Consider the following 50381-nt stretch of genomic DNA (forward strand, 5'->3'; position numbering starts at 1 on the left):
GATCCTCGGCGCGGCCGTCACCAACGTCTCCTGGCTCACCCTCGGCACCCTCGGCCTCTTCGTCGCCACCTTCTACCTGCTGTGGCGCTCGTCGTTCGGTCTGCGGCTGCGCTCCTGCGGTGAGGCGCCGCTGTCGGCGGAGTCGCTGGGTGTCAACGTCTACGCGTACAAGTACGCGGCGGTGCTGGTCTCCGGCGCGCTCGCCGGGCTCGGCGGCGCGTTCCTCTCCATCGGCGTGCACTTCTACCAGGACGGCCAGACCGGCGGTCGCGGCTACATCGGCCTCGCCACCATGATCTTCGGCAACTGGCGGCCGGGCGGCGTCGCGATGGGCGCCGGGCTCTTCGGCTTCATGGACGCGATGCAGCTGCGCAGCGGCGGCCCCACCGTCCACGCGCTGCTGCTCGGCCTCGCCGCGCTGCTCGCCGTCCTCGCCCTGTTCCGGCTGCGCGCCGCCAAGCGGGCCCAGGCGGCGGTCGCCGCCGTCGTCGCCGTGGCGCTGGTGGTCTGGTACGCCGTCGCCGATACGGTGCCGCTGGAGCTGGTCGAGGCCAGCCCGTACATCGCCACCCTGCTGGTCCTCGCGCTCTTCTCACAGCGGCTGCGGCCGCCGAAGGCGGGGGGCCGGCCCTACCGTCGAGGACAGGGCGCATGACCTCACAGGAGCCGGTCGACTGGACCGCTCTGCGCGCGCGGGCCCGGGACGCGATGTCCCGGGCCTACGCCCCGTACTCCGGGTATCCCGTAGGGGCCGCGGCGCTCGTCGACGACGGGCGGACGGTCACCGGCTGCAATGTCGAGAACGCCTCGTACGGCCTCGGGCTGTGTGCCGAATGCGGCCTGGTCTCGGCGCTGTTCGCCACGGGCGGCGGCCGTCTCACGGCGTTCACCTGCGTCGATGCGGCGGGTGAGCTGCTGGTGCCGTGCGGGCGCTGCCGTCAGCTGCTGCACGAGCACGGCGGCCCCGAGCTGCTGGTCGACACCGCGTCCGGCATCCGCCCGCTCGCCGAACTGCTGCCGGATCCGTTCGGACCGCACCATCTGGTCGGCTGAGGCCGGTTGACGCGCCGGGCCGCCTCGGGGACACGCGCCCGGGGCGGCTCCGGGTTTTCTCCGGGGTGTTTCCGGGACGGCTCGGGGGCGCCCCGGAGCGTGCGTACGGGGCGCCCCGGCCGCGGGCCCGGTGGCGTCCGGGGCGGTGTGCGCCGGGGGATCCGGACCGGTCCCGGCGGGCCGTGCCGGTCCGTCGTACCGGCGCACGCGGCCCCGGGCGCCGTTCCGCGCCATCCGCCCTCGCCCCGGCCGTTCTATGCGTGTAGAAAAAGGGATAACCGTTCGAAAGGAAGTCTCCATGGACGTCATCTCCGTCATCCGCACCAAGCGGGACCGCGGTGAGCTGACCGCCGATCAGATCGACTGGGTCATCGGCGCCTACACCCGCGGCGAGGTCGCCCACGAGCAGATGTCGGCCCTGGCCATGGCGATCTTCCTCAACGGCATGAACCGCACGGAGATCGCCCGCTGGACCGCCGCGATGATCAACTCCGGTGAGCGGATGGACTTCTCCTCACTGACCCGCCCCACCGCCGACAAGCACTCCACCGGCGGCGTCGGCGACAAGATCACTCTGCCGCTCGCCCCGCTCGTCGCCGCCTGCGGCGCCGCCGTCCCGCAGCTCTCCGGACGCGGCCTGGGCCACACCGGCGGCACCCTCGACAAGCTGGAGGCCATCCCCGGCTGGCGCGCCCAGCTCTCCAACCCCGAGATGCTGGACGTGCTGCGCGACGTCGGCTCCGTCATCTGCGCCGCCGGTGACGGGCTCGCCCCCGCCGACAAGAAGCTCTACGCGCTGCGCGATGTCACCGGCACCGTCGAGGCGATCCCGCTCATCGCCTCCTCGATCATGTCCAAGAAGATCGCCGAGGGCACCGGCTCCCTCGTCCTGGACGTCAAGGTCGGCTCCGGCGCGTTCATGAAGAACCTCGACGACGCCCGCGAACTCGCCGCCACCATGGTCGAGTTGGGCACCGACCACGGCGTCCGCACCACCGCCCTCCTCACCGACATGGCCACCCCGCTCGGCCTCACCGCGGGCAACGCCCTGGAGGTCCGCGAATCCGTCGAGGTGCTGGCGGGCGGCGGCCCCCGCGACGTCGTCGACCTCACCCTGGCGCTCGCCCGGGAGATGCTGGACGCGGCCGGACTGCCCGACGCCGACCCGGCCAAGGCGCTCGCCGACGGCTCCGCCATGGACCACTGGCGCCGCATGATCCTCGCCCAGGGCGGCGACCCGGACGCGCCGCTGCCCGTCGCCCACGAGCAGCACACCGTCACCGCCACCTCCACCGGCATCCTCACCGAACTGGACGCCTACGCCGTCGGGCTCGCCGCCTGGCGGCTGGGCGCGGGCCGGGCCCGCAAGGAGGACCCGGTGCAGGCCGGTGCCGGGGTCGAGATCCACGCCAAGCCGGGCGACTTCGTCGCCGCCGGACAGCCGCTGCTCACCCTGCACACCGACACCCCCGAGAAGCTGCCCTACGCCCTCGAAGCCCTCGACGACCAGGTCGTCGTCGGCCCCGCCGACACCACCTTCGCGGCCACGCCGGTGGTACTGGAACGGATCGGCTGAGGCGGAGCGGGCGGGCCCGGAGGCGCGGACGGTCGGCGCCCCCGGGCCCGCTTCGCGCCCCGGGCCCGCCCGCGGGATCGCTCAGCGCTCAGCAGTGCACCCGGGGCGGCAACCCCCGCCCGTCCGCGGGCCGGTCCCGGTACGTCTCCGTCACGAACTCCAGGAACGCCCGGACGTCGCGCGCGTTCGACGGGGCGCCCAGCGACACCCGCACCGCACCGCCGAACGGCAACCCCAGCGCCCGTACGTAGTCGTCGACCGTGTCCGCACCGCGGTGGCCCGCCGCCTCCAGCGCGGCACGGGGTATCCCGAAGGCGGACTCGCCCGCGCCCGGGTTGCAGAAACAGCCGGTACGGAGCGAGATGCCGCGGGCGGCGCTGTCCCGGGCGACGGCCCGCTCGTCGAGGACCGTGCCGTCCGGGGCGAGCAGATGCAGGGCGACGGTGCCGCCCCGCATCAGGGTGGTCTCCGGCCCGAACAACCGCACCATCGGCGCGCCGTTGCCGTGCCGCAGCGCCCGCAGTCCGTCCAGGAGGCGGGCGGTGAGCGCCGTGACATGGTCGTGGACCGCGTCGATCCCGACGGCTTCCAGCCACTCCAGGCCGGTGGCGATGTCCGGGATGCTGAGGTAGTTGAGGGTGCCGTCCTCGAAGGCGCTCTCGTCGTCGGTCATCCGGTGCCAGCCGCCCCGGGCGCTGGCGACCTGGACCGTACCGCCGGAGAACCACGGCCGCCGCAGCGCCGCCAGCGACTCCCGCCGGGCGACGAGCGCGCCGAGCCCGGTCGGATAGCCGAAGACCTTGTACCAGCTCAGCGCCACGAAGTCGGGGTGCACCCGGCTCAGGTCGAGGCGGTTGGTCGGCAGATGGGCGGCGGCGTCCAGTAGCACCCGCCAGCCGCGCCCGCGCGCCCGCCCGATCCAGTCGAGCGGATGCCGTACGCCGGTGAAATTGCTCTGCGCCGGATAGGCGAACAGCCGGGGCGCGCCGTCCGCGTCCGCCTCGCCGAGCGCGCGGTCCACCTCCGCCTCGGACATCCGCAACTCCCGCCCGGCGAACGGGATGTACCGAACGGAGGCGCCGCCCGCGGTGGCGAACGACCGCAGCCCGACGACGGAGTTGTGGTTGTCCAGCGTCAGCGTCAGCCGCCCGCCGGGCGCGAACGGGAACGCCTCGCCGACCAGACGGCAGGCGCCGGTGGCGTTGGCGGTGAAGACGACGGCGTACTCGGCGGGATCGGCCCGCAGATACCGCAGCACCGCCGCGCGGGCCCGCTCCACCAGCGCGGTGGAGGCGGCGGAGGCGGGGCTGACGGAGTGCGGGTTGCCGAAGCAGCCGCCGGTGATCCGCTCGGCGTGCTCCCGCAGTCTGCTGCGGGCCGGGAGCCCGGCGCCCGCGTGGTCGAGATAGAGGTGGCCCTGCTCGTCGAGGTACCCGAATTCGGTGGCGCGCAGTGCGTCGAGGCCCTGTGCGGGGGGTGCAGAGAGGGCAATGGCATCGGACATGATCTCTCTTCGAACGAAAAATGGCAGGAAGGGGCGGAGCGCCCGGATCCACGGGTTTGCGCCCGCTTCCAAAGTACGCCCGTTCATGGCTCAACAACCCTTCACAGAAGGGGAATTAGGGGTCATCCCGGAGAGATTTGGGGGTCGCGCCCGAACGCCCCCGACACACCGGCGCCCGACCGCCGGAACCGGAACCCCACCCGTCGCCGGAGACCACCGCCGCCCGTCCGCCGCCCCTGCCGCCCGCCGCGCCGAAAATGCCGGAACGTATCGGCTGACCTGCGGTTTCCCGTTCGGGTGAAGGGTGTCTGTGGACGAGGCGAGGCCCGGTTCGGCATGCTGGGATCGGTGACGTACCGATAGAGGAGACCGCCATGAGCGCACTCACCGTCGACCACACTCCGGACCATGATCGCGAGTGGGACGACACCGTCCGTATCTGGGAACAGACGGACGCACCGGAGGGCTGCAAGGTGGAGATCATCGAGGGGATCGTCACCGTGTCACCGCCGCCGGACGGCATGCACAACGCCATCGCAGATGAGCTGGCCGAGAGCCTGTACGCGGGCAAGCCCAAGGAATGGGGGATCTACCAGACGCTCGGCGTCGCCGTGCCGTCGCGGCGGGGGATGTACGTCCCGGACCTGGTCATCGCGCCGAAACAACTGGTCAGGAACGATTCGGGGGGCTGCCTTCCGGCTGCCGCATGTGAACTCCTCGTAGAGATCACCTCCCGGTCGAATGCGGCACACGACCGGATCAGCAAGGCCGCAGGCTATGCGCGGGCGGGTGCTCCGCTCTACCTGCTCATCGACAGGTGGGCTCCGGCCGGGCCGACCATCACGCTCTTCGGCGAACCGAAGAACGAGGTCTACCGCACCCTGAGCATGGTCAAGTTCGGGGAACCGCTCGACCTGCCGGAGCCGTTCGGCCTCACCCTCGACACCTCCAGCTTTCTGCCCGACTGATCCGCCCCATGACGAAGGGCCCGCCCCACCAGGACAGGTGGTGGGGCGGGCCCTCCGGGTTCAGGGGGCGGTTACGCGGCCTTCTGGAGGCGCAGGATCCGCTGTTCGGCCAGGGCTTTGCGGGTGGCGTAGAGGGTGATCGAGGCGGCGGCGACCATCGCCAGCAGCCCGAGGACGACGGTGCCGTCCCAGCCCGCCGCGTGGAAGGCGACCGCGCCGAGCGCACCGCCGACGCTGCTGCCCGCGTAGTACGCGCACTGGTACAGCGCGGACGCCTGGGCGCGGGCCGTCCTGGCGGCGCGGCTGACCGAGGACGAGGCGACCGCGTGCCCGGCGAAGAAACCGGCGGTGATCAGGATCAGCCCGGCCAGCACCCCGGCGACCGCGTCGGAGAGGGTCAGCAGCAGCCCGGTCGCCGTCGTGCCGACCGCCAGGTAGAGCGCACCGCGGCGGCCCATCCGGCCGACCAGCTTGCCCGCCGCCGCGGAGGAGACCGTACCGACCAGGTAGACCAGGAAGATCGAACCGACGATGCCCTGCGGCAGGTTGAAGGGTTCGGAGACCAGGCGGTAGCCGATCACCGTGTAGACCGCGCCGAAGACCGTCATGAAGAGCGCGCCGATGCCGTACAGCCGCCGCAGCAGCGGGTCGGCGAGGTGGGTGCCGAGGGTACGGGCGAGGGCGCGCGGGCCGACCGCGCGGGGCGCGAAGTGGCGGGCGCGGGGCACCAGCACCCGGAAGACCACCGCGCAGACCACGGCCATCAGCCCGACCGCGGCGAGCGCCGCCCGCCAGCCCCACGCCTGGGCGACCCAGCCGGTGACGATCCGGCCGGACATCCCGCCGATGCTGTTGCCCGCCACGAACAGCCCGATCGCACCGACCAGCGCCCGCGGACGGACCTCCTCCGCGAGGAACGCCATCGCCGACGCGGGCAACCCCGCCAGCGCCACGCCCTGTGCGACACGGAGCACGATCAGCCAGCCCAGCGAGGGGGCGAACGGGACGAGCAGGGCGAGCAGCGCGGCGACGGTCAGCGAGGCGGTCATCATCGTGCGGCGGCCGAAGCGCTCGGAGACCGCGCTGAGCGGGATCACCGCGAGGGCCAGTCCGAAGGTGGCGCCGGAGACCGTCCAGCTCGCCTGGTCCGGCGAGACGTGCAGGGACGCGGAGATCGCGGGGAGCAGCGCCTGCGTCGAGTACAGCAGTGCGAAGGTGGCGAGCCCCGCGGCGAAGAGGGCGAAGCTCATCCGGCGGTAGCCGGGGCCGCCCGGGTGCAGCTTGGCCGCGTCGGGGTCGACGGCGGCGGCCACGGAGGAGGAGTCGGGGGACGGCAGGGGAGAGGCGACCGCACGGGTGGTGGCGGTCGCCCCGGTATCAGCGGGAGGCATGGTGCGAACGTAGGCCGTCCGCGTTTTATGCGTCCAATGCATGGAAACGCCATAATCGATGTGATGACGTATGACAGCAGCTCAGCGAGGGCTGTGTCACCGCTTCGCAACAGAAAAGACATGCTGGGCGGGCGGCGGAAGGAGGCCGGACGGTGGCGAAGGAGCAGGCACGGGGGCGGACCGGGGGAGCGGGCGCCGGGTCCGGGCGGACGTCCGGCGCGGCACACCGGGCCACCGGGCGGCGGGCCCCGGGCCGTCCGTCCGACGGCGGATCCCGGGCCGCCGCCCCGACCGCCGGTGCGCCCGGCGCCTCCCGCGTCCCCGCCGAGGCGCCCGACGGCGTCGACGTCGGCGACGGCTCGTGGGCCCTCGCGCTCGCGCCCCGCCTCGCGCAGTTCACCGCGGTCGCCCGGTACGAGCACGTCACCCGCGCCGCACAGGAGCTGGGGATGCCGCAGCCGACGCTCAGCCGGGCGCTGGTGCGGCTGGAGGACGAGTTGGGCGTCGCGCTCTTCGCCCGCCACGGGCGCACCCTCTCGCTCACCCCGGCGGGCCGCGCCTTCCGCGACCAGGCGGAGAAGACGCTCGCCGATCTGGACCGCGCCACCGAGGACGTCCGCGCCGACGCCGACCCCGCCGCCGGAAAGGTCGCCTTCGGCTTCCTCCACACCCTCGGCTCCGAGACCGTCCCCGGGCTGCTGCGCACCTTCCGCGCCGACCACCCCCGGGTCCGCTTCCAGCTCGTCCAGAACCACGGCGAGGCGATGATCGAGCGGCTGCGCGTGGGCGACCTCGACCTCTGTCTGACCTCGCCGGTGCCCGACTACCCGGACCTCGTCGCCCGCCGCCTCGACGAACAGAAGCTGCGGCTCGTCGTCCCCGACGACCACCCGCTCGCCGTCCGCAAGCGGATCCGGCTGGCCGAGGCGGCGAACGAACTCTTCGTCACCCTGGAGCCGGGCTACGGGCTGCGCCGGATCACCGACGCGCTCTGCGCCGAGGCGGGGTTCGCGCCGCGGATCGCGTTCGAGGGGGAGGAGGCGGAGACGCTGCGCGGGCTGGTCGCCGCCGGGCTCGGGGTGGCGCTGCTGCCGCCGCCCGCGGTGCCCCGCCCCGGCGTCGCCGAGCTGACCGTCACCGCGCCCCGGGCGGTCCGCGAGATCGGCGTCGCCTGGCTCGACGGCCATCCGGACACCCCGCCGGTCGCCGCCTTCAAGAAGTTCCTGCTCAGCCGCCGCGGACTGCTGCTGCGGTGACCCGCCGACCCTCCTGAGAACGGGAAGAGTCGGGGCGTCCGGCCGCTACCGCCGCAGCGACGCCCCGAACCCGGCGGCCAGCGGCATCCGCAGCCCCAGCGGCGGCGGCGCGGCCATCGCGTCCTGCACCGGGCGGGCGAAGTCCTGCGCGAAGAGCGCGCCGAGCAGGAAGTCGACGGCCAGCGCATGGACCTCGGAACGGTGCTGGAGCAGCGCATGGCCGTCGGAGTGCACCTCGAACCGGCAGGTGTCCCGATTGATCTTCTTGGCCCGCTCGGCGTACCGGTACGACAGCTCGGGATCGGTGCGGCGGTCGTTCGTGCCGTGGACCAACAGGACGTGACGGCCCACGAGTTGCTTGACCGGATCGGCCGCCCGGCGCGCCGGACCGTCCCCGGGCGCCTCCGCCTCGGACGCCTCCGCGCCCTCCGGACCGGTCCCGTCCGCGGCGTCCGCGGAGCCGCCGTCCGCGTCCGGTTCCGGGAACCACGGCGCCAGCCCCAGCACCGCGCCGACGGCCGGATGGCCCGCCGCGTGCAGCGCCGCCCGCGCCCCCATCCCCGCGCCGACCAGGCAGACGGGCACGTCACCGTAGCGGCGGACGACCTCCGCCACCGCCCAGGCGGCGTCCCGCGCCGGATCCGCCGCGCCGCCGTTCCAGCCGCGGTGGCGGTAGCGCACCACATGGGCGGTGAGCCCCTCGGCGCGCCCCGCGCGGGCCAGCCGCCCGGCGAGCGGCCGGACCGCGAGCGCCGACAGCGGCGACGGACGTCCCGTGCCGTCCGGGGAGCCGTCCGGCAGTAACAGCGCCACCCCGCTCACCGAACGCCCGGACCTGCCCGCACCGCTGCGCAGCGCGGCGCGGGCCCCCTCGTCACCGGACGCTCCCAGCGGTTTTCCCAGCCGGGCGTCGCGCGCCGGCAGTGCTTGCTGAGCCATGACCAGAACGATGGCAGATCGTGGCGAGGGGGCCACCCCGCAGATGGGTCACCGTTCCGTATCGTTCGGTGAGTTCTACGCGCGTAGGCGCTACAGTGCCGCAATGACGAGCGAGACCAGCACCCTCCCGACCAGTGACCAGATCCGGCGCGCACCGAAGGTGCTGCTCCACGATCACCTCGACGGCGGACTGCGCCCCGGCACCATCGTCGAACTCGCCCACGCCCGCGGCTACGCCGGACTGCCCGAGAGCGACCCGGAGAAACTCGGCACCTGGTTCCGCGAGGCGGCCGACTCCGGTTCGCTGGAGCGTTATCTGGAGACCTTCGCGCACACCTGCGCCGTCATGCAGACCCGCGAGGCGCTGACCCGGGTCGCCGCCGAGTGCGCCGAGGACCTCGCCGCCGACGGCGTCGTCTACGCCGAGATCCGCTACGCCCCCGAGCAGCACCTGGAGGGCGGGCTCAGCCTCGAAGAGGTCGTCGAGGCGGTCAACGACGGCTTCCGCGAGGGCGAACGGCGGGCCCGCGCGGCCGGTCACCGCATCCGCGTCGGCGCGCTCCTCACCGCGATGCGGCACGCCGCCCGCGCCCTGGAGATCGCCGAACTCGCCAACCGCTACCGCGATCTGGGCGTCGTCGGCTTCGACATCGCGGGCGCCGAGGCGGGCTACCCGCCCACCCGCCACCTCGACGCCTTCGAGTACCTCAAGCGCGAGAACAACCACTTCACCATCCACGCGGGCGAGGCGTTCGGGCTGCCGTCGATCTGGCAGGCGCTCCAGTGGTGCGGCGCCGACCGGCTCGGCCACGGCGTGCGGATCATCGACGACATCCAGGTCGGCGACGACGGCACCATCACCCTGGGCCGACTCGCCTCGTACGTCCGCGACAAGCGCATCCCGCTGGAGATGTGCCCCAGCTCCAACCTCCAGACCGGCGCCGCCCCTTCGTACGCGGAGCACCCGATCGGGCTGCTGCGGCGGCTGCAGTTCCGGCTCACCGTCAACACCGACAACCGGCTGATGAGCGGCACCACCATGTCCCGGGAGTTCGAGCACCTGGTGCGGACGTTCCGCTACACCCTCGACGACATGCAGTGGTTCACGGTCAATGCGATGAAATCAGCATTCATTCCTTTCGATGAACGTCTCGCCATGATCAACGACGTCATCAAGCCGGGCTACGCGGAGCTGCGCGCGGAGTGGCTCTTCCCGAAGGCGGCGCCAACTTCCGTCTGAGACACGGCTTCTGAGGCGGCGTGAGCCACCGGACGGGGGAGCGGGCGAGGCGGCCGGGGCGGTGCGCACCGGCCGTTTCCGCGTCCCCGGGGATGTTTGCGGCACCACGGGTGGCTCACTACGTTGCGTTGCCGGTCGACTCCTCCCCTCCTCACAAGGACGTAATCGCGATGAAGCAGGCAACCCTCAAGACGCTCGGCACCGCCCTCCTCGGCATGGCCTTCACCGCCACCGCCGCGGGCTCCGCCTCCGCGATCGACGTCGGTCAGCTCGGCGGCGCGCTCCACAAGCTGCCCGTGAAGCAGACGGCCGACACCGTCTCCGGCGTCTCCAAGAGCGCCCGCTCGGCCACCGGCGACATCCGGACCGCCCCCAACGCCAAGGGCAACCACCTCCTGGGCGGCCTGCCCACCGCCGCCCTCGGCAAGGCGCTCCCCCTCGGCGGCTGATCCCGGCCCACGCCGCCCGTGCCCCGGTCCGTCACCCCCGTACGGACCGGGGCACCGCCGTGTCAGGGCCCGGGCGGCGCGGCTCACCAGGCGGAGGCCGCGCCCTGCGACTCGGACGGCAGCAGCAGCCACAGCGCCAGATAGACGAGGAACTGGGGGCCGGGGAGCAGACAGGAGAGGACGAAGATCACGCGCATCGTCGTCGGCGTCGTACCGAAGCGACGGGCCAGGCCCGCGCAGACTCCGGCGATCATGCGGTTGTTGCGGGGGCGGACCAGTGCGGCGGCCATGAGGGCTACTCCTTCTCGACGGTGCGGGGCGATCGCCCCGACATCTCAAAGGTAGGTACGCGACGCGGAGAGGACATCAGCCTTCGGAAGGGGGCCGACCCTGGTGATTTTCGGGGTCGGACCCCTGAGATCCTCCGCCCGGCGGCGGAGCCGCGCCCGGGCCCGCGGGACGACGGCGAGATGCGCCAGCGCCAGCCCCAGGACGTTCAGCAGCAGCGTGTCGATGTCCGCCACCCGGCCCGGCACCGACCCCTGCAACCCCTGGAGAATCAGCGCCAGCAGCCCGCCCGCACCCACCGTACGCAGCAGCGACAGCACCGGGGAAACGTTCAGGCGGCCCCCGGCGAGCGGCAGCAGCACACCCAGCGGCGCCAGCATCAGCAGCGGGACGCCGATCCCGCACAGCGCCGCCCACGGGCCGCGGGCCAGCGCGGCACCGATCGTCGCCAGCGGTTCGAGATTGGCCTCCGGGACCCAGGGCACCTTCCGGGGCCACAGCATCAGACGGCCGACGACCAGCAGATGCACCACGAGGAGGAGCCGTCCGGTGGCGCGCATACGGAAGGTGGCGAAAACGCCGGGGCCAGGCTGCACACAGCCCAGGACGCCGCGAACGGCGGCCGCGGTTCCGCCCGCATCCACCCGAGTCGGGCAAGGTGGCCGGAATCCCACCCCTCCCGCGCTACGGCACGATCGGCGTCTCCTCGACCGTGTCCCGCCCGGCGTCCGGATGGGCCCGGACATCCGCCGTACAGGCGTAGCGGTGCGGCTCGCTGTCGTCCGGCCCGCCGAGCACCGCCGCCCGGTGGTGGCCGAGCACCCGGGAGTCCCCGAAGGTGCAGGCGAGCTGGGCCAGCGCGAAGGACGGCAGGGCGTCCGGCGGAACGCTCAGCCGCAGGGTGTCCCGGGGATCGCCCGGCCGCGCCGGGGCGATCGTCAGATCCTCCGGCACGGCGGACGCGAAACCGGCCTCCTCCTCCCGCGCGGACGGCGGACGCCGCAACTCCCCGAGCAGCACCCGCGCCGCCCGCAGCTGCGCCGCCGCGGCGGGCCGCTCCGCGGTGTGCGCCACCGTACGGGTCACCGGGACCAGCGTCCCGCTGCACACCAGATACACCGTGGCCGGTATCCGACCGGGCGCCCGCGCCGCCGCGCCCGGCTCCCGCACCTCACAGCTGATCCGCGACGGCGCCCCACCGGCGTCCACCGGCACCGTCGTCCCGCGCACCCCGCAACCGGCCAGCGCCAGGGCCGCGACGGCGCCCAGCGCACCGGCCGCGGCACGCCGCAGCCGTCCGTTCCGGCTCACCGACCGCCCTCCGCGTCGCCGCCGCCGTCCGCACGGGAGGCGCCGCCGTCCTCCGCGCGCTCCTCACCGGTCAGCCGGGAGGCGTCCATCGGCAGCCGCAGCGTGAAGACCGCACCGCCCTCGGGGAGATTGGCCGCGGTGATCTCGCCGCCGTGGATGTGCGCGTTCTCCAGGGCGATCGACAGCCCCAGACCGCTGCCGTCGGAGCGCGGGCGGGAGGCGCTCGCCTTGTAGAAGCGGTCGAAGACGTGCGGCAGGACCTCCTCGGGGATGCCCGGCCCGTGGTCGCGCACCCGGATGAGCAGGGTGCCACCGGGCGCCGGGCCGTCCGCCGCCTCCGCACCGGACGGCGCCGCGCTGCTGCCCGTGCGGACCGCGCCGGGCGGACACCGGTGCTCGGTCCCCGCGGCGTCCTCCGTACGGATCGACACCCGCACCGGCGAACCGCCGTGCTTGAGGGCGTTGCCGATGAGGTTGGCGAGGACGACGTCGAGGCGGCGCGGGTCGAGGCGGGCGACGATGCCGCGGTCGGCGTCCAGCTCCACCGCGTCCAGCCACGCCCGCGCGTCGATGCACGCCGTCACCTGGTCCGCGACATCGACGTCGTCCAGCACCAGCCGGGCGGTGCCCGCGTCGAAACGGGTCACCTCCATCAGGTTCTCCACCAGGTCGTTCAGCCGCCGGGTCTCGCTGACCACCAGCCGCACCGCGGGCTCGATCATCGGGTCCAGGGAGTCGGCCTCCTCCTCCAGGACCTCCGAGACCGCGGTGATCGCCGTCAGCGGCGTCCGCAGCTCGTGCGACATGTCCGCGACGAACCGCCGCGACGCCGCCTCCCGCGCGCTCAGCTCCTCCACCCGCTGCTCGACCTGCTCCGCCGTACGGTTGAACGTCCGCGAAAGGTCGGCCAGTTCATCGGTGCCGGTCACCCGCAGCCGGGTCTCCAGCCGCCCCTCGCCCAGCTGCCGCGCCGCATGACCGAGCCGCTGCACCGGACGGAGCACCATCGTCGCCGCCGCCTGCGCCAGCAGCGCCGAGCCGACCAGCGCCAGCGCCGTCGCGATCCCCAGCGACCAGGCCAGCGAGTTGAGGTCCTGCCGCTCCGTCGCCAGCGACTTCATCAGATAACCGGTCGGCCCGCCGCCGGTCACCTTCGCCCCGGCGACCAGATACGGCACGTCCCCGACTTCCTTGCGCTGCCAGTACAGATGGTGCGAGAAGCGGTTGGCGTCGTCGACCGGACGCGCGGTGTCCACCGCCGTCCGCAGCGACCGCGGCACGCTCTGCGGCGTCAGCAGCTTCCGGTCGGTGGCGGCCACACACTCCTTGCCCTCGGAGTCCGTGCCGATCAGCAACACCGCGTAGTTCTGCGGCCCGCCCGCCATCTGCTGCGCCGCGTCCTGCAACTCCCCGCACCGCGGCTGCACCGGCAGCGCCCCGGCCCGCTCACCCAGCGCCGTACGGAAGTCCTTGAGCACCGCGTTCTGGGTGCGCTCCAGCACGGTGTTGCGGTTGAGCCAGTACGCGATCCCGGACGCGGAGACCGCCGCCGTCAGCGCGACCAGCGCGAAGACGAACACCAGCCGCATCCGCAGGCTCGTCCACCGCAGCAGCCCCGCCGCCCGGCGCCGGAACCGCGGCAGCCGCCCGGCGCGGTCGTCCGCCCCGGGGGAGCCGTCCGTCACTGCGGGGTGTCCAGCCGGTAGCCGACCCCGCGGACCGTACGGATCAGCGTCGGCGACGACGGGACGTCCTCGACCTTGGCGCGCAGCCGCTGCACACAGGCGTCCACCAGCCGCGAGTCACCCAGATAGTCGTGCTCCCACACCAGCCGCAGCAGCTGCTGGCGGGAGAGCGCCTGACCGGGGCGGCGGCTCAGCTCCAGCAGCAGCCGCAGCTCGGTCGGGGTCAGCTGGAGGTCCTCGCCGTTCTTGGTGACCGTCATCGCCGAACGGTCGATCATCAGCGAACCGAAGGTCGCCGAGTCGTTGGACTCCCGCTCCCCGCGGCGCAGCACGGCCCGGATCCGGGCGTCCAGCACCCGGCCCTGCACGGGCTTGACCACATAGTCGTCCGCCCCCGACTCCAGACCCACCACGACGTCGATGTCGTCGTTGCGCGCGGTCAGCAGAATGATGGGCAGTTGGTCCGTACGCCTGATCCGCCGGCACACCTCGAAACCGTCGATGCCCGGCAGCATCACATCCAGCACGATCAGATCCGGCCGCTGCTCGCGCAGCAGCTGGAGGCCGTCCTCGCCCGACGCCGCGGTCACCACACGGTGACCTTGGCGCGACAGGGAGAGTTCGAGAGCCGTGCGGATGGCGTCGTCGTCCTCGATCAGCAACAGGAAAGGCACGCCCGCCATTCTGGCCCATGGCCCCCCGCCGCATCGACCGACCGGTGGCGTGGAACACCGACCTGTTCCCCGGGCGCCGCGGACCGCTCCACGAAGGGCCCAAAAGACCCCCCGAGGCACATCTCCCACCGCTGTGACGTGCACATCGAGCATGTCGCGGACCCCTGTGACACGGCTGTGACAGTCGACGGACAACGCGATGAAACTGGGTTGGCAGGGTTCTTGGCACCGGGAGGGACACCGACCGGGACAGTCCGACGAACCAGGCTCTACCGACGGGGGGCGCGAGATGAACACCAAGCACGCCAAGAGCACCAGCGCGGTGGTCACGCGTCTCCACGACGTCGCACGGGCCTCCGAGAAGTCCGGTGCTGCGGGAGGGCGGGGGTGCTTCCGCGGCACCGGACGGCAGCGGCAGCCGTACCGGATCGCCGTCGACGCCACGGTGAACGGCCCGGCACCCGCCGAAACGGCCCCGGAGCCCACCGGGACCACGGCGCCCGCGGCGACCACTGCGTCCGCCGCCTCCGACGCCGACTTCACCGCCTACGTGCAGGAGCGCCGCGCCGCGCTCTACGCCACCGCCTACCACCTGACCGGCGACCGCTACGAGGCCGAGGACCTGCTGCAGAGCGCACTGTTCTCGACCTACCGCGCCTGGGACCGGATCAGCGACAAGGCGGCGCTCGGCGGCTATCTGCGGCGCACCATGACGAACCTGCACATCAGCGCGTGGCGCCGCCGCAAGCTGAACGAATACCCCACCGAGGAACTGCCGGAGACGGCGGGCGACGTGGACGCGATGCGCGGCACGGAACTGCGTGCGGTGCTCTGGCAGGCGCTGGCCCGGCTCCCCGAGCCGCAGCGCACGATGCTGGTCCTGCGCTACTACGAGGGCCGCACCGACCCGGAGATCGCGGACATCCTCAACATCAGTGTCGGCACGGTCAAGTCCAGCATCTGGCGCTCGCTGCGCCGGCTGCGGGAGGACGAGGTCCTCAGCTTCGGCCGTGACGAGGAGGAGTCCTTCGGCGAGCTGGTGGCCTGAAGGACGGGGAGAAGCCCGAGGGGAGAAGGGGCTGCGGACACGTCCCGGAAACGGGGGATACGGGGGAAACCGGCCCGAGCGGAGCACTCCGCGACGGCCGGACGTACCCGGGACGCGTCCGCGAACAAGGGGAAAACGGGGGAAACACGGGGGAATACGGGGGAGCACGGGGGAAGACGGAGCGGGTTCGGACTGCCGGGGGGGCTGTCCGAACCCGCTCCGTCGTTCCGTGCCCGGCGCCGGTCGGCCCCGACGGGCAGGACCTCTAGGTGACAGGGCCCCTAGGTGGCATAGGCGACAGAAGCCCTTACCGTCCCGCTCCCGCCCCCGCCTACACCTCGACCGTCGGCTCGCACCGGACCGGGAACGTCACGGAGTTGGCGATGAAGCACTTGCGGTGGGCCTCCTCGTGGAGGGCGAGCGCCCGCTCGCGCACGGCCGCCGACGCCACCCGCACCCGCGGGCGCAGCACCGCCTCCGTGAACGCGCCGCCCCCGGCGCCGTCCTCCGTCATCGTGGCGCCGGAGAGATCCTCGTAGCCGGTGACCGCCACCCCGTTCAGGGAGCAGAGCGCCAGATAGGTCAGCATGTGGCACTGCGCCAGCGAGGCGAGCAGCAGCTGTTCCGGGTTCCACGCCTCGGCGGAGCCCAGGAACGCCGGATCGGCGGTGCCGAGGAGCGGCGGCGGGCCCTCGGAACTCACCTCGTGCCCGCGGTCGTAGTCGCGGTAGCCGCTGGTGCCCGTCCCCAGATCGCCGGTCCAGACGACGCGGGTGCGGTAGGTGTGTTCCCTGGCCTTCGGCATAACGTCCTCCTGAGACGCCGTACACGGTCCGGCCGCCGGATCCGGCCGCCGGGGCTCAGGAGCCTACGTGCGTCACTTCCGGCCCGCCGCCCGGACAGGACAGACCCGCGCCCTCCGGGGAATCCGCCGCCCCGGGCACCGCACCGCCCGGCTCCGCCGCCCGCGCCGCCGCTATCCGGGCCAGCGCCTCGGGCCGGGCGCACGGATGGGCGCCGAGCGCCGTCTGCCGCGCCACCACGGAGCGTTCGCTGCGCAGCAGCCGCAGCCCGCGGCGTATCAGGTACGGCACCGGCTTACGGCTCTCGCGCACATCGCGCAGCAGCCGTCGGCGGAAGGTGGTGGTGGGCCGTCCGCGCAGACAGAGCGCGTCGGCGAGCAGCCCGGCGGCCCGGCAGCGGTCGATCACCTCGGCGGCGAAGATGCCCTCCGCGACGAAGAGCGCGGCGCCGTCCAGCGTGACGTCCGCGGCGCCGGTGCGGGCGCTGGCCCCGATGTCGTAGACCGGGACGGCCGCGCGGCCCTCGTGGCAGAGCGCGGTGACGGCGGCGACCGCGGCGTCCGCGTCCCAGGAGAGCGGGGAGTCCCAGTCCGCGCCGCCGCCGTCGGGCAGCTGCGGCAGCGTCGGGTCGGTGCCCTCCTTGTAGAAGTCGTCGAGCCGGAGCACCGGCAGGCCCGTACGGGCGGCGAGGGAGGACTTGCCGGACCCGGAGGGACCGGTCAGCAGCAGGACGCGGGCGGCGGGGCGCCGGGCGGCGGACGGAAAGCTCACGGGAGCCCATTCTCCGGTATGAGGCCCGCCGGGCCACCCCCTGGGGCGGAACCGATGGTGTCGTGCCTGGTCCGGGCGGCGCGCCGTCGTGGCGGGCCGGGCGGCTGCCCCGCCGCCCCGCCGTGAACTGGAACGACCGGCGGCCCATCAACTACGCTGTGCGGTCAAACGATTACCAATGGTTCCCTCTCCCGTGGAAGGTTCCCCGTCGGGCGCCTTCCCCCACAGGCAGGTGGCAGCGCATGGCCTCACACGCACGTCCCAAGCCCGCTCGGCTCCCCCGTACGCTCCTGCGGGCCTCGCTCGCGGTCTCCGCGGCCGGGGCCGCGCTCGTGGCGGGCGGCGGCGCGGCGAACGCGGCGCCGGTGACGTCCACCGACACCGGCGCCACCGCCTCCGCGCTCACCGGCGCGCTGACCAACTCCCTGGCCGGGGCCACCGGACCGGTCAAGAGCCTCCAGCTCGACCCGCTGGCCAACACCTCCGTCGACCCGCTCGCCAACGCCGTCGGCACCCAGATCGCCGACTTCAAGCCGGTCGGCACCCAGCTGGCGACCGACCCGCTCACCAAGGGCGGCGCCCTCCAGGACCTGCCGCTGGTCGGCCCGGTCACCCGCCTCCTGCCGTAGAGCCGGGTTCGAACGCCGAACGGGCCCCGATCCGCGGAGGATCGGGGCCCGTACCGTGCCGGGAGGCCGCCGGGTGTCAGACGCCCATCGGGTGCCACACCGTCTTCGTCTCCAGGAAGGAGAGGAGACGGCCGGTGCCGGGGTCGGCCGACCAGTCGACCGGCGCCGGGCGGCGCACCCGCTTGAGGTTGTCCGCCGCCGCGGCCTCCAGCTCCGCCGCCGACTCCGCGTCCGCGCCCGCCAGATCGAGGGCGTTGACGTCCTGATGGGCGGCGAGCGGCGCGCCCAGCTCCGCGGTCCGGCCGGAGAGCAGGTTGACCACCCCGTCGGGCAGATCCGAGGTGGCCAGCGCCTCGGCCAGCGACAGCGCGGGCAGCGGCGCCCGCTCCGACGCCACCGCGACCACGGTGTTGCCGGTGACGATCGCCGGGGCGATGACCGACACCAGGCCCAGGAGCGACGACTCCTGCGGCGCCAGCACCGCGACCACACCGGTCGGCTCGGGCGACGACAGATTGAAGTACGGGCCCGCCACCGGGTTCGCGCTGCCGGCGATCTGGGCGACCTTGTCGGACCAGCCCGCGTACCAGACCCAGCGGTCCACGGCCGCGTCCACCTGCGCGGCGGCCTCGGCCTCCGGCAGCCCCTCGGCCGCCGCGACCTCCGCCGTGAACTGCGCCCGGCGGCCCTGAAGCATCTCCGCGACGCGGTAGAGGATCTGCCCGCGGTTGTACGCCGTCGCGCCCGACCAGCCGCCGAACGCCTTACGGGCCGCGACGACCGCGTCCCGCGCGTCCTTGCGGGACGCCAGCGGCGCGTGGGCCAGCCAGTTGCCCTCGGAGTCGGTCACCTCGTACACCCGCCCGCTCTCGGACCGGGGGAACTTCCCCCCGACGTACAGCTTGTAGGTCTTGAAGACGGAGAGTCGGTCAGCCATGGTGCTCGCCCTTCGGGGTCGACGGGGTCAGGTACGCCGCCAGACCGTGGCGGCCGCCCTCGCGGCCGTGGCCGGACTCCTTGTAGCCGCCGAACGGCGACGTCGGGTCGAACTTGTTGAAGGTGTTCGACCAGACCACCCCGGCGCGCAGCTTGTTCGCCATCCACAGCATCCGCGAACCCTTCTCCGTCCAGATACCGGCGGAGAGTCCGTACGGCGTGTTGTTGGCCTTGGCGACGGCCTCCTCCGGCGTACGGAACGTCAGCACCGACAGCACCGGGCCGAAGATCTCCTCGCGGGCGATCCGGTGTGCCTGGGTGACGCCGGTGAAGAGCGTCGGGGCGAACCAGTAGCCGGACTCGGGGAGCGCGCACTCCGGGGACCAGCGCTCGGCGCCCTCGGCCTCACCGGCGTCGGCGAGCGCGGTGATCCGGGCCAGCTGCTCGGCGGAGTTGATCGCGCCGATGTCGGTGTTCTTGTCCAGCGGGTCGCCGACCCGCAGCGTCCGCATCCGGCGCTTGAGCGCGGTCAGGAACTCGTCCGCGACGGACTCCTGGAGCAGCAGCCGCGAACCGGCGCAGCAGACATGGCCCTGGTTGAAGAAGATGCCGTTGACCACGCCCTCGACCGCCTGGTCGAGCGGGGCGTCGTCGAAGACGATGTTCGCCGCCTTGCCGCCCAGCTCCAGCGTGACCTTCTTGTCGGTCCCGGCGACCGTCCGCGCGATGGCCTTGCCGACCTCGGTGGAGCCGGTGAACGCGACCTTGTTCACGTCCGGGTGCGCGACCAGCGCGGCGCCCGTGGAACCGTCACCGGTCAGGATGTTGACGATACCCTTCGGCAGCCCCGCCTGACGGCAGATGTCCGCGAAGAACAGCGCCGACAGCGGCGTCGTCTCGGCGGGCTTCAGCACCACGGTGTTGCCGGTGGCCAGCGCCGGGGCGACCTTCCACGCCAGCATCAGCAGCGGGAAGTTCCACGGGATGACCTGCCCGGCGACGCCCAGCGGGCGCGGGTTCGGGCCGTAGCCCGCGTGCTCCAGCTTGTCGGCCCAACCGGCGTAGTAGAAGAAATGCGCGGCGACCTGCGGCAGGTCCGCGTCGCGCGACTCACGGATCGGCTTGCCGTTGTCCAGCGTCTCCAGGACGGCCAGCTCCCGCGAGCGCTCCTGGATGATCCGGGCGATCCGGAAGAGGTACTTGGCCCGCTCGGCACCGGGCAGCGCGGACCACGTCACGAACGCCTTACGGGCGGCGGCGACGGCGCGGTCGACGTCGGCGGTCTCCGCCTGCGCGACCTCGGACAGCACCTCCTCGGTCGCCGGGGAGACGGTCTTGAAGACCTTGCCGCCCGCCGCCGGGGCGAACTCTCCGTCGATGAAGAGTCCGTACGACGGCGCGATGTCGACCACCGCACGGGACTCGGGCGCCGGGGCGTAGGTGAAGGGGGTGGATGCGTCGAAAGTCATGGGAGCCTCAGTCCACCGTCACGTAGTCGGGGCCGGAGTAGCGGCCGGTGCTGAGCTTCTGGCGCTGCATCAGCAGGTCGTTGAGGAGGCTGGAGGCGCCGAACCGGAACCAGTCCGGGGTCAGCCAGCGGCCACCGAGCGTCTCGTTGACCATGACCAGGTACTTCATCGCGTCCTTGGTCGTCCGGATGCCACCGGCCGGCTTCACACCGACCTGGACGCCGGTGGCCTCGTGGAAGTCGCGGACCGCCTCCAGCATCAGGAGGGTGACCGGCGGGGTGGCGTTGACGGAGACCTTGCCGGTCGACGTCTTGATGAAGTCGGCGCCCGCGAGCATCGCGAGCCAGGAGACCCGGCGGACGTTGTCGTACGTCTGCAGCTCACCGGTCTCGAAGATCACCTTGAGGTGGGCGGCGCCGCCGGCGGGCCGGGCGCACGCCTCCTTGACGGCCTTGATCTCCTCGAAGACGGAGCGGTACCGACCGGCGAGGAACGCGCCGCGGTCGATGACCATGTCGATCTCGTCGGCACCGGCGGCGACCGCGTCCCGGACGTCGGCCAGCTTGACCGGCAGTGCGGCGCGCCCGGCGGGGAAGGCGGTCGCCACGGACGCGACATGGATGCCGGAACCGGCGAGCGCCTCCTTGGCCGTCGCGACCATGTCCGGGTAGACGCAGATCGCGGCGACCTTGGGGACGGTGCGGTCGGTGGGGTCCGGGTTGATGCCCTTGGCGCACAGCGCCCGCACCTTGCCGGGGGTGTCGGCTCCTTCGAGCGTCGTCAGGTCGATCATCGAGACGGCGAGGTCGATGGCGTACGCCTTCGCCGTCGTCTTGACCGAGCGGGTACCGAGGGCGGCGGCACGGGCTTCGAGGCCGACCTTGTCGACGCCGGGGAGGCCGTGCAGGAAGCGGCGCAGCGCGCCGTCGTCGGCGGTCACGTCCGCCATCGACGCCAGCCGCCCCGCGGCTTCCTTGCCGTATGCGGGAACTGTGGTGGGCATGGTCACGAGGGGAGCATATCTACGCGCGTAGCAGCCTGTCATCCCCCGGGGGAAGGTCGGACGGGTGGGCGCGTGGCGGGCGCCGCGGGCGTACGGGCCGCGGGCGCGCGCCCCGTCGGCCCGGCCGCGGCGATCCGCCCGACCGATGCCGTAACGCAATGTCCGGCATCCGGACGGTCAGGCAGAATCGGCAGCATGACGCGCCAGGATTCCGCCAGCACGGCCCCGCAGAAATACGCCGAGCGCAGCTACCGCTCGCCCATGGGCCTGGTCGGCGGCGCCCTGCTGATCGCCCTCGGCCTCTGGCTCGGCGGCGACGCCTTGGTCCGCGGCGCCCCGGAGACCAAGCTGACCGCGCTCTTCGCGCTGGTGCTCGGCGTGCCCCTGGTGGCCGCGTTCACCCTGCGCCCCGTGGTGAAGGCGGGCGAGGAGCGGCTGCTGGTCCGCAATCCGTTCCGCACCCTGACGCTCCCCTGGGGCGCGGTGGAGGACCTCCGGGCCTCCTTCTCCTGCGAGGTCTTCACCACCGGCGGCCACAAGTACCAGCTCTGGGCGGTCCCGGTCTCCCTGCGCCAGCGCAAGAAGGCCGGACGCCAGGCGGCACGCGGCTCGGCCCCGCGCCGCTTCGGTCTGGGCGGGGACGCGCCGGTCCCGCGCGCGATGGCCGACCAGACGATGGACGAACTGCGCGAGATCAAGGAGCAGGCGGCCCACCGGGAGGGCGCGTCCGGCGAGCCGGTGGTGCGGTGGGCTTACGGGATCATCGCCCCCTGCGTGGTGGGCGTGGTGGGGCTGGCGGTGATGCTGGCGGTGTAGGAGCGCGCTCCGCTCCGCGACTGCGGGCCTGTTCTCCGTCCACCGCGGTGGACGGAGAACAGGCCCGCAGGCGTGAAGGCTCCCGGCTGTCAGATCCCGGCCGCCGCCGAGAGGTCCTTCTTCAGCTCGGCCAGGACCTCCGCCGCCCGTTCCCGCGCCGCCGGGAGCGCGTCCGCCGAGGCGACCGGCAGGACGACCTCCAGGTAGCACTTGATCTTCGGCTCGGTGCCGCTCGGGCGGACCACGACGCGACCGGCCGACACACCGCGGTCCGCGGCACCGGCGAGCGTGTAGCGCAGGCCGTCGGTGGGCGGCAGCGTGTCCGTGCCGCGGGCCAGGTCCTCGGCCTCGGACACCGGGAGTCCGGCGAGCGTGGCCGGGGGAGCCTCGCGCAGGCGGCGCATGGCGTCCGCGATCAGGGAGAGGTCCTCGACGCGGACCGACAGCTGGTCGGTGGCGTGCAGACCGTATTCGACGGCGAGGTCGTCCAACAGGTCGGTGAGGGTCCGGCCGGAGCGCTTCAGCTCGGCGGCCAGTTCGGTGATCAGCAGGGCGGCGGTGATGCCGTCCTTGTCGCGGACGCCCTCGGGGTCGACGCAGTAGCCCAGCGCCTCCTCGAACGCGTACCGCAGGCCGTCCACCCGGGCCAGCCACTTGAAGCCGGTCAGCGTCTCCTGGTACGGGAGCGTCGAGGCGGCGGCGATCCGGGAGAGGAGGGAGGAGGAGACGATGGTGGTGGCGAAGGTGCCGGTGGCCCGCTTGCTGACGAGGTGGGCGGCGAGGAGTGCGCCGACCTCGTCGCCGCGGAGCATCCGCCAGCCCGCGTCGGTGCCGGGCGCGGGCACGGCCACCGCGCAGCGGTCCGCATCCGGGTCGTTGGCGATGACGATATCGACGCCGGGGCCCGCGGCGCGGGCGGTGGCGAACGACAGGTCCATCGCGCCGGGCTCCTCCGGGTTGGGGAACGCGACGGTCGGGAAGTCCGGGTCCGGCTCGGCCTGTTCCGCGACGACCAGCGGCGCGGGGAACCCGGCGCGGGCGAACGCCGCCAGCAGCGTGTCCCGGCCGACGCCGTGCATCGGGGTGTAGACGACCCGGGCATCGCGCGGCGAGCCCGGGGTGAGGACCGCGTCGGTGCGCTCCAGGTAGGCGGCGAGGACGTCGTCCCCGAGGGTCTGCCAGCCGGAGTCGGGGCGCGGTACGCCGTGCAGCGGGCCGACCGCGGCGATCTCGGCGGCGATCTCACCGTCGGCGGGCGGCACGATCTGGGAGCCGTCGCCGAGGTAGACCTTGTAGCCGTTGTCGCGCGGCGGATTGTGGCTGGCGGTGACCTCGACACCGGCGACCGCGCCCAGCTGCCGGATCGCGAACGCCAGGACCGGCGTGGGCAGCGGGCGCGGCAGCACCGCGGCGCGCAGCCCCGCGCCGACCATCACGGCGGCCGTGTCGCGCGCGAAGTCGGCGCTCATGTGGCGGGCGTCGTAGCCGATGACGACGAGACCGTCGCCGTCGCCGCGGCCCTTGAGGTACCCGGCGAGACCGGCGGCGGCGCGGATGACCACCGCGCGGTTCATCCGCATCGGCCCCGCGCCCAGCTCCCCGCGCAGCCCCGCGGTGCCGAACTGCAGCGTCCCGGCGAACCGGTCGGCCAGCTCGGTCAGGTCACCGGCGTCGATCAGCCGGGACAGCTCGTCGCGGGTCTGCGGGTCGGGGTCCTCGGCCAGCCAGGTCTGGGCGAGACGGATCAGCTCCGCGGGGTCGGTGGCCACGTGATGCTCCTGACGACGGTGGGTGGGGCGGGGATGCGCGGGACGGGACCGGTGGCGTCCGGACGGGCCGGGCGCCGGGTGGCGTACGGGGCCGGGGCGGGCGGGGCCGGGCGCGGTGTCCGCCCCGGACCGGCCGCCCGCCCCGGCCACCGGGCTCAGAGCTTGCCGAGCACCTGGGCCAGCAGGCTGCCCATCCGGGTCGCGGAGTCGCGGCCGGCCTGCAGGACCTCTTCGTGGTTGAGCGGCTCGCCGGTCATGCCCGCGGCGAGGTTGGTCACCAGGGACAGACCCAGCACCTCGGCGCCCGCCTCACGGGCGGCGATGGCCTCCAGCACCGTCGACATACCGACCAGGTCGGCGCCGAGCGTGCGGATCATCCGGATCTCGGCGGGCGTCTCGTAGTGCGGCCCGGGGAACTGCGCGTAGACGCCCTCCTCCAGGGTCGGGTCGACCTCCTTGCACAGGGCGCGCAGCCGCGGCGAGTACAGGTCCGTCAGGTCGACGAAGTTCGCACCGGCGATCGGGGAGGTGGCGGTGAGGTTCAGGTGGTCGCTGATGAGCACCGGCTGACCCGGACGCATCCCGTCGCGCAGACCGCCGCACCCGTTGGTGAGCACGATCGTCTTGCACCCGGCGGCGACGGCGGTGCGCACGCCATGCGCCACGGCGGCCACGCCGCGGCCCTCGTAGTAGTGCGTACGGCCGAGGAAGACCAGCGCGCGCTTGTCACCGACGCGGTACGAGCGGATCTTGCCGCCGTGGCCCTCGACGGCGGGCGGCGGGAAGCCGGGCAGCTCGGTGACGGGGAACTCGTGCTCGGGCGCGCCCAGCGCCTCCGCGGCCGGGGCCCAGCCGGAGCCCATGACCAGGGCGACGTCGTGGCTCTCGGCGCCGGTGAGTTCGCGCAGGCGGGCGGCGGCGTCCCCGGCGGCGGCCTGCGGGTCGCGGGCGGGGTCCGTGGTAACAGATGCGTTCACGCGGACGAGGGTAGCGGGAAATCTCCTACGCGCGTAGATGCCGCTGCGTACGGGGCCGGAAGGGGCCGGTGGAAGGGGCGCGTGGGCCGGTCGGGGCGGGCCGGTCGGGGGCGCGCCGCCGTGGCGCCTCAGCAGGGGCGCTTGCGCAGCTCCATGACGTAGTCGTGCGGGGCGCCCGCCGACTCGGCGGCGTCGGCGATCTCGCCCAGATAGCGGGCGGACGGCAGCCCGCCCTCGTAGCCGTTGAGGACGTAGAGCCAGGTGGGCTCCTCGCCGTCGAGGGTGTGCACCCGCACCCGCATCCGGCGGTAGATGTCGAGGCCGACGCCCTCCCAGCGGTCCATGGAGTCCTCGTCCATGGGGGCGATGTCGTAGAGCGCGACGAAGACCTGGGAGCGCGGCGCCTCCACGATGGTGGCGAGGGCGCCCTCCCAGCCCAGCTGCTCGCCGCCGAACGTGAGCCGCCAGCCGTTGAGCCAGCCGGTGCCGCGCAGCGGGGAGTGCGGTGCGCGGCGGGACATCAGCCGCGCGTCGAGGTTGCCGGCGTACGCGGCGTAGAGCGACATGGTTCGAGGGTACGGGAGGCGGGCCCGCGCGCTCCTGGGGAACGGAGGATCCGGAGCCGGGAAATCCGCCGCCCGCCGCACCCCGCCGGGAAGCTCCGCGCGGCGTGCGGGACAATGGAGGGCGTGACTCGGATCGTGATCATCGGTGGCGGACCCGGCGGATACGAAGCGGCCCTGGTGGGCGCCTCGCTCGGCGCGGAGGTGACCGTCGTCGACTGCGACGGTCTGGGCGGGGCGTCGGTGCTGACCGACTGCGTCCCGTCGAAGACTCTCATCGCGACGGCCGAGGTGATGACGACCTTCGACTCCTCGTACCAGGAGCTGGGCATCATCGTCGAGGACGGCACGCCCGACCCGGAGCGGCCCGCCCGCGTCGTCGGCGTCGACCTCGGCAAGGTCAACCGCCGCGTCAAGCGCCTCGCGCTCGCCCAGTCGCACGACATCACCGCCTCGGTGACCCGCGCCGGTGCCCGTGTGCTGCGCGGTCGCGGGCGGCTGGAGCCGGGGCAGGCCACGGACGGCTCCCGCAAGGTCACCGTCACCGCCGCCGACGGCACCGAGCAGACGCTGATCGCCGACGCGGTGCTGATCGCCACCGGCGCGCACCCCCGCGAGATCCCGGACGCCCTCCCCGACGGCGAGCGCATCCTGAACTGGACGCAGCTCTACGACCTCGACGAGCTGCCCGAGGAACTGATCGTCGTCGGCTCCGGTGTCACCGGCGCCGAGTTCGCCGGTGCCTACCAGGCGCTCGGCTCCCGCGTCACGCTCGTCTCCTCCCGCGACCGGGTGCTGCCCGGCGAGGACCCGGACGCCGCCGCCGTCCTGGAGGACGTCTTCCGCCGCCGCGGGATGAACGTCATGGCCCGCTCCCGCGCCGCCGCCGTCAAGCGCGCCGGTGACCGCGTCGAGGTCACGCTCGCCGACGGCCGGACGATCTCCGGCACCCACTGCCTGGTCGCCGTCGGCTCCATCCCGAACACCGCCGGGATCGGTCTGGAGGAGGCCGGGGTCCTGCTGAAGGAGTCCGGGCACATCCACACCGACCGGGTCTCGCGCACCTCCGCGCCCGGCGTCTACGCGGCGGGCGACTGCACCGGCGTCTTCGCGCTGGCGTCGGTCGCCGCGATGCAGGGCCGCATCGCGATGTACCACTTCCTCGGCGACGCGGTCACGCCGCTGAACCTCCGGACCGTCTCCGCGAACGTCTTCACCGACCCGGAGATCGCCACCGTCGGCTACTCCCAGGCGGACGTCGACGCGGGCAAGATCGACGCCCGGGTCGTCAAGCTCCCGCTGCTGCGCAACCCGCGCGCCAAGATGCAGGGCATCCGCGACGGCTTCGTGAAGATCTTCTGCCGTCCGGGCACCGGCATCGTCGTCGGCGGTGTGGTGGTCTCGCCGCGCGCCAGCGAACTGATCCACCCGATCTCGCTCGCGGTCGACAACAACCTCACCGTCGAGCAGATCGCCAGCGCCTTCACGGTCTACCCGTCGCTCTCCGGCTCGCTCGCCGAGGTCGCGCGGCAGCTGCACACCCGTAAGGCGGCGAACGAGTAGCCGCCTTCGGGGCGCCGCGGGTTGGAACGTTTGTGCCTCGGGTGCGCGCGGCGGGTGAGGGGCGCCGGGGCCGGATCCCGGGCGCCCGGCGCTGACCAGCGATCATGTCGCCGCGGCCGGGCGGGAGTTCGGGGTAGGAGCCTTCTATACCACTCGGTCACCCGCGGCGTGCACAATTTCCGTTAATTGGTGCAACCTGCTGAAAACAGACGGTCGTTGGCGTTACTGTCAGTTTCGTGTTCGCTGCAGAACGTCGCCAATTGATCCTTGAAATGGTGCGGGCCAACGGAGCGGTGTCGCTCCGGGAGCTCGCCCGTGTCGTCCAGACCTCCGAAGTGACCGTACGCCGGGACGTACGCGCGCTGGAAGCGGAAGGGCTCCTCGACCGCCGACACGGCGGAGCGGTCCTCCCGGGCGGTCTCGCCCGGGAATCCGGTCTGCCCCAGAAATCCCATCTCTCGACCGCGGAGAAGACGGCCATCGCCGATCTCGCCGCGGGCTTCGTGGAGGAGGGGGAGGCCATCGTCGTCGGAGCCGGCACCACCACCCAGGAGCTGGCCCGTCGGCTCGCCCGGGTGCCCGGACTGACCGTCGTCACCAACTCCCTGCTGGTCGCCCAGGCGTTGGCCCATGCCAACCGCGTCGAGGTCGTGATGACCGGCGGGACGCTGCGGGGCTCCAACTACGCGCTGGTGGGCAGCGGTGCCGAGCAGTCGCTCCAGGGGCTGCGGGTGTCGCGCGCCTTCCTGTCGGGCAGCGGGCTGACCGCCGAGCGCGGGCTGTCCACGTCCAACATGCTCGCCGCCAGCGTCGACCGGGCCCTCGTCCAGGCGGCGGGCGAGGTGGTGGTCCTCGCCGACCACACCAAGCTCGGCGCCGACACGATGTTCCAGACCGTCCCGACGGACCTCATCACCCGGCTGGTCACCGACGAGCCCCCGGCCCACGACGACCGCGCCGCGACGGAGTTGCAGGCCCTCGCCGACCAGGGCGTACAGATCGCGGTGACGGGCAGCGCCGCCGGTGCCACCCCCGCCACCGCGGACGGCGCCGCCGACCGGCGCGGCCACCGCCGGGAGGTGCCGCTCCCGGGCCAGCGCCGCAACCACCCGCCCGGCGGCGCGGCCGCTCCGCTCCGCTCCGCCTCCCTGGGCGACGCCCCCCGCGTCGCCGATCTCGCCCCCCGCCGCCGCTGAGACGTCCCGGGGCCCGGCGGCACGTCCGCGGGGCCCCGGGAGGTCTCAGTACGCCGGGGTCACGGGGTGAGGACCACCAGCTGCCGGGTCGCCCGGGTCATCGCGACATAGCGGTCGACGGCGCCCGCGATGCCCGTCCCGAACGACTCCGGGTCGACGAGGACGACCAGATCGAATTCGAGGCCCTTCGACAGCTCCGGCGTCAGCGCCCGGACCCGGGGCCGCCCGCGGACCGCCTCCGCCCCGGCGCCGTCCCCGACCCCGATGACACAGACCGTCCCGTCGTCGTGCGCGGCCAGCCAGGCGTCGAGGATCGCGTCCCGCTCCGCGACGGACGCACGGGTGACGGGGATGCCGCCGCGGCGGATGGACGTCGGCACGTTCGCGTCCGGCAGCGCGGCGCGGATGGCCGGCTCCGCCTCGTCCATCACCTCCTGCGGTGTGCGGTAGTTGATGCCCAGGGACGCCACCGTGGCCCGGTCGAGCCCGACCCGCGCCAGCCGCTCCCGCCAGCTCTCGGTGAAGCCGTGCCGGGCCTGCGCGCGGTCGCCGACGACGGTGAAGCTGCGCGAGGGGCAGCGCAGGATCAGCATCTGCCACTCGGCGTCCGTCAGCTCCTGCGCCTCGTCCACGACGACATGGGCGAACGGACCGGCGAGCAGATCCGGTTCGGCGGTCGGCTGCCCGGCTTCGCCGATCAGGGTGTCCTGGAGGTCCTGGCCGTGCAGCATCGTCACGGCGCCCTCGCCGTCGTCGTCCGCCCGCAGGATGCCCTCGATGACGGTGGCCCGGCGGGCGCGTTCGGCGGCGACGGCGGCCGCGTGGCGGCGCTTGCGGCGGTACGCCTCCGGGTCGCCGAGCCGCTGCCGCGCCGCATCGAGGAGCGGCAGGTCGGAGACGGTCCAGGCGTGGGCGTCGGCGCGCTGGAGGCGGCGTATCCCGTCCCGGTCGAGCCAGGGCGCGCAGCGGCGCAGATAGGCGGGGACCGACCAGAGGTCCCCGATCAGGTCGGTCGGCTCCAGCGTCGGCCAGGCGCGGTGCAGGGCGGTGATCAGCTCACGGTTGCGCAGCAGCGAGCGGCGCAGCAGCTCGGGGGAGAGGCCGTCGCCCTCCGTGCCGTGCTTCTCCGCCAGCAGGGTGAGCAACTCCTCCAGGATCTGGTCGCGGGCCTCGTTGTGCGGGGTGCCCGGCTCGACGGCGGCGAACGCGACGGCCCAGTCGGTGGGGCTCAGCCACACCTCCGACCAGTGCGTCTTGACCGTCATGCCCTCGGTGGGCGGCTCCTCGTAGAGGGCGACGGCCGGTTCGACGGCCCGCACCATGTCCGCGGACGCCTTCAGCCGGGCCACCTCCGGATCGGCCTCGGGCACCGCCCGCGCCCCCTCGGCGACGAGATCGCGCACGGTGCACGTCTGGACGCCCTCCTCGCCGAGGCTGGGCAGGACGTCGGCGACGTACGCGAGATAGGGGCGGCTGGGGCCGACGAAGAGGACGCCGCCGCGGCGGTGGCCCAGCCGGGGGTCGGAGTGGAGGAGGTGGGCGGCGCGGTGCAGGGCCACCACGGTCTTGCCCGTGCCGGGGCCGCCGTCGACGACGAGCGCACCGCGCGAACCGGCCCGGATGACGGCGTGCTGATCGGCCTGGATGGTGGTGAGGACGTCGCGCATCCGCTCCGAGCGGCCCGCGCCCAGGCTGGCGATGAAGGCGGACTGGTCGTCCAGCGCGGCGTGACCTTCGAGGCCGTCCGCGGTGAACACCTCGTCCCAGTAGTCGCCGATCCGGCCGTGGTTCCAGCGGTAGCGGCGGCGGCGCGTCAGGCCCATCGGGTCGGCGTGGGTGGCGGCGAAGAAGGGCGCGGCGGCGGGGGAGCGCCAGTCGACCAGGAGGCGGCGGCCGTCGCCGTCGGTGAGGCCGAGGCGGCCGATGTAGACCGGCTCGGGGGCGCCCTCGTGCACGATGTGGCCCAGGCAGAGGTCCAGGCCGAAGCGGCGCAGGGTGCGCAGGCGGCCGGTGAGCCGGTGGACCTCGGTGTCCCGGTCCATCGCGGCCCGGCCGAGGCCGCCGGGGGCCCGCCGTACCTCGTCGAGCCGGTCGGAGAGTTCGGCGATCGTCTCCTCCAGCGTCGCGGCGACGGCGGCGAAGTGCCGTTCGTCGCCGTCGATCAGCGCCGGGTCGGCCTTGGCGGCGAGCCGTTCGGGCAGCGCGAACGCGCCGGTGGTCGGGGAGGTCATCTCAGCGGCTCCGATCCGGGGCCGCGGACACCGGTGCGGCCGGTGCGCACCCCCGCCGACCCGGTCGCCGCGGGGACGGCGCGGTCCCGCTCCGCGGCGCGACGCCACCACCGCCCGGCCCATGAACCGACAACACCACACACACCTCGTGAATCTCTCAATCCCGCAGGATCCGCCAACGGCCTGCGATTCTGCGGTACGAGGGGGGCCTTGCCGCAAGGCCCCCTGTGCGTTATACGTTGTAAAGGGAGGGGGCGGATCGCACTCGCCCGACCTGCGGATCCGATCGCCTCGCCGGGCGACCGCCCGGGCGTACGGGCCCGGAGCGCCGCGCCACCCCTTGAACTCTTCTTCTCCGCGGCCCCGTTGGGCACCTCGCCGTCGGCGCGTACGCCGCCCCCGGCCGCGGGCGTCACCCTTCCGCGGGGCGGTCCGCCTTCAGGCCGGTCAGGGTGAGGGTCAGCAGACGGTCGGCGAGACGCGGATCGTCCGGGGACTCCTCGGCGGCCAGCGCGATGCCGTTCGTCAGCTGCATCAGATCCCCGATGGTGACGTCCGGACGGACCGCACCGGCGCGCTGCGCGCGGGCCAGCAGGGCACCGCCCGCCTCCCGCATCGGCACGCTGCACCGCGCCATCCCGGAACTCTCGTCCGCCGTCGCCGTCATCAGCGCCCGCGACAGACCCCGGTACGTCCCGGCGTGGGTGATGATCGCGCGCAGCCACTCGACCAGTGCCCGGCACGGCTGCGGTGCGTCCGCCAGCTCCCGCGCCTGCGCCAGCAGCGCGTCCACCTCGCTCTGGAAGACCGCGCCCATCAGCGACGTACGGTGCGGGAAGTGCCGGTAGAGGGTGCCGATGCCGACCCCGGCGCGGCGGGCGATCTCCTCCAGCGAGGTGTCCGTGCCGTGCTCGATGAAGGCGGTACGGGCCGCGGCCAGCAGCCGCTCGTAGTTGCGCCGGGCATCGGCCCGCATGGGGCGCGGGGTGCGCGCCGCGCCGCCCGCCGCCTCGCTCCGCCGCCCTGCCGTCTCGGTCGCCATCGCCGTCCTTCCTCACCCCGGCCGGTCCCGGCCCGGTGGCTCCAGGATGCCACTGACCGGGGCCCCTCCGGGCCGCCCACCCGGGGGCGCACGGGGTCGCTGCACACGCCCCTGACGGGCGCCCCCGGGCCCGCCGGTGGACGGGCGGCGTCCCGCGCCCCAATCCCCGGTGGCCGCCCGGCGACACCTCGCCCAACACCCCGGGACGCCGCAACGCCGCGCCCCCAAAGGTCATCAAACCTGGCGCGAAGAGGTGTTCCGGGCGGTGCGTGCCCCGGGCGCCGGTACACCGAGGAGCCGGCACGGGCGCGCGCCCCTGCGGCGCCACCAGACCCGGGGAAGACGTCATGGGGCTCACCAGCCGCCCGCTGCTCTACGCCACCGTCCTGGCCGCGCTGGCCGCGGTCGCGCTGACCTGCCGACTCTGGCCGCGCTTCGCCGGGCGCGGCCCACGGGCGCTGCTCGGCCGACTCGGCTCCCTCCTCGCCACCCAGCTCGCCCTGCTCGCGGCCCTCGCCCTCGCGGTCAACGCCAACTTCCAGTTCTACGGCTCCTGGCACGAACTCCTCGGCCTCTACGACGACGCCCCCGGCGCGGTCGCCAAATGGGGCGGCGCCACGGGCGTCGGCCCCGCCGGGGACCCGTCGCAGGGCCTCGTCCAGCCGTCCGGCCCGGAAGGGCTCGACAAGGTCCACGGTCTGCCCCAGGGACCGCCCGCCCTCCACGGCAAGGTCGAGACCGTACGCATCGTCGGCAGGCGGACCCGGCTGGTCGACCCGGCGTACGTCTATCTGCCGCCGCAGTACTTCCAGGACGCCTACGCCCGCCAGCGATTCCCCGTCGTCGTGGCGCTCAGCGGCTACCCGGGCGGCATCTACCTGCTGGGGCAGCATCTGCGGCTGCCCCAGACCGCGGCGGCGCTGCTCCGCTCCGGGCAGCTGCAGCCCACCGTCATCGTGATGCTGCGGCCGACCGTCGCCCCGCCCCGGGACACCCAGTGCGTCGACGTACCCGGTGGCCCGCAGGCCGAGACGTTCTTCGCGAAGGACGTACCGGAGGCGCTGCGCTCCCACTACCGGGTCGGCCACGACCCCGGCGGCTGGGGCGTCCTCGGCTACTCCTCCGGCGGCAGCTGCGCCCTCCAACTCGCCATGCGCCACCCCGGTACGTACACCGCGGCGGCGGCGCTCTCCCCGGACTACAAGGTCACCCCCGACCCGACCACCGGCGATCTGTTCGGCGGCGGACGCGACCGGGTGCGCCGCCGCGAGGAGCACGATCTGCTGTGGCGGCTGCGCCATCTGCCGCCGCCGCGGGTGTCGGTGCTGATCGGGACCAGCCGCCACGGCGAGAAGAACTACCCGGCGGCCCGGGAGTTCCTGGCCGCCGTCCGGCCGCCGATGCGGGCGGACACCGTCCTGCTCGACCAGGGCAGCCACAACTTCGCCACCTGGCGCCGCGAACTGCCCGCCGCACTGCGCTGGATGAGCAAGGAGCTGACGTTCCCGGAGGACGTGGTCGGGGCGTCGTAACGGGCGGGCCGGGGCGCGCGGACCTCGCCTGCGCGCCCCCGGCGGCCGGGCGCGCCCCGGATACGCGGAAGGCCCCGGCACAGGCGTGCCGGGGCCTTCCGTCGCGTACGGCCGGACGTCAGTCCTTGATCTCGCAGATGACGGCGCCGGAGGTGAGGGCGGCGCCGACCTCGGCGGTCAGGCCCTTGACGGTGCCCGCGCGGTGGGCGTTGATGGGCTGTTCCATCTTCATCGCCTCCAGGACGACGACCAGCTCGCCCTCGGCGACGGTCTGGCCCTCCTCGACGGCGACCTTGACGATGGTGCCCTGCATGGGGGAGGCGAGGGTGTCGCCGGAGGCGGCGGAGCCGGACTTCTTGGAGGCCTTGCGCTTGGGCTTGGCGCCTCCGGCGACCGCGGCGCGGGCCAGCGGCATGCCGAGCGAGGAGGGCAGCGAGACCTCCAGGCGCTTGCCGCCGACCTCGACGACGACCGTCTCGCGGGCGTCGGCTTCCGCTTCGTCGCTGCCGGTGGCGGCGAAGGGCGGGATGTTGTTGACGAACTCCGTCTCGATCCAGCGGGTGTGGACGGTGAACGGGTCGGTGGAGCCGGTCAGTTCGGGGGCGAAGGCCGGGTCCTTGACGACGACGCGGTGGAAGGTGAGGGCGGTGGCCATGCCGTCGACGGTGAATTCGTCGAGGGCGCGGGCGGCGCGCTGGAGGGCCTGTTCGCGGGTGGCGCCGGTGACGATCAGCTTGGCGAGCAGGGAGTCCCAGGCCGGGCCGATGACGCTGCCGGACTCCACACCCGCGTCGAGGCGGACGCCGGGGCCGGAGGGCGCCTCGAAGGTGGTGACGGTGCCGGGGGCGGGGAGGAAGTTGCGGCCGGGGTCTTCGCCGTTGATGCGGAATTCGAAGGAGTGGCCGCGCAGGGCGGGGTCGTCGTAGCCGAGTTCTTCGCCGTCGGCGATGCGGAACATCTCGCGGACGAGGTCGAGGCCGCTGACCTCTTCGGTGACGGGGTGTTCGACCTGGAGGCGGGTGTTGACCTCGAGGAAGGAGATGGTGCCGTCCTGGCCGACGAGGAATTCGCAGGTGCCGGCGCCTTCGTAGCCGGCTTCCTTGAGGATGGCCTTGGAGGCGCGGTAGAGCTCGGCGTTCTGCTCGTCGCTCAGGAACGGCGCCGGGGCCTCCTCGACGAGCTTTTGGTGGCGGCGCTGGAGGGAGCAGTCGCGGGTGGAGACGACGACGACGTTGCCGTGCTTGTCGGCCAGGCACTGGGTTTCGACGTGGCGGGGGCGGTCGAGGTAGCGCTCGACGAAGCATTCGCCGCGGCCGAAGGCGGCGACGGCCTCGCGGACGGCGGAGTCGTACAGCTCCGGGACCTCTTCGAGGGTGCGGGCGACCTTGAGGCCGCGGCCGCCGCCGCCGAAGGCTGCCTTGATGGCGATGGGCAGGCCGTTTTCCTTGGCGAAGGCGACGACCTCGTCCGCGCCGGAGACGGGGTCGGGGGTGCCGGCGACGAGGGGGGCGCCCGCGCGTTGGGCGATGTGGCGGGCGGCGACCTTGTCGCCGAGGTCGCGGATGGCGTGCGGGGGCGGGCCGATCCAGGTCAGTCCGGCGTCGAGGACGGCCTGGGCGAATTCGGCGTTCTCGGAGAGGAAGCCGTAGCCGGGGTGGATGGCGTCCGCGCCGGAGTCCTTGGCGGCCTGGAGGACCTTGGTGATGTCGAGGTAGCTGGTGGCCGGGGTGTCACCGCCCAGGGCGTAGGCCTCGTCGGCCGCGCGGACGTGCAGGGCATCCCGGTCGGGGTCGGCGTAGACCGCCACACTCCCGATTCCGGCATCCCGGCATGCACGGGCTACGCGGACAGCGATTTCGCCACGGTTGGCGATGAGCACCTTGCGCACGATGGGTCCTTCCTTGGCGCTACGCCGCAACACACTGAACGCAGCGAGTTTAGGGACTGGCGACACCGCATGCCGACCCGTTCCCCGAGGTGACGTTCCCCACACGGAGCGTGGCACGGGCGCCAGTGAGGGTGCGAAGCCCCCTGACAGCCCAGGGTAGGCCCGGTTTCCCGGCGGCGGACGGGCTCCTCCGTGTGGTCTAGGTCTCTGCGCCGCCACGCGCGGCGGAGCGTCAATTCTTTGTGGAGTCCCTACGAATGGGCGAAGGAAAGTTTGCGCCCGGCGCAGCGCCCGCGACGGCCCGTACGGCGCGTCGGCCGCCGCCGTCCGGAGCGCGCACACCTCTTGCCCCGGCCATTACCCGTTAGTAGCGTGCGCGCTGTCTTCTGTACTCGCGGTAACACGGCACGGCCCGCGGCGCGCGGGCGCACGACGGCGGGCGTACGCCCCGTCGGTAAGGGCGGCTCGGTTCGGACGGAAGCAGGTGGCGGCGGTGGCGCGGAGACCGGTGGCGGTGGTGGCGGCCGTGGTGCTGATCCTGGAGGCGGGCGGCATCGTCCTGCTGAACTGGATCCTGAGCATCGTCGTCGACCGGCAGCAGATGTCCCTGGCGGGGCTGGAGCCCGGCGCGATGACCACGGGCGCCCTCGTCGCCGGTGTCCTCGCCGCGCTCTACCTCCTGGTCTGCGCCGCCGTGCTGCTGCGCACCGCCCTCCGCGACCGCCCGCCCGGCCTCCTCGCCCGGATCGCGCTGATCGCCTGCGTGGTGGTGCACGCGGTGCTCGGCGCCTTCTCCGTCGGCATGGTCGGCTGGCCCGCCTTCGCCGCGCTCATGGTCGTCCTGGCGCTGCTGGTGCTGACGCTGGTGGCGTACGAGGAGCGGCCCGCCGCCCCGGACGCGGCCGAGCCCGGCGACCCGGCCCCGGCGGCGCCCACGTCGGCGTGAGCCCGGCGGGCCCTCACGCCACGGCGTGAGCCCGCGGGGCGGCGGGCCGCGGCCCCGCTAAGCCTGAGTCCCGCTCATGCCCAGAGGTCCGTGACGCGGACGTCCAGCTCCGCCAGGAGGCGGCGCAGGAGCGGGAGGGAGAGGCCGATGACGTTGCCGGGGTCGCCGTCGATGCCGTCGATGAACGGGGCCGAGCGGCCGTCGAGGGTGAAGGCACCGGCGACATGGAGCGGTTCGCCGCTGGCGACGTAGGCGGCGATCTCGGCGTCGTCCGGCTCGCCGAAGCGGACCGTGGTCGAGGCGGTGGCGGAGGTGCGGCGACCGCTCGCGGTGTCGATGACGCAGTGGCCGGTCCGCAGTACGCCGGAGCGCCCGCGCATCGACTTCCAGCGGGCGGTGGCGTCCTCGGCGTCGACCGGCTTGCCCAGCGCCCGGCCGTCCAGCTCCAGGACGGAGTCGCAGCCTATGACGAGCGCCCCGGCGGCCTCCGGGCGCGCGGCGACCGCGGTGGCCTTGGCCTCGGCCAGCACACGGGCCAGCTCGCCGGGGGTGGGCGCGGTGAGGGCGTCCTCGTCGACCCCGCTGACGATCACCTCGGGGGCCAGTCCGGCCTGACGGAGCAGGCCCAGACGCGCGGGCGACTGGGAGGCGAGGACGAGACGGCGGGGGCGGGGCTCTTCGGTCATGCCCGCCATCGTACGGAGCGCCGGAGCGGCGCGGCGGGCCTGTGGACAACCGCCGGGGCCGGGCGGGGAACCGTCCGCGGTCCGGCGGCGTCCTGGGTGGTGGAGCGGTCCCGGGAGGCGCGGCGGGAACGATTACACGTCAGCGCCCGGCCAACAACACCATGGTCAGCATCGAGGCCACCGCCATCACCAGACCCAGCCGACGGAGCCGTTTCTGCGCATGGCGCAGCTCCTCGGGAGGCTCGTCGGGCGGATCTGACCACAGCATGGTTCCGATCCTGCGCCCGCGACGCCCCGGGCGCCTGAGTACGCGTACTCAGGCGCCCTTGCGCACGGATCGCCCGCACCCGGACGAGCGGGGCGAACGCCGTGTGTGCGAGGTACTTCACATACCGCCGCGAGGGGCCGGTTCAGCGCGGCCAGTAGCTGGTGCGCCAGGCGCGCGGTCCCGGCTGCGGGGTCCGGCGGGACGGGATGCGCGCCGCCGGATCGGACCACTCCGAGACCGGCGCCGCGTCCGGCTCGGCGCTCTCCGCGGCGGCGGCGCGGACCTGCACCACCGCGAGCGCGGCGGCCAACTCCTCGGGCGTGGGGTTGCCCCGTACGACCTTGATCATGGGCTCGACCTCCTGCGACGGTGACGCGCGGGCTACAGCGGGATGTTGCCGTGCTTCTTGGGGGGCAGCGCCTCGCGCTTGTTGCGCAGGGCGCGCAGCCCGCGGACGATGTGGCGCCGCGTCTCGGACGGCATGATCACCGCGTCGACGTAGCCGCGCTCGGCCGCCACGTACGGGTTGAGCAGCGCGTCCTCGTACTCCTGGATCAGCTCCCGGCGGCGGGCGTCCTGGGCCTCGGGGTCCTCGATGGCGGCGAGGGTGCGGCGGTGCAGGACGTTGACCGCGCCCTGGGCGCCCATGACGGCGATCTGCGCGGTCGGCCAGGCGAGGTTGAGGTCGGCGCCCAGGTGCTTGGAGCCCATGACGTCGTACGCGCCGCCGAACGCCTTGCGGGTGATGACGGTGATCAGCGGGACCGTCGCCTCCGCGTAGGCGTAGATCAGCTTGGCGCCGCGGCGGATGATGCCGTCCCACTCCTGGTCGGCGCCGGGCAGGAAGCCGGGCACGTCCACGAAGGTCAGGACGGGGATGTTGTACGCGTCGCAGGTCCGCACGAAGCGGGCGGCCTTCTCGGACGCCTTGATGTCGAGGGTGCCGGCGAACTGCATCGGCTGGTTGGCGACGATGCCCACCGAGTGGCCCTCGACCCGGCCGTAGCCGGTGAGGATGTTCGGCGCGTACAGCGACTGGACCTCCAGGAACTCCCCGTCGTCCAGGATGTGCTCGATCGCGGTGACCATGTCGTACGGCTGGTTCGCCGAGTCCGGGATCAGCGTGTCCAGTTCCCGGTCGTGGTCCGACGTCTCCAGGTCCGCCTCCTCGGGGAAGACGGGCGGCTCGGAGAGGTTGTTGGACGGCAGGTACGACAGCAGCGCCTTGACGTACTCGACGGCGTCCTTCTCGTCGGTCGCCATGTGGTGCGCGACGCCGGAGGTCGCGTTGTGGGTGCGGGCGCCGCCCAGCTCCTCGAAGCCGACGTCCTCGCCGGTGACGGTCTTGATGACGTCCGGGCCGGTGATGAACATGTGCGAGGTCTGATCGACCATCACCGTGAAGTCGGTGATCGCGGGGGAGTAGACCGCACCGCCCGCGCACGGTCCGACGACCAGCGAGATCTGCGGGATCACACCGGAGGCGTGGGTGTTGCGGCGGAAGATCTCGCCGTACATCCCGAGCGAGACCACGCCCTCCTGGATGCGCGCGCCGCCGGAGTCGTTGATGCCGATGACCGGGCAGCCGTTCTTCAGCGCGAAGTCCATCACCTTGACGATCTTCTCGCCGAAGACCCCGCCGAGCGCACCGCCGAAGACCGTGAAGTCCTGCGAGAACACCGCGACCGGACGGCCGTCGACCGTGCCGTAGCCGGTGACCACGCCGTCGCCGTACGGGCGGGTCTTCGCCAGTCCGAAATTGGTCGAGCGGTGCCGGGCGAACTCGTCGAGTTCGACGAACGAGCCCTCGTCGAGGAGGAGATCGATCCGCTCACGCGCGGTCAACTTGCCCTTCGCGTGCTGCTTTTCCACCGCGCGGGCGGAACCGGCATGCGTGGCTTCGTCGATCCGCCGCTGCAAATCCGCCAGTTTGCCCGCGGTGGTGGTGAGGTGTGCTTCCGGCTCGGACATCGGGATGCGGCTCCTGCTCGTCCTGGACTGGTGCGCGTACGGGGGGACGTACGGCCTTGCTACCGCTTCGTAGCGTATCGGCGGGGGTGCTCGGCGGCAGTGCGTCGTTGACCACACCTAGGCTGGTCCCATGACACCTCAACCGCCGGAAAACCAGGACAAAGACGGCCGCTCGCCGGAGCCCGGGGACGGCTCCGGCGCGTCGGGCGGCGCCGGTGGCGGCCGCTGGAGCGATCTGGAGCGGCCGCCGCTCGACGTCCGGGCGCTCCGGCGGGCCCTGGTGCGGCCCGGTTCGCTGTGGACCGCGCTCGACGTCGTCGACGCCACCGGCTCGACCAACACCGACCTCGCGCTGCGCGCCGCCGCCGGTGAGCCCGAGGGCACCGTGCTCGTCGCCGAGGAGCAGACCGCGGCCCGCGGGCGGCTGGACCGCCGCTGGAGCGCGCCGCCGCGCTCGGGCCTCTTCGTCTCCGTGGTGCTGACCCCGCGCGTCCCCCAGGAGCGCTGGGGCTGGCTGCCGCTGCTCGCCGGGGTCGCCGTCGCCACCGCGCTCTCCCGGGCGGCGGGCGTGGACACCGCACTCAAGTGGCCCAACGACGTCCTGCTGACCGTGGACGGCGCCGAGCGGAAGACCGGCGGCATCCTCGCCGAGCGCGCCGGGGACGGCGTCGTCCTCGGTATGGGCCTCAACGTGTCGCTGCGCGAGGACGAGCTGCCGGTGCCCACCGCCACCTCCCTCGCGCTGGCCGGTGCGCACACCACCGACCGCGACACCCTGCTCCGGGCCGTGCTGCGCTCCCTGGAGACCTGGTACGCCGCCTGGCAGGGCGCGGACGGCGACCCGGTGGCCAGCGGGGTGCAGGAGGCGTACGCCGCGGGCTGCGCCACCCTGGGGCGCGCGGTCCGCGCCGAACTGCCCGGCGGCCGGTCGGTCCGCGGCGAGGCGGTGGCCCTCGACGGCGACGGGCGGCTGATCCTCGCGACCGAGGACGGGGTGCAGCAGCCGGTGGGCGCCGGGGACATCGTCCACCTGCGGCCCGACGCGGACGGCGGCGGCTACAGCTGACCGGTCCGGCCCGGCGGAGACCCCGTGGCGGCGCCGGTGGCCGAAACGCCGAGCGGTGCCGCCGGTCGGACGGCTCCGACCGGGCACGGGAGAGTGAGCCAGAGCACACCTGCCGTATCGTTGAGGCGGCCCGCCGGGGAGCGGGCCACCGGCGAGCAGTGATCGGAAGGGCAGTGCGCAGGGAGCGGACAGGGAGCGGGCGGTGACCGGCGGCGACGCGGGCGGACCGCCCGAGAGCGCGGCCACGCCGGACGGACCCGCCACGGGCTCCGGCGACGGCGCATCCGACGACGGCCCCGGCGAGCGGGGACCCGGCGACGCGGCGGCCCCCGCGGCCACCGACGAGCCGCCGCCCGCGGCGGGCTCCGGGGCGCCGGGCGGGAGCCCGTCGGCGGCCGACGACTCCGACGACACCATCGCCATCCGCCTGGAACAGCTGATCCTCGGCGCCGACCGCCGCTACACCCCGTTCCAGGCGGCCCGCAGCGCCGGGGTCTCGATGGATCTGGCGGTCCGGTTCTGGCGCGCCATGGGCTTCGCCGACATCGGGCAGGTCAAGGCGCTGACCGAGGCCGATGTGCTGGCGCTGCGGCGGCTGGCCGGTCTGGTCGAGGCGGGGCTGCTGAGCGAGGCGATGGCCGTCCAGGTGGCGCGCTCCACGGGCCAGACCACCGCCCGGCTCGCCGACTGGCAGATCGACTCCTTCCTGGAGGGCCTCACCGAGCCCCAGGACTCCGGGATGACCCGTACGGAGATCACCTATCCGCTGGTCGAACTCCTCCTGCCGGAGCTGGAGGAGTTCCTGGTGTACGTCTGGCGGCGGCAGCTGGCGGCCGCCACCGGGCGGGTCGTACGGGCGCAGGACGACGACGAGATGGTCGACCGGCGGCTCGCCGTCGGCTTCGCGGATCTGGTGGGCTTCACCCGGCTGACCCGGCGCCTGGAGGAGGAGGAGCTGGGCGAGCTGGTCGAGGCGTTCGAGACCACCTGCTCCGACCTGGTGGCGGCGCACGGCGGCCGGTTGATCAAGACGCTCGGCGACGAGGTGCTGTTCTCCGCCACCGACGCCGGGGTCGCCGCCGAGATCGGGCTGCGGCTCATCGAGACGATGACGCACGACGAGACCATGCCGGAGCTGCGCGTCGGCATCGCCTTCGGCACCGTCACGACGCGGATGGGCGATGTGTTCGGCACGACCGTCAACCTCGCCAGCCGGTTGACGTCGATAGCGCCGAAGGACGCCGTCTTCGTGGACCAGGCGTTCGCGGAGGAGCTGGGGCGCACCGGCGAGGCCCCGGTCTCCGAGGCGGCCGCCGCGGCGGCGGAGAAGGCGGCGGCGGAGGCGGCGGCGAGCGGTCTGACGCCGGACCTGCCGACGTACCGCTTCGCGCTCCAGCCGATGTACCAGCGCCCGGTGCGCGGGTTGGGCGTCATCGAGCCCTGGCAGCTGACCCGGCGCGGCTGAGCGGAGGCGCCCGGTCGCGCCGGGCGCCCGCTCCGGGCCGGTCGGCCCTGTTCCCGCCCGCGCCGAGCTGACATGATCCCGGCGGAACCGAATCAACGGTCGTTAACACCGGGAGGGTCGTATGCAGAGGTTCGGCGAATGGGTCCGCGTGGAGCGGCACGGCTACGTGGCGGAGCTGGTCATGGACCGGCCCGCGGCGATGAACGCGGTCTCGACGGCGATGGCCGACGCGCTCTCCGAGGCGTGCGCCGCGCTCGCCGCCGACGCCGCCGTCCGCGCGGTCGTCCTCACCTCCACCCATGAGCGGGCGTTCTGCGTCGGCGCCGACCTCAAGGAGCGCAACTCCTTCACCGACGCGGACCTGCTGCGCCAGCGCCCGCGCACCCGCGCCGCCTACACCGGCGTCCTGGAGCTGCCGCAGCCCACCGTCGCCGCGGTCCACGGCTACGCGCTCGGCGGCGGCTTCGAACTGGCGCTGGCCTGCGATCTGATCGTCGCGGACGGCAGTGCGGTGGTCGGGCTGCCCGAGGTGTCGGTGGGCGTCATCCCCGGTGGCGGCGGGACGCAGCTGCTGCCGCGCCGGGTGGGGGCGGCGCGCGCAGCGGAGCTGGTCTTCACCGCGCGCCGGGTGCGCGCCGAGGAGGCCGTCCGGCTGGGGCTGATCGATCAGCTCGTGGACGTCGGCGCGGACCGGGCGCAGGCGCTGGAGCTGGCCGGGCGGATCGCCCGGAACTCGCCGGTGGGGCTGCGCGCGGCGAAGCGGGCGATGCGGTTGGGGCACGGTCTCGACCTGCGCGCCGGGCTGGAGGTGGAGGACGCCGCCTGGCGCAGCGTGGCCTTCTCCGGCGACCGTGCCGAGGGCGTCGCGGCGTTCAACGAGAAGCGGGACCCGGACTGGCCCGGCGAGTGAGGCGCGGGCCCGGGGCGCGGCGCCGTGCGGGGGCGCCCGGCCCGCCGCTCCGCGCCCCCGCCGCCCGCCGCCCCGCGCCCGGTCCGCCGCGCCGTCGCCTCGGGCGGCGTAGATCACCGTGGGTGAGGATGACCTCCCCGCGCGGGAGCCGCGCGTAAGGGGCGAAACGGGTTAAACATTCCTACGCTGTAGTACAGAGTGTGCTCACGGTTACGGAATGTGAGGGCCCGGTGACGGACGATGCGAGGCTGCGGGCCGTGGTGGAGCTGGCGCAGGCGATGGCGGCCGCGCACACACCACGCGAATCCGCGCACGCCGCGGCGGAGAGCGTACGGCTGGCCCTGGGGGGCTCCTTCGCCGCGATCTCGAAGTGGGAGCGCGAGCGGGGCAAGCTGCGGGTGCTGGTCAACGTCGGGGAACTCACCGACGGTGAGCGGGAATTCCCGGAGGACGAGTCGTACCCGGTGCACGAGTTCCCCGAGATCGTCGGCCTCCCGCACGAGCGCCGGACACCGGGCGACGGGCCCGACGCCTGGGTGGAGCGCGCCGACGGCCCGTACGCGGCGAGCGGCGCGCCGCTGGCGGCGGTGCCCGCGGCGGCCCGCCCCCAGGACGCGCCGCTCACCGCCCCGGCGCAGGTCACGGCCGTGGCGCCGGAGGGCGGCGGGTACACCGGCAGCGCCAACCGGCGGCGGGTGGCCGCGCTGCGCCGCCGGGGTCGCAGCTGCTGTGTGGTGGCGCCGCTGGTGCTGCGCGGGCGGGCGTGGGGCGAGCTGTACGTGGCGCGGGCGGCGGGGGAGCTGGTGTTCGGGGCGGCGGACGCGGAGTTCGCGACGGTGCTGGCGGCGGTGACCGCCGCCGGGATCGCGCAGACCGAGCGGCTGGCGGAGGCGCGGCGGCTGGCCTTCACCGATGCGCTGACCGGGCTCGCCAACCGCCGCGCCGTCGACATGCGGCTGGACGAGGCGCTGGAGGCGCACCGCCGGGAGGCGGCCGTGGTCAGCCTGGTGGTCTGCGATCTCAACGGGCTCAAGCAGGTCAACGACTCACGCGGCCATGCGGTCGGCGACCGGCTGCTGGAACGATTCGGCTCGGTTCTCTCGCTCTGCGGCGCCCGGCTGCCCGGCACGCTGGCCGCCCGGCTCGGCGGCGACGAGTTCTGCCTCCTGGCGGTCGGCCCGCCCCCCGACGACGTGGTCGCCGTAGCCGCCGAACTCTGCGTACGCGCCGGAGAGTTGGGGCTCGGTGACGGGGTCGCGGTCGGTGTCGCGTCGACCGGCGACCCGATCGGCCCGGTCCGCACCGCCCGCCGCCTCTTCCGTCTCGCCGACGCCGCCCAGTACCGCGCGAAGGCCGCCCGCGCCCGGGAGCCGGTGGTGGCGGGGCGGCACGGCGGCGCCGACGATCCGATCGTCCGCCTCGCGGATACGCCGGAGCGGCGGCCGGGGACGGAACGGCGGCGCTTCCGCAGGTGAGGGCCGGTGCGGGGCGGATCGTCCCGGCCGCGGGCGGGCCGCGGCCCGGACCGGAGGTCGGTGGTCCGACCCCGTAACGGCCGGGCCACAGGTGGTGGTTGGGGCTCCGGGGTGGTGCGGGGGAGGTGGGACGCGGGGTGGTGACATCCCAAGATTCACTCTCTAGTGTTCGTGAATATGGATATGCACACTGTGGTGCTCGGGACGTCCGGCGCGACCGCCGAGGACGTCCTCGCCGTGGCCCGCGGCGCCGCCCGGGTCGCGCTCTCCGAGGACGCCCTCACGGCCGTCGCCGCCTCCCGTGCCGTCATCGACGACCTCGCCGCCAAGCCCGACCCCGTCTACGGCGTCTCCACCGGCTTCGGTGCCCTCGCCGTCCGCCACATCAGCCCCGACCTGCGCGCCCGCCTCCAGCGCAACATCGTCCGCTCACACGCCGCCGGGATGGGCCCGCACGTCGAGCGTGAGGTGGTCCGCGCCCTGATGTTCCTGCGCCTGAAGACCCTCGCCTCGGGCCGTACCGGCGTCCGCCCCGTCGTCGTCGAGACCATGGCCGCGCTGCTCAACGCCGGTATCACCCCGCTCGTCCACGAATACGGCTCGCTCGGCTGCTCCGGAGACCTCGCGCCGCTGTCGCACTGCGCCCTGACGCTGATGGGCGAGGGCGACGCCGAGGGCCCCGACGGCACCGTGGCGCCCGCCGCCGACCTCCTCGCCGCCCACGGCATCACCCCCGTCGCGCTCCGCGAGAAGGAGGGCCTGGCGCTCCTCAACGGCACCGACGGGATGCTCGGCATGCTGGTCATGGCCTGCGCCGACCTCGCCCGGCTCTACACCTGCGCCGACATCACCGCCGCGCTCTCCCTGGAGGCGCTGCTCGGCACCGACAAGGTCCTCGCGCCCGAGCTGCACGCCATCCGGCCGCACCCCGGCCAGGCCGCGGCCGCCGCCAACATGCGCAAGGTCCTGGCCGGTTCCGGCCTCACCGGCCACCACCAGGACGACGCGCCCCGCGTCCAGGACGCCTACTCGATCCGCTGCGCCCCGCAGGTCGCGGGCGCCGGACGGGACACGCTCGACCACGCCCGGCTGGTCGCCGACCGCGAACTGGCCGCCGCCGTCGACAACCCGGTCGTCCTCCCCGACGGGCGGGTCGAGTCGAACGGCAACTTCCACGGCGCGCCCGTCGCGTACGCGCTGGACTTCCTCGCCGTCGCCGCCGCCGACCTCGGCTCCATCGCCGAACGCCGCACCGACCGGCTGCTGGACAAGAACCGCTCGCACGGGCTGCCCGCCTTCCTCGCCGACGACCCGGGTGTCGACTCGGGCCTGATGATCGCCCAGTACACACAGGCGGCGCTGGTCAGCGAGATGAAGCGGCTGGCGGCGCCCGCCTCCGTCGACTCCATCCCGTCCTCCGCGATGCAGGAGGACCACGTCTCCATGGGCTGGTCGGCGGCGCGCAAGCTGCGGACCGCCGTCGACAACCTCGCCCGGATCCTCGCCGTCGAGCTGTACGCGGCGGCCCGTGCGGTGGAACTGCGCGACGGCGACCGGCTGTCGCCCGCCGGCCGCGCCGTGGTGACCGCGGCCCGCGCCGCCGGTGTCGCGGGCCCCGGCGGCGACCGCTTCCTCGCCCCCGACCTGGAGCGCGCCTACGCGTTCGTCCGCTCCGGCGCGCTGATCACGGCCGCGGAGACGGTCACCGGCCCGCTGGACTGAGCGGCCGGGCGGGGTACTTCATGGGTCGGCCCCGGGGCCGACCCATGAAGTCCGGCGCCATGAGGTCTGTCGGGGACGCGGCCCGTAGGGGCCCGGTTCCGCTTGCTTGGAGCGCACTCCAAGGCCATAGCGTGGCGACGGCTGAACCGAACACCCCACGCGTCGACGCGTCATCCCGTACGACCAACTGAAAAGGGGCAAGTGATGGGCCATCACTTCACCACACACGCGGAACGCTTCGATCTGAGGGGGAAGCGCGCGCTCGTCACCGGCGGCACCCGAGGCATCGGAATGATGATCGCGCGTGGTCTTCTCCAGGCGGGCGCCCGCGTGGTCATCAGCTCACGCGACGCGGAGGCGTGCGCCCAGGCGGAGGAACGGCTGTCCGAATTCGGCGAGGTGCGGGCCATCCCCGCCGACCTGTCCCGCCACGACGAGTGCCGACGGCTGTCCGGCCTCGTCACCGCCGACGCGGAGCGCCTCGACATCCTCGTCAACAACGCGGGCGCCCTGTGGGACGAGCCGCTGGAGACCTTCCCGGACGAGGCGTGGGACACGGTCGTCGACCTCAATCTGAAGTCGCCGTTCTGGCTGGTCCAGGCGTTGCTGCCGGCACTTCGCGCGGCGGGCACCGCCGACGATCCCGCGCGGGTCGTCAACATCGGCAGCATCGCCGCCCTCCACATCCCGCAGCGGCCCAACTACTCGTACTCCAGCAGCAAGGCCGCACTGCACCAACTCACCAGGGTGCTCGCCAAGGAACTGGGACCGCAGCACATCACCGTCAACGCCGTGGCGCCGGGACCGTTCCCGTCGGCGATGATGGCGGCGACCCTCGACGAGATGGGCGAGGCGATCGCGGCGGCGGCGCCACTGGGCCGGATCGGTCGCGACGACGACATGGCGGGCGTCGCCGTGTTCCTCGCCAGCCGGGCAGGCGCGTATCTGACCGGCACCGTGATCCCCGTCGACGGCGGCATCGCCACCACCGCGTAGGCCCCCAGGGTCAACGGACGGCTGTGACCAGCGCTTTCGCCACGGCCGCTAGGGGAGGCCGCCGTGGCTGCGCCGTACCGAGTAGCTGACCAGTCCGGCGCCGAGGGCCAGCGTGGCGGCGCCGCCGATGACGTACGGCGTGGTGTCCGGGGAGCCGGTCTCGGCGAGGGAGTGGGCGGAGGCACCGGCGGGGCGCGGCGTCGGGGCGGTCCGATCGGCGGTCACCGCATCGGAGCCTCGGGTTCCGCCGTTCGAGACGGTGGCGGCGGTGGTCCGCGCGCCGGTCTCGGGGGCGTCGACGATCGCATGCGCGGACGGGACGAACCACAGGGCGATCAGCACCGACCCCGCGGCTGCGGCGGTCAGCAGTGGTCGGCGTGCGGTCACAGAACAATCCCCCTTGCAGGTCCGGCGAATTGGCCGCTGACCTCAGATGTTAGTGATCACAGCGGGTCGCGGGAAAGTCAGGCCCCGCAGTGCTTACCCTCCGTCCCATGAACAATGGCGAGACATCACGGTTTGTACGGCTTCATATCGAACTGGTCATGGAGGTCACCGACGCCGATCTGCTGACCACCGCGGCGCTCGACCACGTCGCCGCCGACCCCTCCCTCCCGGACGACGGACGCCACCAGGCCCAGGAGGCGGTACGCGAGGACCCGGCCGAGGCGCTGGCCCACCTCGTCGATCCGTCCGACCTGGTCACCGCGGTCCCCGGCACGACCCTCGCGCAGGCGTCCTGGAGCTGTGAGGAGCGGGCCGACTACGACCCCGACGCGGCCTGGGACGCCGACGAGTGGGAGCTGGCGAGCGATGTCGTCCCCGTGGAGGAGGAGGTCTGATCCGGCCCCGTCCTCACGGAGCGTGACCGCTGTCCGCGCGCCCCTCCGGGAGCCCCCGCGCCCCCGCCCCGGCGCCCCGCACGGCCCTCGTACGACACCCGTCGTACGAGGGCCGATTTTCGTTCCCCGGGAGGGCGGCGGCGCACCCCGTACGGGCCCGGAACCGTGGGCCCGGGGCGGTGTCCGGCCATGATCCGCGGGGGCTCCGAGGGGTGTGCCCGCGTTGGGTGTCGTTGCCCACACTTTGTCCGGATCCGGTGTGTGTCACGGGGAAAATGGCGTTTCCTGGACGCCGGCCGGGGAGGCTGCACCCGGTCTGCGGCTCGGGGATTCCTATCCGATCAATGGAGAAGCGTGTGATGACGGACAGCAAGCGCCGCAAGGGCTTCATAGCCACCGCCGCGCTGGCCGGGGGCGTGGTCGTGCTCTCGGCCTGCGGCAGTGCGAGCGGCGTCGGGGGCGGCGACCACGCGGGCGGCGGTGCCTCCACCCCCGCCCACGAGAGGTCCCGGCAGGTCGACGAGGCAGCGGCCCAGGACGCCTCACACGCCAAGATCAAGATCACCCCCAAGGACGGTTCGTCCACCGCGGGCATCAGCAAGGACGCGAAGGTCACCGTCAAGAGCGGCAAGCTCACCTCGGTCACCATGACCGCCGTCGAGTCCAAGAAGACCGTCCCCGGCACGCTCGCCGCCGACGGCTCGTCCTGGACGCCGTCGCAGGACCTCTCCCGCGCGACGAAGTACAAGATCACCGCGCATGGGGTGGACTCCGAGGGCCGCGCGGCGGTCGAGAACTCCACCTTCACCACGGTCTCCCCGGCGAACAGCTTCATCGGCAACTTCACGCCCGAGGACGGCGCCACCGTCGGCGTCGGCATGCCGGTCTCGATCCACTTCGACAAGCCGGTCAAGGACAAGAAGGCCGTCGAGTCCGCGATCACCGTGGCCGCCAGCAGCAACCAGAAGGTCGTCGGCCACTGGTTCGACGACACCCGCCTCGACTTCCGCCCCCAGGAGTACTGGAAGGCGAACTCCGACATCACCGTGAAGCTCGCCCTCGGCGGGGTGCAGGCGTCGCCCGGCGTGCAGGGCATCCAGAACAAGACCGTCCGCTTCCACGTCGGCCGCTCCCAGGTCTCCACCGTCGACGCCAAGACCCACCTCATGACGGTCGTGCGCGACGGGAAGACCCTCAAGACCATCCCGATCTCGGCGGGCGGCGAGGACCACCCGACCTACAACGGCCGGATGGTCATCTCCGAGAAGTACGAGCAGACCCGCATGGACGGCTCCACCGTCGGCTTCACCAACAACGACGGCAAGGGCGAGTACGACATCCCCGACGTCCCGCACGCCATGCGCCTGTCGACCTCCGGCACCTTCATCCACGGCAACTACTGGGGCAAGGGCATCTTCGGCAACGTCAACACCAGCCACGGCTGCATCGGCCTGCCGGACGCGAAGGGCGCGGGCGACCCGTCCACGGACGGCGCCTGGTTCTTCAACCACTCGCTGATCGGCGACGTGGTGACGGTCGTCAACTCCCCGGACCGCACCATCCAGCCGGAGAACGGCCTCAACGGCTGGAACATGAGCTGGCAGCAGTGGGTGGCGGGCAGCGCCCTGGGCGGCTCGGCCTCCTGAACCGGCGCTCCGGGCGACTCGCCCCCTGAAGCGATGTGTGGCCCAGGGCCCGGCCGGTGGCGTACGCCTCCGGCCGGGCCTTCGGCGTGAGGGCGCGTGGGGCGCGTTGTGGCCTTCGGCGGTACGGGGCGGGGGCGGTGCGCCCGAATATCGGCCCCGGACCGGCGGAAGCCGGGGTGTGGTCTTTGGCGGTACGGGGGCGGGCGCGGGCGCACCCGTTGTCGGCCCCGGACCCGCCGGAAGCCGGGGCGAGGCCGTCCGGGGCACCCCGCCGCCCGGCCTCCGTACAGTGAATGGGTGAGCGAACGTACGGACAACGGGCGGGCCCGGCGCAAGGACGACGGCCGCGGGGAGCGGGCCGGTGCGAGGGGCGACCGGCGGTCGCGTACGGGCGGCGACCAGCGGTCCGGTGCGGGCGGCGACCAGCGGTCCGGCACGGGAGCCGACCAGCGGTCCCGGACGGATGCCGGTCGGCAGTCCGGCGCGGATGGTGGCCGGGGCGCCGGTGGCCGTACCGCCGGTACCGGTCGCCGGGGCACCGGCGCCCCGGGTGCCGCCGACGCCCTGCTCGGGGAGGTCCTCGGCGTCGTCCGCTACGCCGCCGACGGTGGGCCCGCCGAGGACGCCGCCGAGGCGGGCGCCTCCCGGCTCGCCGCCGCGCCCGAGGGCGGCGAGGCCGTCTCCGCCGCCGTCCTGCGCGCCGCCACCGACGCCGTCCGCCGCTGCTGGGCGGGCGGCTGGGAACCGGCCGACCTGGAACGGATCATCCGCCGCGACGCCACCGACCCCGCCCACGTCGGGCCGGTCGTGGACGCCGTCGCCGCCGACGCCCGCCGCGGCCCCCGCCCGCCGGGCGCCACCGACCGCTGGGACGCCCAGCTGCGGCAGCTCGGCGCCGAGGTCTGGTGGCCGTCCGACGGCGGCTACCTCGACGCGCTCGCCGCCCGCCGCCGCACCACCCGCTTCGAGACCGTCTACACCGTCCTCCTCGCCCTGCGCGCCCTCGCCCGGCTGCCGCGCCTCGCCCCGCTCCCGACCGCCCCGCCGCCCGCCGCCCGCACCGCGTCCCCCGGCGCCTCCCGCGCCCTCGGCCGGATCCGCGGCCTGCTGGCCAAGGCGGAGGCGACCGACTACGCCGAGGAGGCCGAGGCACTGTCGGCCAAGGCCCAGGAGCTGATGGCCCGGCACAGCATCGACGAAGCCCTGCTGGCCGGGGCGGACGCGACCGCGGGCGGCGGCCCCACCGCGATCCGCATCGGCATCGAGGGCCCGTACGAACAGGCCAAGGCCCTCCTCCTCGACGCCGTCGCCACCGCCAACCGCTGCCAGGCCGTCTGGTCCGCCGACGTCGGCTTCTCCACCCTCGTCGGCTACGGACCGGACCTGGAGGCCGCCGAGTTGCTCTACACCTCCCTCCTCCTCCAGGCCACCACCGCCATGCACCGCGCCGCCGACGCCCACCACACCCGCGGCCGCGCCCGCCGCACCCGCGACTTCCGGCAGACCTTCCTTGTCGCCTACGCCGACCGCGTCCGCGCCCGCCTGACCGCCGCCACCGAAACGGCCACCGCCGAGGCGACCGCCACCGGGGGCGCCGCCACCGGCGACCTCCTCCCCGTCCTCGCCGCCCGAGCCCTGGCCGTCGAGGAGACCACCGGCACCCTCTTCCCCGACACGACCCCCGTCCGCCTCCGCGGCCTCAACGACGCCGAGGGCTGGCACCAGGGCCGGGAGGCGGCGGATCGGGCGCGGTTGGGGGAGGGGTGAGGGGTGAGGGGTGGGGGCTGCGGCGGATGGCCGTACCCGTCATCCCAGCGA

47 protein-coding genes (1 of these 47 cut by a window edge) are annotated in these 50381 nt (G+C 73.8%); 23 read left to right on the plus strand and 24 right to left on the minus strand.

From position 1 onward, the window contains the following. The 3 genes from IF23_RS0117495 to IF23_RS0117505 all read left to right on the plus strand — a co-directional run. A protein-coding gene (locus tag IF23_RS0117495) for an ABC transporter permease (protein ID WP_030284678.1) crosses the window boundary here: on the plus strand, positions 1-655 show its 3' portion. It extends 629 nt beyond the left edge of the window; only the last 655 of its 1284 coding nucleotides appear in the window; the start codon falls outside the window, past its left edge; the stop codon is at positions 653-655. Further along, positions 652-1053 carry a cytidine deaminase gene (locus IF23_RS0117500; protein WP_030284681.1) on the plus strand — a complete coding sequence of 134 codons (402 nt, stop codon included), beginning with the start codon at positions 652-654 and terminating at the stop codon, positions 1051-1053. Before IF23_RS0117495 ends, IF23_RS0117500 begins: the two co-directional genes overlap by 4 nt. A 298-nt stretch (positions 1054-1351) precedes the next feature. After that, the gene (locus IF23_RS0117505) at positions 1352-2629 is read left to right on the plus strand and encodes a thymidine phosphorylase (protein WP_030284682.1); all 1278 of its coding nucleotides are present in this window, start codon (positions 1352-1354) and stop codon (positions 2627-2629) included. A gap of 88 nt (positions 2630-2717) precedes the next feature. Here the strand turns inward: IF23_RS0117505 and IF23_RS0117510 are convergent, their stop codons facing one another. Continuing rightward, positions 2718-4133 carry an aminotransferase class V-fold PLP-dependent enzyme gene (locus tag IF23_RS0117510; RefSeq protein ID WP_051739663.1) on the minus strand — a complete coding sequence of 472 codons (1416 nt, stop codon included), beginning with the start codon at positions 4131-4133 and terminating at the stop codon, positions 2718-2720. A 374-nt stretch (positions 4134-4507) separates the two neighbouring features. Here IF23_RS0117510 and IF23_RS0117515 point away from each other — a divergent pair, with 374 nt between their 5' ends. Beyond that, a complete protein-coding gene (locus IF23_RS0117515) occupies positions 4508-5101 on the plus strand; it encodes a Uma2 family endonuclease (protein ID WP_030284686.1) in 594 nt (197 codons plus the stop codon). A 71-nt stretch (positions 5102-5172) separates the two neighbouring features. On the opposite strand, the gene IF23_RS0117520 is transcribed toward IF23_RS0117515, so the two are convergent. After that, positions 5173-6492 (minus strand): MFS transporter, encoded by a 1320-nt coding sequence (locus IF23_RS0117520; protein ID WP_030284688.1) that lies wholly within the window; start codon positions 6490-6492, stop codon positions 5173-5175. 152 nt (positions 6493-6644) lie between these two features. Here IF23_RS0117520 and IF23_RS0117525 point away from each other — a divergent pair, with 152 nt between their 5' ends. Next, the gene (locus IF23_RS0117525) at positions 6645-7748 is read left to right on the plus strand and encodes a LysR family transcriptional regulator (RefSeq protein ID WP_245655012.1); all 1104 of its coding nucleotides are present in this window, start codon (positions 6645-6647) and stop codon (positions 7746-7748) included. Between the two features lie 45 nt (positions 7749-7793). Here the strand turns inward: IF23_RS0117525 and IF23_RS0117530 are convergent, their stop codons facing one another. After that, positions 7794-8687 carry an alpha/beta hydrolase family protein gene (locus IF23_RS0117530; protein WP_030284692.1) on the minus strand — a complete coding sequence of 298 codons (894 nt, stop codon included), beginning with the start codon at positions 8685-8687 and terminating at the stop codon, positions 7794-7796. 103 nt (positions 8688-8790) lie between these two features. On the opposite strand from IF23_RS0117530, the gene IF23_RS0117535 reads away from it, so the two are divergent. Together IF23_RS0117535 and IF23_RS33560 are read left to right on the plus strand one after the other, a co-directional pair. Next, positions 8791-9927, plus strand: coding sequence for an adenosine deaminase (locus tag IF23_RS0117535; RefSeq protein ID WP_030284694.1), 1137 nt, complete (start codon positions 8791-8793; stop codon positions 9925-9927). Positions 9928-10097: 170 nt separating this feature from the next. Beyond that, the gene (locus IF23_RS33560) at positions 10098-10376 is read left to right on the plus strand and encodes a hypothetical protein (RefSeq protein ID WP_030284696.1); all 279 of its coding nucleotides are present in this window, start codon (positions 10098-10100) and stop codon (positions 10374-10376) included. A gap of 83 nt (positions 10377-10459) precedes the next feature. Here IF23_RS33560 and IF23_RS0117545 read toward each other — a convergent pair whose 3' ends face one another. The 5 genes from IF23_RS0117545 to afsQ1 all read right to left on the minus strand — a co-directional run bounded on the left by IF23_RS0117545 (position 10460) and on the right by afsQ1 (position 14334). Beyond that, a complete protein-coding gene (locus IF23_RS0117545; protein WP_030284698.1) occupies positions 10460-10666 on the minus strand; it encodes a PspC domain-containing protein in 207 nt (68 codons plus the stop codon). A gap of 45 nt (positions 10667-10711) precedes the next feature. After that, a complete protein-coding gene (locus tag IF23_RS0117550; protein WP_211266164.1) occupies positions 10712-11224 on the minus strand; it encodes a VanZ family protein in 513 nt (170 codons plus the stop codon). Between the two features lie 124 nt (positions 11225-11348). Next, a complete protein-coding gene (locus IF23_RS0117555; RefSeq protein ID WP_030284702.1) occupies positions 11349-11975 on the minus strand; it encodes a hypothetical protein in 627 nt (208 codons plus the stop codon). Next, positions 11972-13759 carry an ATP-binding protein gene (locus IF23_RS0117560; RefSeq protein ID WP_037678509.1) on the minus strand — a complete coding sequence of 596 codons (1788 nt, stop codon included), beginning with the start codon at positions 13757-13759 and terminating at the stop codon, positions 11972-11974. Before IF23_RS0117560 ends, IF23_RS0117555 begins: the two co-directional genes overlap by 4 nt. Further along, a complete protein-coding gene (gene afsQ1, locus IF23_RS0117565; RefSeq protein WP_211266165.1) occupies positions 13657-14334 on the minus strand; it encodes a two-component system response regulator AfsQ1 in 678 nt (225 codons plus the stop codon). Before afsQ1 ends, IF23_RS0117560 begins: the two co-directional genes overlap by 103 nt. A gap of 289 nt (positions 14335-14623) precedes the next feature. Between afsQ1 and IF23_RS0117570 the strand changes: the two genes are divergently transcribed. Beyond that, positions 14624-15382 carry a SigE family RNA polymerase sigma factor gene (locus IF23_RS0117570; RefSeq protein WP_030284708.1) on the plus strand — a complete coding sequence of 253 codons (759 nt, stop codon included), beginning with the start codon at positions 14624-14626 and terminating at the stop codon, positions 15380-15382. 331 nt (positions 15383-15713) lie between these two features. Here the strand turns inward: IF23_RS0117570 and IF23_RS0117575 are convergent, their stop codons facing one another. Both IF23_RS0117575 and IF23_RS0117580 read right to left on the minus strand, forming a co-directional pair. After that, complete coding sequence (locus tag IF23_RS0117575; protein ID WP_030284710.1) at positions 15714-16187, minus strand: OsmC family protein; 474 nt, start codon at positions 16185-16187, stop codon at positions 15714-15716. Positions 16188-16242: 55 nt separating this feature from the next. Then, positions 16243-16956: a nucleoside/nucleotide kinase family protein gene (locus IF23_RS0117580; RefSeq protein ID WP_051739665.1), complete on the minus strand. Its 714-nt coding sequence runs from the start codon at positions 16954-16956 to the stop codon at positions 16243-16245. A gap of 242 nt (positions 16957-17198) precedes the next feature. Between IF23_RS0117580 and IF23_RS0117585 the strand changes: the two genes are divergently transcribed. Beyond that, on the plus strand, positions 17199-17585 hold the full coding sequence (locus IF23_RS0117585; RefSeq protein ID WP_030284713.1) for a hypothetical protein: 387 nt from the start codon (positions 17199-17201) through the stop codon (positions 17583-17585). A 76-nt stretch (positions 17586-17661) separates the two neighbouring features. On the opposite strand, the gene IF23_RS0117590 is transcribed toward IF23_RS0117585, so the two are convergent. The 3 genes from IF23_RS0117590 to deoC are packed head-to-tail and all read right to left on the minus strand — an operon-like array spanning position 17662 to position 20993. Continuing rightward, the gene (locus IF23_RS0117590; protein WP_030284716.1) at positions 17662-18522 is read right to left on the minus strand and encodes an aldehyde dehydrogenase family protein; all 861 of its coding nucleotides are present in this window, start codon (positions 18520-18522) and stop codon (positions 17662-17664) included. Beyond that, positions 18515-19990: an aldehyde dehydrogenase family protein gene (locus IF23_RS0117595; protein WP_030284717.1), complete on the minus strand. Its 1476-nt coding sequence runs from the start codon at positions 19988-19990 to the stop codon at positions 18515-18517. The genes IF23_RS0117590 and IF23_RS0117595 overlap by 8 nt, the downstream gene beginning before the upstream one ends. 7 nt (positions 19991-19997) lie before the next feature. Beyond that, positions 19998-20993, minus strand: coding sequence for a deoxyribose-phosphate aldolase (deoC, locus tag IF23_RS0117600; RefSeq protein WP_030284720.1), 996 nt, complete (start codon positions 20991-20993; stop codon positions 19998-20000). A 195-nt stretch (positions 20994-21188) separates the two neighbouring features. Between deoC and IF23_RS0117605 the strand changes: the two genes are divergently transcribed. Beyond that, complete coding sequence (locus IF23_RS0117605; RefSeq protein WP_030284722.1) at positions 21189-21809, plus strand: PH domain-containing protein; 621 nt, start codon at positions 21189-21191, stop codon at positions 21807-21809. Positions 21810-21898: 89 nt separating this feature from the next. On the opposite strand, the gene IF23_RS0117610 is transcribed toward IF23_RS0117605, so the two are convergent. The 3 genes from IF23_RS0117610 to IF23_RS0117620 form a co-directional block, all read right to left on the minus strand. Further along, positions 21899-23578 (minus strand): phospho-sugar mutase, encoded by a 1680-nt coding sequence (locus tag IF23_RS0117610; protein WP_030284724.1) that lies wholly within the window; start codon positions 23576-23578, stop codon positions 21899-21901. Between the two features lie 155 nt (positions 23579-23733). Next, positions 23734-24555, minus strand: a complete 822-nt coding sequence (locus tag IF23_RS0117615; protein ID WP_030284726.1) for a purine-nucleoside phosphorylase — start codon at positions 24553-24555, stop codon at positions 23734-23736. Positions 24556-24683: 128 nt separating this feature from the next. After that, the gene (locus IF23_RS0117620) at positions 24684-25121 is read right to left on the minus strand and encodes a gamma-glutamylcyclotransferase family protein (RefSeq protein ID WP_030284728.1); all 438 of its coding nucleotides are present in this window, start codon (positions 25119-25121) and stop codon (positions 24684-24686) included. Between the two features lie 114 nt (positions 25122-25235). Between IF23_RS0117620 and IF23_RS0117625 the strand changes: the two genes are divergently transcribed. Together IF23_RS0117625 and IF23_RS0117630 are read left to right on the plus strand one after the other, a co-directional pair. Then, complete coding sequence (locus IF23_RS0117625) at positions 25236-26681, plus strand: NAD(P)H-quinone dehydrogenase (RefSeq protein WP_030284730.1); 1446 nt, start codon at positions 25236-25238, stop codon at positions 26679-26681. Positions 26682-26917: 236 nt separating this feature from the next. Beyond that, positions 26918-27877, plus strand: a complete 960-nt coding sequence (locus tag IF23_RS0117630) for a DeoR/GlpR family DNA-binding transcription regulator (RefSeq protein ID WP_078654051.1) — start codon at positions 26918-26920, stop codon at positions 27875-27877. Between the two features lie 59 nt (positions 27878-27936). On the opposite strand, the gene helR is transcribed toward IF23_RS0117630, so the two are convergent. Both helR and IF23_RS0117640 read right to left on the minus strand, forming a co-directional pair. Then, entirely contained in the window at positions 27937-30108 is a 2172-nt protein-coding gene (helR, locus tag IF23_RS0117635) for an RNA polymerase recycling motor ATPase HelR (protein WP_030284734.1), read from the minus strand. A gap of 412 nt (positions 30109-30520) precedes the next feature. Continuing rightward, on the minus strand, positions 30521-31150 hold the full coding sequence (locus tag IF23_RS0117640) for a TetR/AcrR family transcriptional regulator (RefSeq protein WP_051739667.1): 630 nt from the start codon (positions 31148-31150) through the stop codon (positions 30521-30523). A gap of 347 nt (positions 31151-31497) precedes the next feature. Between IF23_RS0117640 and IF23_RS0117645 the strand changes: the two genes are divergently transcribed. Then, positions 31498-32682, plus strand: a complete 1185-nt coding sequence (locus tag IF23_RS0117645) for an alpha/beta hydrolase (RefSeq protein WP_030284738.1) — start codon at positions 31498-31500, stop codon at positions 32680-32682. 118 nt (positions 32683-32800) lie between these two features. Here the strand turns inward: IF23_RS0117645 and IF23_RS0117650 are convergent, their stop codons facing one another. Continuing rightward, complete coding sequence (locus IF23_RS0117650; RefSeq protein WP_030284740.1) at positions 32801-34570, minus strand: acetyl/propionyl/methylcrotonyl-CoA carboxylase subunit alpha; 1770 nt, start codon at positions 34568-34570, stop codon at positions 32801-32803. Positions 34571-35063: 493 nt separating this feature from the next. On the opposite strand from IF23_RS0117650, the gene IF23_RS0117655 reads away from it, so the two are divergent. Further along, complete coding sequence (locus tag IF23_RS0117655; RefSeq protein WP_245655013.1) at positions 35064-35516, plus strand: hypothetical protein; 453 nt, start codon at positions 35064-35066, stop codon at positions 35514-35516. 74 nt (positions 35517-35590) lie between these two features. On the opposite strand, the gene IF23_RS0117660 is transcribed toward IF23_RS0117655, so the two are convergent. From IF23_RS0117660 to IF23_RS0117675, 4 genes are all read right to left on the minus strand, one after another. Beyond that, on the minus strand, positions 35591-36202 hold the full coding sequence (locus IF23_RS0117660) for a Maf family protein (protein WP_030284744.1): 612 nt from the start codon (positions 36200-36202) through the stop codon (positions 35591-35593). A gap of 139 nt (positions 36203-36341) precedes the next feature. Then, positions 36342-36470, minus strand: a complete 129-nt coding sequence (gene mmpB, locus IF23_RS35420; protein ID WP_281179978.1) for a morphogenic membrane protein MmpB — start codon at positions 36468-36470, stop codon at positions 36342-36344. Between the two features lie 142 nt (positions 36471-36612). Then, a complete protein-coding gene (locus tag IF23_RS0117670; RefSeq protein WP_030284747.1) occupies positions 36613-36819 on the minus strand; it encodes an acyl-CoA carboxylase subunit epsilon in 207 nt (68 codons plus the stop codon). A gap of 32 nt (positions 36820-36851) precedes the next feature. After that, on the minus strand, positions 36852-38441 hold the full coding sequence (locus IF23_RS0117675; RefSeq protein WP_030284748.1) for an acyl-CoA carboxylase subunit beta: 1590 nt from the start codon (positions 38439-38441) through the stop codon (positions 36852-36854). Positions 38442-38571: 130 nt separating this feature from the next. On the opposite strand from IF23_RS0117675, the gene IF23_RS0117680 reads away from it, so the two are divergent. From IF23_RS0117680 to IF23_RS0117705, 6 genes are all read left to right on the plus strand, one after another. Beyond that, positions 38572-39507, plus strand: a complete 936-nt coding sequence (locus tag IF23_RS0117680) for a biotin--[acetyl-CoA-carboxylase] ligase (protein WP_030284750.1) — start codon at positions 38572-38574, stop codon at positions 39505-39507. A 202-nt stretch (positions 39508-39709) separates the two neighbouring features. Further along, a complete protein-coding gene (locus IF23_RS0117685) occupies positions 39710-40972 on the plus strand; it encodes an adenylate/guanylate cyclase domain-containing protein (RefSeq protein WP_051739668.1) in 1263 nt (420 codons plus the stop codon). Positions 40973-41093: 121 nt separating this feature from the next. Continuing rightward, positions 41094-41882 carry an enoyl-CoA hydratase/isomerase family protein gene (locus IF23_RS0117690; RefSeq protein WP_030284754.1) on the plus strand — a complete coding sequence of 263 codons (789 nt, stop codon included), beginning with the start codon at positions 41094-41096 and terminating at the stop codon, positions 41880-41882. Between the two features lie 230 nt (positions 41883-42112). Continuing rightward, positions 42113-43357: a GGDEF domain-containing protein gene (locus tag IF23_RS0117695; RefSeq protein ID WP_030284756.1), complete on the plus strand. Its 1245-nt coding sequence runs from the start codon at positions 42113-42115 to the stop codon at positions 43355-43357. A gap of 183 nt (positions 43358-43540) precedes the next feature. Then, entirely contained in the window at positions 43541-45079 is a 1539-nt protein-coding gene (gene hutH, locus IF23_RS0117700) for a histidine ammonia-lyase (protein ID WP_078654052.1), read from the plus strand. Positions 45080-45283: 204 nt separating this feature from the next. Next, a complete protein-coding gene (locus IF23_RS0117705) occupies positions 45284-46075 on the plus strand; it encodes an SDR family oxidoreductase (protein ID WP_030284760.1) in 792 nt (263 codons plus the stop codon). A gap of 48 nt (positions 46076-46123) precedes the next feature. Here IF23_RS0117705 and IF23_RS0117710 read toward each other — a convergent pair whose 3' ends face one another. Then, a complete protein-coding gene (locus tag IF23_RS0117710; protein ID WP_030284762.1) occupies positions 46124-46462 on the minus strand; it encodes an LAETG motif-containing sortase-dependent surface protein in 339 nt (112 codons plus the stop codon). 107 nt (positions 46463-46569) lie between these two features. On the opposite strand from IF23_RS0117710, the gene IF23_RS0117715 reads away from it, so the two are divergent. The 3 genes from IF23_RS0117715 to IF23_RS0117725 all read left to right on the plus strand — a co-directional run bounded on the left by IF23_RS0117715 (position 46570) and on the right by IF23_RS0117725 (position 50330). Further along, positions 46570-46917: a hypothetical protein gene (locus IF23_RS0117715; RefSeq protein ID WP_037678522.1), complete on the plus strand. Its 348-nt coding sequence runs from the start codon at positions 46570-46572 to the stop codon at positions 46915-46917. A gap of 359 nt (positions 46918-47276) precedes the next feature. Then, positions 47277-48563: a L,D-transpeptidase gene (locus tag IF23_RS0117720; protein WP_037678525.1), complete on the plus strand. Its 1287-nt coding sequence runs from the start codon at positions 47277-47279 to the stop codon at positions 48561-48563. Between the two features lie 564 nt (positions 48564-49127). Next, positions 49128-50330, plus strand: a complete 1203-nt coding sequence (locus IF23_RS0117725) for a DUF2786 domain-containing protein (protein ID WP_030284767.1) — start codon at positions 49128-49130, stop codon at positions 50328-50330. Positions 50331-50381: the final 51 nt, after the last annotated feature.

It is taken from the genome of Streptomyces catenulae (assembly GCF_000718015.1).
GTDB classification, from domain to species: Bacteria; Actinomycetota; Actinomycetes; order Streptomycetales; family Streptomycetaceae; genus Streptomyces; species Streptomyces catenulae.

Bases quoted from the DNA above. Each gene is read 5' to 3' on its own strand.
- IF23_RS0117500 (WP_030284681.1), top strand. From the start codon at position 652: ATGACCTCACAGGAGCCGGTCGACTGGACCGCTCTGCGCGCGCGGGCC.
- IF23_RS0117505 (WP_030284682.1), top strand. From the start codon at position 1,352: ATGGACGTCATCTCCGTCATCCGCACCAAGCGGGACCGCGGTGAGCTG.
- IF23_RS0117510 (WP_051739663.1), bottom strand. From the start codon at position 4,133: ATGTCCGATGCCATTGCCCTCTCTGCACCCCCCGCACAGGGCCTCGAC.
- IF23_RS0117515 (WP_030284686.1), top strand. From the start codon at position 4,508: ATGAGCGCACTCACCGTCGACCACACTCCGGACCATGATCGCGAGTGG.
- IF23_RS0117520 (WP_030284688.1), bottom strand. From the start codon at position 6,492: ATGCCTCCCGCTGATACCGGGGCGACCGCCACCACCCGTGCGGTCGCC.
- IF23_RS0117530 (WP_030284692.1), bottom strand. From the start codon at position 8,687: ATGGCTCAGCAAGCACTGCCGGCGCGCGACGCCCGGCTGGGAAAACCG.
- IF23_RS0117535 (WP_030284694.1), top strand. From the start codon at position 8,791: ATGACGAGCGAGACCAGCACCCTCCCGACCAGTGACCAGATCCGGCGC.
- IF23_RS33560 (WP_030284696.1), top strand. From the start codon at position 10,098: ATGAAGCAGGCAACCCTCAAGACGCTCGGCACCGCCCTCCTCGGCATG.
- IF23_RS0117545 (WP_030284698.1), bottom strand. From the start codon at position 10,666: ATGGCCGCCGCACTGGTCCGCCCCCGCAACAACCGCATGATCGCCGGA.
- IF23_RS0117550 (WP_211266164.1), bottom strand. From the start codon at position 11,224: ATGCGCGCCACCGGACGGCTCCTCCTCGTGGTGCATCTGCTGGTCGTC.
- IF23_RS0117570 (WP_030284708.1), top strand. From the start codon at position 14,624: ATGAACACCAAGCACGCCAAGAGCACCAGCGCGGTGGTCACGCGTCTC.
- IF23_RS0117575 (WP_030284710.1), bottom strand. From the start codon at position 16,187: ATGCCGAAGGCCAGGGAACACACCTACCGCACCCGCGTCGTCTGGACC.
- IF23_RS0117585 (WP_030284713.1), top strand. From the start codon at position 17,199: ATGGCCTCACACGCACGTCCCAAGCCCGCTCGGCTCCCCCGTACGCTC.
- IF23_RS0117590 (WP_030284716.1), bottom strand. From the start codon at position 18,522: ATGGCTGACCGACTCTCCGTCTTCAAGACCTACAAGCTGTACGTCGGG.
- IF23_RS0117595 (WP_030284717.1), bottom strand. From the start codon at position 19,990: ATGACTTTCGACGCATCCACCCCCTTCACCTACGCCCCGGCGCCCGAG.
- deoC (WP_030284720.1), bottom strand. From the start codon at position 20,993: ATGCCCACCACAGTTCCCGCATACGGCAAGGAAGCCGCGGGGCGGCTG.
- IF23_RS0117605 (WP_030284722.1), top strand. From the start codon at position 21,189: ATGACGCGCCAGGATTCCGCCAGCACGGCCCCGCAGAAATACGCCGAG.
- IF23_RS0117620 (WP_030284728.1), bottom strand. From the start codon at position 25,121: ATGTCGCTCTACGCCGCGTACGCCGGCAACCTCGACGCGCGGCTGATG.
- IF23_RS0117625 (WP_030284730.1), top strand. From the start codon at position 25,236: ATGGAGGGCGTGACTCGGATCGTGATCATCGGTGGCGGACCCGGCGGA.
- helR (WP_030284734.1), bottom strand. From the start codon at position 30,108: ATGACCTCCCCGACCACCGGCGCGTTCGCGCTGCCCGAACGGCTCGCC.
- IF23_RS0117640 (WP_051739667.1), bottom strand. From the start codon at position 31,150: ATGGCGACCGAGACGGCAGGGCGGCGGAGCGAGGCGGCGGGCGGCGCG.
- IF23_RS0117645 (WP_030284738.1), top strand. From the start codon at position 31,498: ATGGGGCTCACCAGCCGCCCGCTGCTCTACGCCACCGTCCTGGCCGCG.
- IF23_RS0117660 (WP_030284744.1), bottom strand. From the start codon at position 36,202: ATGACCGAAGAGCCCCGCCCCCGCCGTCTCGTCCTCGCCTCCCAGTCG.
- mmpB (WP_281179978.1), bottom strand. From the start codon at position 36,470: ATGCTGTGGTCAGATCCGCCCGACGAGCCTCCCGAGGAGCTGCGCCAT.
- IF23_RS0117670 (WP_030284747.1), bottom strand. From the start codon at position 36,819: ATGATCAAGGTCGTACGGGGCAACCCCACGCCCGAGGAGTTGGCCGCC.
- IF23_RS0117675 (WP_030284748.1), bottom strand. From the start codon at position 38,441: ATGTCCGAGCCGGAAGCACACCTCACCACCACCGCGGGCAAACTGGCG.
- IF23_RS0117680 (WP_030284750.1), top strand. From the start codon at position 38,572: ATGACACCTCAACCGCCGGAAAACCAGGACAAAGACGGCCGCTCGCCG.
- IF23_RS0117690 (WP_030284754.1), top strand. From the start codon at position 41,094: ATGCAGAGGTTCGGCGAATGGGTCCGCGTGGAGCGGCACGGCTACGTG.
- hutH (WP_078654052.1), top strand. From the start codon at position 43,541: ATGCACACTGTGGTGCTCGGGACGTCCGGCGCGACCGCCGAGGACGTC.
- IF23_RS0117705 (WP_030284760.1), top strand. From the start codon at position 45,284: ATGGGCCATCACTTCACCACACACGCGGAACGCTTCGATCTGAGGGGG.
- IF23_RS0117715 (WP_037678522.1), top strand. From the start codon at position 46,570: ATGAACAATGGCGAGACATCACGGTTTGTACGGCTTCATATCGAACTG.
- IF23_RS0117720 (WP_037678525.1), top strand. From the start codon at position 47,277: ATGACGGACAGCAAGCGCCGCAAGGGCTTCATAGCCACCGCCGCGCTG.